Here is a 57,671-nt window from a genome sequence, read left to right as displayed (position 1 = left end):
AGCGGGGATCTGCAGGACGTCCACGGCTTGCGCCGCCTCGGCGCATTGGGCGGCATCGTGCACGTCGGTCAGTACCGGAACGCCAAGTGAGGAACGGATCTCGGCGAAGACCGGCAGCGACTGCGCAAGGCCAAGCCCGCGCGCGGCGGACGCGCTGGTGCGGTTCGCCTTGTCAAAGGAGGTCTTGTAGACGAGGCCGATCTTGAGCCGCGCCGCGATCTCCTTCAGCGCGGAGGCCACTTCCAGCGCATGCTGGCGGCTTTCGAGCTGGCATGGCCCGGCGATGATCGAGATCGGCAGATCATTGCCGAATTTCACCGACCCCACGGTCACGACCGGTGCTGCAGAATGGCTGACGCTCAAGGCTCAAATCCCTATTTGGGCGCGACCATAGCGGCCGAACGGGTGGGATCAACCCCATTCGGCCCGGCCTGTCAGAATATCAGGGTTGCGCCGAAGCGCGCTGCCCTGAAGGACCGCTACTTGACCGACGAGAATGCGGTCGGGGCCAGAATCTGGCTCACAATGTTGGCGACGATCTGGCCATCGGCCTCGGTCTTCGCACGCGCCTCCAGCCAGTCCGGATCGGTCGCGAAGGCGCCCCACTTCTTCTCGCGCTCGGCCAGCGACTCCCAAGCCAGGAAGTAGGTCAGCTCCTGGTTGGATTCACCGATCACCGTCGTGAAGAACCCGGCCTGCTTGATGCCGTGCTTTTCCCAGATCTTCAGCGTGATGGTCTCGAACCGTTTCAGCAGCGCCGGCAGGCGGCCGGGCACGCAGCGATAGACGCGCATTTCGTAGATCATTGTTGTTTTCCCTCTGAACAGATGCGGCGGGACGTTATAGCGAGCGTACGAAAGGCTGTCTTGAGGAGTGCCAACATGGCACCCTTGCCTGTCCGATTGAGAGTGTTTGCACGCGCTTCAAGTCGTCCGTCCCCCGCCACGCTCGACAATTGCCCGGCGCGACGCCATCGTCTATACAACCTGCGAGCGGCAGAGGTGGCGAATGTTTCTTTTGAGGTTAGTGCGCGCGGGCGTTTTGCTGGCGACCGTGCTTGGATCTCAGCAGGTTTTGACCGGACAGGTCCTGGCCCAGCAAGCAGCGGCCCCGCAAGGTCCGGACTCCAAGCTCAAGGAGGTCCAACTCGACAAGACTGCATTCACCCTTGCCGATCCCGTGCCGGCGTGGGTCGACCAGCTGCCGCTGCCGCAGACGACCTCCCCGCTGCCGGTCGTGGTTCGCCTTGCCGATACGCAATACCAGCTGGCCCGGATGCAGCAGATGTATGTGCGGCGCGCGACGCTGATCAATGATGCCGGCGCTCTCACCGCGGCGGGCCGGTTCTCGATCCCCTTCGCGCCCGAATACGAACGGGTCCAGCTTCATTCGATCCGCATTTATCGCGGAGCCGAGCAGTTCGATCGCACCTTGACATCCAATGTTCGCTTCCTTCAGCGCGAGCAGGATCTCGAGCGCGGCGTGTACAGTGGCCGCGTGACCGCCTCGATCCTGATCGATGACGTGCGCGTCGGCGATACGATCGACATCGCTTACACGATGTCAGGCCAGAATCCGGTGTTCGCCGGCAAGGCCTTCGGGCTGGCGCCGTGGGATCAAGGCCTACCGACCGCGCATCGGCGCGTCGTGCTGAACTATCCGATCAACCGGCCGATCGTCTGGCGCGCGGTCGGAGACCGTGCCCTGCCCCACATCACTCCCACGGAAGCGGTCCGCGACGGTATCAGACGCGTCACGTTCGACGAGCAGCCGCTTCCCGCAATGGCCATGGAAAACATGACCGCGCCGGAGTTCTTCGGAGTGCGCTTCGTGCAGTTCTCCGAATTTTCCCGCTGGAGCGACGTCGCGGACTGGGCCAGCAATCTGTTCGCCGCCACTCCCCCGCGCGACGGCGAGTTCCGTGACCTCGTGAAACGGATCAAGGCACTGCCGTCAGCGCAGGCCCGCGTCGTGGCGGCGCTAGAATTCACCCAGTCGCAGGTCCGCTACTTTTCGGTCTCGCTCGGCGAGAGCTCGCACCGTCCGGCATCGCCGGATGAGGTGCTCCGGCGCCGATATGGCGACTGTAAGGACAAGTCGCTGCTGCTGATCACCCTGCTCCGCGAGCTCGGCATCGAGAGCAGGCCGGTGCTGCTGCAATTGGGACGGCACGGCGGCCTCGAGAAGACACTACCCAGTCCACAGTTCTTCGACCATGCAATCGTGGAGGCCATGGTCGATGGCAAATTCTATTTCCTCGATCCGACACGGCTCGCACAACATGGCAAGCTCGATCGGATGGGTCAGGCGCACGAAGGCACCCAAGTGTTGGTCGTCGCGCCCGAAACCAGCGCCGTGTCGCAAGTTCCGGTCGCCGCCGAAGATGTCGTCGGCGACGAACTCATCGAGCGCGCCTCGCTTGCGCATTTTGGCGAGGAAGGGCAGTTGGAAGTGAAGCGCGTCTGGCACGGCGTCGCGGCCGAGGCCCTTCGGATCAGCTACGAACGGATGTCGCGCGAAGAGATCATCAAGGTCATCGCCGATGGCATGGAGCGTCGCTATCCCGGCGCCACAATAATCGGCACTCCGGAGCTTCATGACGACACTGTCAACAACGAGTTCTCGATCGCGGCCAGCTACAAGATACCGAAGCTCGCCAACGAGGTGGACGGCAATTGGGTGGTCGCCTTTGCTGCGGACAGTCTGCAGGGCGCCTTGACCAGCTCCGTGTCTGCGAACCGCGTGACGCCGCTGCGGATCCTGAAATTTCCCTTTCACGCGAAGTACAGTTTCGAGGTCACATTTCCGGAGCAGGTCAGCGGCAGCATCGACCCGCGCGCGCCGACCATCAGCAACAAATATTTCAGCGCTGGCATCACCGAATCCTTTCGCGGCAACGTCGCGCGGAAGGCCGCAGATCTGAAGACGCTGCAGACTGCGGTTGATCCTGAAGACTATCCTGGCTATGCTGAGGATCTCCGTGCACTGAACAAAGCGATCGGTGGCGCCTTTTTTGTCAGCAAGGCCTTGGTCAATGCCGCTGGCGCCGCAAAATCCGATCTGACGCATCGCCTACAGGACCAGCGGCTCGAACTCATCAAGAAAGTAACCGAGACAATTGGCGGCGGAAAGATCGCCGGCGCCGATCTCGCAACCGCCTATTGCTTCCGCGCCACCGCGCAGGCCGACCTCGGCCGGACCGAGGAAGCCACCCAGGATGCCAACAGCGCGGTGCGGCTCGCGCCGAATACGTCGCCCCCGTTGTCGTGCCGCGGCGACATCTACTTCCGAGGCGGACAGTTCGAGAAGAGCCAGACCGACTACTCCAACGCGATTGCGCTCGGCGGTGGCTCCGACGGCTTGGCGTATCGCGCGCGTGGAGTTGCCCGCTTGTTTGCCGGTCGAACCGAGGATGCCAATGCCGACTTCGCCAAGGCGAGCGAACTGGGCGACAAGGAGACCAGGCTGTTCAGCCAGCTATGGCTGGTAGCGACCAGCGGGCGTCTCGGCAAGCCGATTCCGGCCGAGATCATCAAGCGCGCGGCGTCGGAGGCTCGCGGCGACTGGCCGCGAGCCGCACTGGCGATGATGACCGGCGCCTTGTCTCCGGAAGAGATGTTCAAATCGCTGGATAGCAAGGAAGGCGACGAACGCGCGATGGCGCTCACCGAAGCCAACTTCTATCTCGGCCAGCATTATCTAGTCACCGGCGAGATCAGGAAAGCGCAGGCCGCCTTCGAGAAGGCCCGCGAGTTCGGCGTGATTGACTACGTCGAGTATATCGCCGCCAAACTCGAACTCGAGCGCCTGGCAGCGCAGGGCGAAGCCACGTCAGCCAAGCCGGCTCCTGCGGCCCACTAGACCGCCGCCGAAAGCCGATCGTCGAAGACCGAGCCTACACCAGCCGGCTCTGCACCATCGCCGCCTGGATGAACGAAGCAAACAGCGGGTGCGGCTCGAAGGGTCGCGATTTCAGCTCGGGGTGGAACTGGACGCCGATGAACCAGGGGTGATCCTCGTACTCGACGATCTCAGGCAGCACGCCGTCCGGCGACAGGCCGGAGAACTTCAGGCCGTGCTGCTCGAGGCGATCCTTGTAGGCGGTGTTGACCTCGTAGCGATGACGATGTCGCTCGGAAATCTCGGTCGCGCCGCCATAGACCTGCGAGACGCGGCTGCCGCGGTTGAGCGCGGCGGGGTATGCGCCGAGGCGCATCGTGCCGCCGAGATCGCCCGCCTGGTTGCGCTTCTCGAGCTCGTTGCCGCGCAGCCATTCCGTCATCAGGCCGACAAGCGGCTCCTTGGTGGGACCGAACTCGGTCGAGTTGGCCTCCTCGATGCCGACGAGGTTTCGCGCGGCCTCGATGACGGCCATCTGCATGCCGAAGCAGATGCCGAAATACGGCACGTCGCGCTCGCGCGCGAACTGCGCCGCCTTGATCTTGCCTTCCGCGCCGCGCTGGCCGAAGCCGCCGGGCACCAGGATGCCATTGACATGCTCGAGGAACGGCGCCGGATCTTCCTTCTCGAAGATCTCGCTCTCGATCCAGTCGAGATTGACCTTCACCTTGTTGGCGATGCCGCCATGCGACAGCGCCTCGATCAGCGACTTGTACGCATCCTTCATGCCGGTGTACTTGCCGACGATGGCGATGGTGACGTTGCCTTCGGGGTTGCGAACGCGCTCGTTGATCTTCTGCCAGCTATGCAGCGCCGGCGGAATCCGCGAGGCGATGCCGAACGCGGCGAGCACTTCGTCGTCGAGACCGGCGTCGTGGTAGGCCTCGGGGACGGCGTAGATGTTGTCGACGTCGCGCGCTTCGATCACGGCGCTTTCGCGCACGTTGCAGAACAGGCCGAGCTTGCGCCGCTCCTCCTTCGGGATCTCGCGATCGGTGCGGCAGAGCAGGATGTCCGGCTGGATGCCGATCGAGCGCAGCTCCTTCACCGAATGCTGCGTCGGTTTCGTCTTCAATTCGCCCGCGCTCGGAATGTAGGGCAGCAGCGTCAGATGGATGTAGACGGCGTGATCGCGCGGCAGCTCGTTCTTGAGCTGGCGGATCGCCTCGAAGAACGGCAGGCCCTCGATATCGCCGACGGTGCCGCCGATCTCGACCAGCACGAAGTCGTAATCGTCGTTGCCCGACAGCACGAACTCCTTGATGGCGTTCGTGACATGCGGCACCACCTGAATGGTCGCGCCGAGATAATCGCCGCGGCGTTCCTTCGAGATGATGTCCTGGTAGATGCGTCCCGTCGTGATGTTGTCCTGCTTGGTCGCAGGACGGCCGGTGAAGCGCTCGTAGTGACCGAGATCGAGATCGGTCTCCGCGCCGTCATCGGTCACGAACACTTCGCCGTGCTGGTACGGCGACATCGTTCCGGGATCGAGGTTGAGATATGGGTCGAGCTTGCGGAGGCGGACCTTGTAGCCCCGGGCCTGCAGCAGGGCACCGAGTGCCGCTGAAGCCAGACCCTTGCCGAGCGAGGAAACCACGCCGCCGGTGATGAATATGTACCGCGCCATGGGACTTAACCTCTAATCCCTCGAACTCGATTCGCCAAAGCGATTCGTATTCAGCCCCAAAGAATCTGTGGGCCTGTGGGTGAACCAGAACCAAGAGTGAAGACAAAGCCTTGATGGGGATTGTTGATGCAGGACGGTAGCCGTCGTCCTGCATGGCCCCCCCGCTTTATTGCGAGCGAGGCACCTGCGGGCCGGTCGGCGCTGCCGGAGCCTGCTGCTGCTCGTCCGCCTTCTTCAGCGTGTCCAGAATACCGCCCGATGTCGGCGCGGTGATCGGGTTTGCGCTGCCGGCGGGCTGGGTCTGCGACGCGGGCTGGCCGATGATCGACGTCGGCGCACGGTTGTAACCGGCGTACCAGGACAGGAACAGGCTGGTCAGGAAGAAGCCCGCCGCCAGGACCGCGGTGGTCCGCGACAAGAGATTCGCTGTGCCGCGGCTCGACATGAAGCCCGCGCCTCCGCCCATGCCGAGGCCGCCGCCTTCCGACTTCTGGAGCAGCACGGCGCCGATCATGACGGCGACGATCATGAGATGGATGACGATGACAACGGTCTGCATGCTATCCTTCCGTCACAAGCGGGCGGCGCCTGACGGCGGCCGCTTGCGCTTCGCGGGTTTTCCTGAAGTTGCGCGGTGTTACACGATCAGAAGGGGCATTGCCACCCCCGATCAGCCGCCTCCCGGGGTTTACCCCTAGCCAGGGGCAGCCCTTTAGTTAGGGCAACCCTGCGCGATCGCAAGGAAATCGGCCGCTTTCAGGCTGGCACCGCCCACCAGCGCGCCGTTGACGTTCTTCACCGCCATCAGCTCGGCGGCGTTCGACGGCTTGACCGAGCCGCCGTACAGGATCCGCATCTTGGCCCCATCCGCCTTGAACCGGGAGGTCAAAAGCTCCCGGATAAAGCCATGAATCTGCTCGACATCCTTGGCTGTGGGGGTCAGGCCGGTGCCGATCGCCCAGACCGGCTCATAAGCCACGACCAGATTGGCGGCCGTGGAGCCGTCCGGCAGCGAGCCGTCGAGCTGGCCGCGCACCACATCCAGGGTCTGGCCGGCGTCGCGCTGGGCTTGCGTCTCGCCAATGCAGACAATCGCGACCACCCCGGCTCGCCAGGCGGCTTCCGCCTTCTGTCGGATCAGCGCATCGCCCTCGCCGTGGTCGGCGCGGCGCTCGGAATGGCCGACGATGATCGCGCTCGCGCCCGCATCGGCCAGCATTTCGGCCGCGATATCGCCGGTATGGGCGCCCGAGGCCTTGGGGTGGCAATCCTGGGCTCCTACGGCCACCTTCTTGCCACGCGCCTTGTCGGCGAAAGCCGCGATCAGGGTCGCCGGCGGGCAGACCAGGAGGTCGGCCTTGCTGGCGACGTCTGCCGCGCCATTGAGCATGGCGTCGAATTCGGCGGCCCCAGCCTTCAGGCCGTTCATTTTCCAGTTGCCAGCGATCAGGTGGCGGATGGCATCGGTCATGTCAATGTCCAGCAAGATGAGGTTTATGCATGCGCTAGCAGAGGTCCTGCGGCAGTTCCAGAGACCGGGGGGGTTTTACGGCAGCTTCGAGCGCGCCCCGAGGCGAGGTTGCGGGGGGAAAGCCGCCACTTTATGATGGCATATCAATTTGGTGAGGCGCTTCTGCGGAATCTGCATTAAGACGCGCTCCCGTTCCCCTCCTTATCAAGACAAGTTGGACCAAATGCTTCGAGGAATGCGCAAGGCCTCATCAAACTGGGTCGGCAAGACCATCATGGCCGTCGTGATGGGCGTGTTGATCATCAGCTTCGGTATTTGGGGCATCGCCGACATTTTCCGCGGCTTCGGGCAGTCCACGGTGGCCAAGGTTGGCCACACCGAGATTTCGCTGAACGAGTTCCGCCAGATTTACACCGACCGTCTCCAGCAGATCGGCCGTCAGTTCGGCCGCCCGCTGACCCCCGACCAGGCACGCGCGTTCGGCCTTGACCGCCAGGTGCTGCAGCAGACCATTGCGGAAGCTGCCCTCGACGAGAACGCGCGCCAACTCGGGCTCGGCCAGTCTGACGAGCAGATCCGCCAGATCATCATGAACGATCCGAACTTCAAGAGCGTCGACGGCAAGTTCGATGCGAACCGCTTCCAGGGCCTGATCCGCAATTTCGGCTACACCGAGCAGCGCTACGTCGCCGAACAGCGCAAGGTGGCGCTGCGTCGCCAGATCACCGGCACGATCGGCGCCGGCCTCGAGCCTCCGAAAACCATGCTCGACGTCGCCACGCGCTTTCAGAACGAGCAGCGCGCGCTCGAGTTCGTCAGGCTCGACACGGCCCAGGCCGGCACCATCGAGGCTCCCTCGCCCGAGGCGCTCGCCGCTTATTTCGAGGATCACAAGGTCCAGTTCCGCGCGCCCGAATATCGCAAGATCGTCTTCGCCGTGATCTCGCCCGAGGAGATCGCCAAGTGGAGCGACGTTTCCGACACCGACGCCAAGAAGCTGTTCGATCAGCGCAAGGACCAGCTCTCGACACCGGAGCGGCGCCAGATCCATCAGATCGTGTTCCCGAACCTCGCCGAGGCGCAGGCCGCGCGCGAACGCCTGGTCGGCGGGCTCTCCTTCGAGGATCTCGGCAAGGAGCGCGGGCTAACCGCCGCCGACGTCGATCTCGGACTAAAAACCAAGTCCTCGCTCGAGCCTGCGCTCGGTGATGCCGCCTTCGCGCTGCCCGTTGGGGAAATCAGCCAGCCGATCCAGGGCGCCATCGGCGTTTCGATCGTCAAGGTCGACAAGATCGAGCCCGGCGTCGAGGCCGACTACGCAAAATTTGCAAGCGATGTGAAGCGCCAGATCGCGACCGAGCGCGCGCGCACCAAGGTCGGCGAGCTGCGCGACAAGATGGAGGACGAACGCGGTGCCGGCACCAGCGTCGCCGATGCCGCGCAGAAGCTCGGGCTCACCGCGGTGACCATCGATGCGGTCGATCGCTCCGGCCGCGCGCCGAACGGGCAGACTGTCGCCGACATCCCCCAGGGCCTCGACGTGGTCTCGCAGGCCTTCAACAGCGATGTCGGCGTCGACAACGACGCGATCTCGTTCAAGGGCGGCTACGTCTGGTACGATGTGCTCGCCATCACCCCGTCGCGCGATCGCAATCTCGACGAGGTCCGCGACCAGGTCGAGGCGCGCTGGCGCCAGGACCAGATCGCGTCCAGGCTGAAGGCCAAAGCGACCGAGATGGTGCAGAAGCTCGAACAGGGCGGCAAGCTCGCCGACGAAGCGGCTGCGATCAATGCCAAGGTCGAGACCGCCAGCGGTTTCAAGCGCGACGACTCCCCGGCCGGCGTGCCGGCGAACATCGTCGCGGCCGCCTTCCGTACCGCCAAGGACGGCGTCGGACAGGCGCCCGTGACCGGCGGTAGCGAAGTCATCGTCTACCGCGTCACCGACATCGTCGATCCCCCGGTCGATGCCGCCTCCGACGCCGCCAAGAAGCTGAAAGAGACCGCGAGCCGCTCGCTGACCGACGAGCAGGTCGCCTCCTACGTCACCAAGCTCGAAGCCGACATCGGAACCACCATTAATCAGGCCGCCTTCGCGCAAGTGACCGGCGCGAACCAGTGAGTCGAAAGCACGCGATGGACGACCTGAAATCGATCATTGGAAAAGTGGCGACCGGCGCCAGCCTGTCGCGTGACGAAGCCGCATCCGCGTTCGACGCGGTGATGTCCGGCGAGGCCACGCCTTCGCAGATGGGTGGCCTGTTGATGGCGCTCAGGGTCCGGGGCGAGACCGTGGACGAGATTACCGGCGCGGTCACGGCGATGCGCTCGAAGATGCTCACGGTCGAGGCGCCTGCGGACGCCGTCGACATCGTCGGCACCGGCGGCGACGGCTCCGGCTCGGTCAACGTCTCGACCTGCGCCTCGTTCATCGTCTCGGGCACCGGGCTGCCCGTCGCCAAGCACGGCAACCGCGCCCTGTCGTCGCGTTCGGGCGCCGCGGACGTGCTGGCCTCGCTCGGCGTCAAGATCGATCTCAAGCCCGAGCAGGTCGGACGCTGCGTGCGCGAATGCGGCATCGGCTTCATGTTCGCACCGGCCCATCATCCGGCCATGAAGAACGTCGGCCCGACCCGGGTCGAGCTCGCCACTCGCACGATCTTCAACCTGCTCGGCCCCTTGTCCAACCCGGCCGGTGTGAAGCGGCAGATGGTCGGCGTGTTCTCCCGGCAATGGGTGCAGCCGCTGGCGCAGGTGCTGAAGAACCTCGGCTCGGAATCTGCCTGGGTGGTGCACGGCTCCGATGGCCTCGACGAGATCACCCTCACCGGCCCGACCTTCGTGTCCGCGCTCCACAACGGCGAGATCAGGAATTTCGAGGTGACTCCCGAGGAGGCCGGCCTGTCGCGCTGTGAACCCGGCGCGCTCAAGGGCGGCGATGCCGATGCCAATGCGATCGCGCTGCAAGGCGTGCTCGACGGCAGGCCGAGCCCCTATCGCGACGTCGCGCTGATGAACGCCGCGGCGGCCCTGGTCGTCGCCGGGCGCGCCAAGGACCTGAAGGAAGGCGTCGCGATCGGCGCAAAGTCGCTCGACAGCGGCGCCGCGAGCGCGCGGCTGAAGCATCTGATCGCGGTCTCCAACAGCTGAGCCTGTCATGTCCGACATCCTGACCAAGATCGAGGCCTACAAGCGCGAGGAGATCGCGGCGGCCAAGCGCGCGCAGCCGCTCTCGGCGGTCGAGGCGAAGGCCAGGGCGCAAGCCGCGCCACGCGGCTTCGTCCGCGCAATCCGGGCCAAGCACGCCAATGGCGACTACGCGTTGATCGCCGAGGTGAAGAAGGCCTCGCCGTCGAAGGGTTTGATCCGCGCGGATTTCGATCCGCCTGATCTCGCCAGGGCCTATGAGGCGGGCGGTGCGGCCTGCCTGTCCGTGCTGACGGACACGCCTTCGTTCCAGGGCCATCTCGATTTCATGGTGGCAGCGCGCGCGGCGACCTCACTGCCCGTTCTGCGCAAGGATTTTCTGTTCGACACCTACCAGGTCGTCGAGGCCCGCGCGCACGGTGCCGATTGCATCCTCATCATCATGGCAGCGCTCGATGACGCGACGGCCAGGGACCTCGAAGACGCCGCGATCGCCTGCGGCATGGACGTCCTGATCGAGATCCACGATCGCGCCGAGCTCGATCGCGCGTTGAAGCTGCGATCGCCGATGATCGGCGTCAACAACCGGAACCTGCGCACCTTCGAGACCACGCTTGCGACCAGCGAGACGTTGGCGCCGCTGATCCCCGGCGACCGGCTGATGGTCGGCGAGAGCGGCATCTTCACGCCTGCCGATCTTGCCCGGCTCGAGCGCGTCGGCATGTCGACCTTCCTGGTCGGCGAAAGCCTGATGCGGCAGGCTGACGTCACGGCCGCTACGCGCACGCTGCTCGCACGCGAGAGCAAGGCCCGCGCAACGGGCACGCGCTGACATGGCGCGCAAGGAAACGGCGCGCAAGGATGTGGCGCCCAAGCCCGCGAACACCAGGCCGTCAAAGGCGGCGAGCCATGCCCTCACCCATATCGGCGCCTCCGGCGAGGCGCGGATGGTCGATGTCTCGGCCAAGCCCGCGACCGAGCGGCTTGCCGTTGCCGAGGGCCGCGTCGTCATGGCGAAGGCGACGCTCGACCTGATCGTCTCCGGCAACGCCAAGAAAGGCGATGTGCTCGGTACGGCACGCATCGCCGGAATCATGGCGGCGAAGCGCACCTCCGAACTGATCCCGCTCTGTCATCCGCTCGCGCTCTCGAAGGTCGTTGTCGAGATCGAGCCCGACGCGAAGCTGCCGGGCTGCGTGGTGCGCGCCAGCGTGAAGGTCACCGGCCCGACCGGCGTCGAGATGGAGGCGCTGACCGCGGTCTCGGTCGCCTGCCTCACCATCTACGACATGATCAAGGCGGTGGAGCGGGGCGTGCGCATCGAGGGCATCCACCTGATCGAAAAGCTGGGCGGCAAGTCGGGCCACTACCGCGTCTGATCCCGCAATTATTTCAGCGACGCGCTGATCGATCCGAACTTGGTGTTGAGCTTGCTGCCGAGGCCATTCACCACGGTGATGATGGCGAGCGCGATGCCCGCGGCGATCAGGCCGTATTCGATCGCGGTCGCGCCGGATTGATCGGCCCAGAATTTCTTCAAAGTCTTTTTCAAGATCGCGTCCTCTCTGCGTCGTTGCAAATCCGGTTGCAAGTCGCGGGCCGTTGCGGCGCCGAGGATGGTCAACACGTTAGATGGTTAAGCGTTGATTGATACCGCCACGACCGGCAAGAATTGACCGGCATCGGCGGCCGTCCCGGGCAAAACCTGCACGCCTATCGCGCTGCCTATCGATCGCATTCGTGCGTTGCGGTTTAGGTCGCGTTAACCGCGCTTCCTAACGCCGCCTCCACATCGACCCCGTAAACCGACGGATGTCATGGGGATCGAGAACTGACCCTGACGTGTGTGCGGCGACGAACGACAATGATGGCAAGATACGGCAGCCGGCTCCTTGAACAGGCCCTCGTGCGCAGCGGACCGATCCGCTGGCTTGTGGTGGGCGGCACGCTCCTGATCGCGGCGATCGCGGTCGGCGCGGTGCTGATGGCACAGAATTTTCGCGAGCGCGCATTGCGCAACGCAAGCCGCGAGCTGGAAAACACCGCACTGCTGCTCGCCCATCATTTCGATCAGCAATTGCAGGACTTCGCGGTCATTCAGAGGGATTTCGTCGACCACGTCCGCTTGAGCGGAATTACCACCGCGGCGGACTACCGCAAGCGCCTCGCCGGCCAGGACGTGCACCAAATGCTGCGCTCGAAGGTCGATGCGCTGCCCTACATGGGCGGCGTCAACGTCATCGACGCCGAAGGCAATCTGATCAACTCATCGATCGCCTGGCCGGTCCCGCAGGTCAACGTCGCCGACCGCGCCTATTATCGCACCTTTCGATACGATCCGCAGGCGCCCGATGTGCTGATCGAACCGGTGCACAGCCGCGTCTCGGGCGTCTGGACCATCCTGATCGTGCGCAAGATCATGGGACCGCACGGCGAGTTCATGGGCCTGATCGGACGCGGCATCGAGCCGGCCAATTTCGAGAAGTTCTTCGAGAGCGTCGTGCTCGGCGAAGGTGCCGCCATTTCGATGCTGCATCGGGACGGCACAATGCTGGCGCGTTTTCCGCATTCCAGCGAATCGATGGGCCGTAATTTCAGGAACGGCTCGTTCGAGCAGCAACGGGTTTTCACGCTCGATCACTTCGCCGGACGCTTCGTCAGTCCCGTCGACGGGGAGGACCGTCTGACTTCGGCGCACGCCCTGCCCCACTTCCCGATCATCATGATGGCGACGACCACGCGGGCGGCGGCTCTGGCCGACTGGCGCGAACAGATCGGCATCCTGATTTCGGTTGCCGGGGCGTCTGCCCTGGCAATCGCGGGCGTGCTGATCGCGATCGTGCGCAAGCTGCTGGAGCAACACCGCCTGTCCCGGGAGCGATTGACGCTGGAGAAACAGCGCCTCGACCGCGCCATCAACAACATGACCCAGGGCCTGCTGCTGTTCGACGCTTCGCAGCGGCTCGTGATCTGCAACCAGCGCTACGTCGACATGTACGGTTTGTCGCCCGAGATCGTGAAGCCCGGCTGCAGTTTTCACGACATCATTGCGCACCGCAAGGCTACGGGCTCGTACTCGGGTGACGTGGACCAACATGTCGCGCGCGTGCTGCGCGACGTCCACATGCGCAACTCCATGGTGATCGACACCAGCGATGGTCGCTCGATCCAGATCGTCAACGAGCCTCTCGACGATGGCGGCTGGGTCGCGACCCACGAGGACATCACCGAGCGCCGTCGCATCGAGGAGCGCATCACCCACCTCGCCCACTACGACGCGCTGACCGACCTGCCCAACCGCGCCATGTTCCACGAACATTTGCGCAAGGAGCTCCGCGCCATCGCCCATGGCGAAGAGCTCGCGGTGCACTACATCGACATCGACGAATTCAAGGGTGTCAACGACGCGCTCGGTCATCTCGTCGGCGACGAGCTCTTGAAGTCCGTGGCGCAGAGCCTGCGCCGCTGCGCCGGCCCGACCGATTTCGTCGCCCGGCTCGGTGGCGACGAATTCGCGATCGTGCAGAGCGCCGTGACCTCACGGGACCAGGTCAACGAGCTCGTCGCACAGGTCTTTGCGGCGATCCGGGCTCCCTTCGACTGTATGGGCCACCACCTCACGGCCGACGCCAGCATCGGCATCGCGCTGGCACCGGGACACGGGACCGCGTTGGACCAGATTCTGAAGAACGCCGACATGGCGATGTATGCGGCCAAATCCGCCGGGCGCCGCACCTATCGCTTCTTCGAGCCGGACATGGACGCCAAGGTGCGCGAGCGGCGCCAGCTCGAAATCGATCTCCGCCACGCCATCGCTCAAGGCGGGCTCGAGGTCTACTACCAGCCCTGCCTCAGCTTGAAGGACGACAGCATTACCGGCTGCGAGGCGCTGGTGCGATGGCGCCACCCCGAACGCGGCATGGTCTCGCCGGCCGAATTCATCCCGATCGCGGAAGATACCGGGCTGATCAACGAGATCGGCGAATGGGTGCTGGCCACCGCCTGCCGCGACGCGGCTACCTGGCCCGACGACATCCGCCTCGCCGTCAACGTCTCGCCGGTGCAGTTCAAGAGCGGCACGCTGGCGCTGAAGATCATGGCGGCGCTCGCCGCATCAAATCTGCCGGCAAGCCGGCTCGAGCTCGAGATCACCGAGGCCGTGCTGATCCGCGACGACGAGACCGCGCTCGCAATCCTGCATCAGCTCCGCGCCATCGGTGTTCGCATCGCGCTCGACGATTTCGGCACCGGCTACTCCTCGCTGAGCTACCTGCACCGCTTCCCGTTCGACAAGATCAAGATCGACCGTTGCTTCGTCAGCGACATCGCAGGTCCCGATGGTGCCGCCAGCATCGTTCAGGCCGTGGTCAACCTCGCCACCGCCCGCCGCATGGCGACGACGGCCGAGGGCGTCGAGACCGAGGAACAGCAGCGCCTGCTGCGCGCGCTCGGCTGCACGGAGATGCAGGGCTATCTGTTCAGCGCCGCAAAGCCGGCCAACAAGGTCGTGGAGCTGTTCGCGCTGCATCGCAGCCGCCTTGCCCAGCGCAGCGGCGACCAAAGCCGCCGCCGCGAGGCGAGCTAGAGACGCTGGCAACAGACGCCCCGTGCGCGCTGAGACTGCCGTCAAGACGAATTCGCCCGGGAGCGGCCATCCGCTCCCGGGCGATGCGTTCAGGATTTGAACGAATTTAGTTCGGCACCGTCGTCTTCGGCGCCGGCTTGGCCGCCGCCGCATTCACGGTGACGCCGTGGAGGAAGTCGTAAGCCGCGTGCAGGGCCTTGTCGTCCTTCTCTTCCGGCGGGACATAGGACTGCGATCCGGTCTGCTCGGTGCCGTCGGCGGCCTGCAAATGGCCGCGCATCTGCGACTCCGCCATGGTGTCCACGCGGCCCTTCAGCTCGGCCGGCACGTCCTGGAGGATCTCGATGTCGGGCGCGATGCCCTGGGCCTGGATCGAACGGCCCGACGGGGTGTAGTAGCGCGCCGTTGTCAGCGCCAGCGCGCCGTTGCCGGCGCCGAGCGGAATGATGGTCTGCACCGAGCCCTTGCCGAACGAACGCGTGCCGATGATCGTCGCCCGCTTGTGGTCATGCAGCGCGCCGGCCACGATCTCCGAAGCCGATGCCGAGCCGCCGTTGACGAGCACCACGAGAGGCTTGCCTTTGGTGAGGTCGCCGCCATGGGCGGTGAAGCGCTGGGTCTCTTCCGGATTGCGGCCACGGGTCGAGACGACCTCGCCGCGCTGCAGGAACGCGCTCGACACCGAGACCGCCTGGTCGAGCAGGCCGCCGGGGTTGTTGCGCAGGTCCATCACATAGCCGACGAGCTTCTCCTGCGGGACGTCCTTGGAGATCGAGGCGATCGCCTTCTTGAGGCCGTCGGTGGTCTGCTCGTTGAAGGACGTGACGCGGATGTAGCCGATGTCGCCGTTCTCGACGTGGAAGCGCACCGGGCGGACATGGATGATCTCGCGCGTGATCGCGACATCGAGCGGCGCGTCGGCGCCCTTGCGCACGATGGTGAGCTTGGTCTTGGTGTCGACCGGCCCCTTCATCTTGTTGACGGCCTGCTCGAGCGTCATGCCCTGCACGTTTTCGCCGTCGATCTTGCTGATGAGGTCGCCGGACATGATGCCGGCCTTCGATGCCGGCGTGTCATCGATCGGCGACACGACCTTGACCAGGCCCTCTTCCATCGTGACCTCGATGCCGAGGCCGCCGAACTCGCCGGAGGTGGTCTCCTGCATTTCGGTCCAGGCCTTGTCGTTCATGTAGCGCGAATGCGGATCGAGCGAGGTCACCATGCCCGTGATCGCGCCTTCGATCAGCTTGGCATTGTCGGGCTTCTCGACATAGCTGGCCTTCACCCGCTCGAATACTTCCCCGAACAGATTGAGCTGGGAATACGCATCATCCGCGCCTGCCGCCGCCCGTGCCGCCCATAGTCCGCCCTGTGGACCAGATATGATGAGGGTCAGGCAGGCTCCGGTAAGCGCGCCCAGGGGGAACAGCAGGGTTTTCCGCATGGAATGGTTGGCCTTTTCGCTTGGGTCGGGACGCCACGCAAATGGCGATCCTGCTCGGTTCTCACAATACCATTCAGGTTTCTTCAAGGCCGGGCTGCCACGCCCACTTGTATACCGCAAAAATCCCTTCGCCCCGGCCTAAACTTTTGGCAACGTTCCGAAACAATCGCCCGCCAGACGGGAATCGACCGGCCGAGCCACCCCTCGCAGCTATGCGATTTTAGGATGGTTTTGGAGGCCCGGACGGGATACGCGATGACATAAGGCTTCAAATTCTCGGGAGGACAACAATGAACGAAGCACTCCGGCCGGAACGGAACGTCGAGCTTGGTGCCAGCGACGAGCCATTCCAGAACCTGCACGAATTCCTCCGGAAGGCGCGTTCCAACCTCAACCAGAATGCCTGGGACTACATCGTCGGCGCCGCCGAGACCGAGACCACGATGCGCCGCAACCGGATGGCGCTGGACGAGATCGCTTTTCGCCCGCGTGTGCTGCGTGACGTGCGCAAGGTCACCGGCTCGGTCACCCAGTTCGGCCGCAAGATGCGCCTGCCTGTGGTGCTCGCTCCCGTCGGTGCGCTGGAGATCTTCGACGCGCATGGCGCAGCGAGCGTTGCCCGTGCCGCCGGCACGTTCGGGGCATCGCACATGTTGAGCTCCGTCTCCGAGCCGGGCCTGGAAAAGACCGCCGAAGCCGCCCCCGATGCGCTGCGCATGTACCAGCTCTATGTCCGCGGTGATGACGCGTTCGTTGCCGATGTCGTCAGTCGCGCCGAAAAGGCAAGCTATGCCGCCTTCTGCCTGACCGTCGACACCGCTCATTACAGCCGTCGTGAGCGCGACATCGCCAAGCGCTACGTTCGCGAGAGCCGCCTGCGGGCCACCGGCGGCGATTTCCAGAAGGGGCTGGAGTGGCGGACCGTGAAGATGATCAAGGACAAATTCAAGATCCCGCTCATCATCAAGGGCATCGCCACCGCCGAGGACGCGCAGATCGCGGTCGATCACGGCGTCGAGTGGATCTACGTCTCAAACCACGGCGGCCGCCAGCTCGATCACGGCCGCGGTGCCATGCATGTGCTTCCTGAAATCGTCGACGCGGTGAAGGGCCGTGCCAAGATCATGGTCGATGGCGGCATCTGCCGCGGCACCGACATCGTCAAGGCGATCGCGGCGGGCGCCGACCTTGTCGGCATCGGCCGGCTGCAATGCTGGGCCCTGGCGGCCAACGGCGAAGCCGGCGTGACGCGGATGCTGGAGCTGCTTGAGGACGAAGTGCTGCGCTGCCTCGGTCTGTTGGGTGCCACCTCGTTCGCCGAGGTCAACAAATCCTGCCTGCACCCGGCCACCGCAACCAATGCGCCGAGCGTGTTCAGCGCGTTCCCCCTGTTCGACCACGAGCCGTATCGGTATTGATTGAAAGGACGCAAGTGACCTCGCTCTCTCCCGGCAGCGCCGATGCGCTTCTGTTCGATCTCGGGCGCGTCGTGCTCGACATCGATTTTTCCAAGGCGATCGCCTGCTGGGCGGGACATGCAGGCCTCGAGCCCGAAGCCATCGTCTCGCGCTACGTACGCGACGAGGCCTATCGGCTGCACGAGATCGGCAAGATCAGCGACGCGGACTATTTCCAGTCGCTGCGTTCATCATTGGGCATCGGCATTTCGGACGCGCAATTCCTGGAAGGATGGAACGCGATTTTCGCGGGCAAGATGCCTGATATCGCGGAGCTGTTGCCGCGCGCGGCGCAGCAGCTGCCGGTCTATGCGTTCTCCAACACCAACCGCCCGCACGTGGACTATTTCTCGAAGGAGTATGCCGACCTGCTCGGCCATTTCCGCGAGCTTTATCTGTCGTCCAGCATCGGCCTGCGCAAGCCGGACGCCGAAGCCTTCGATCATGTCGTCGCCGCGATGGGCGTGCCCGCAAACCGCATTGTGTTCTTCGACGACCTCGCCGAGAACGTCGAAGGCGCGCGTGCTCGCGGCCTGACCGCGGTGCATGTCACCTCGCCGAACGACGTCGCCATCGCGCTGAAGGCGCTGGGGATCTGATCCGGCCGCAAACTCCGGAACAATTTCGCCCGAATGCGAGGAACCAAACCGCTCTGTGCATTTTTGTACGCAGTTCCGGGAACGGAATACCGCCTTCCGGACTCTTCTTTCCGTTGGGAAGTCTACGAACGGAACGTGCAATCGTGTTGGGCAAAACCTACCTCACCAAGCAGGCCTCTCTGCTGGTCAAATTCGCCAAGACCACCTCGGATTCCGAGCTTTCCGCCAAGCTGATGAGCAAGGCGGCCGATCTGAAATCTCAGGCAGATCCAATGCCTGACAGGGATCAGGGTCCCAAAGCACCTGACGTTGCTGAACAGGGAAGTTCGTCGCAGGGAAATCCCATAACGCGGTCGTGATGGCCGAGCCTGATCGCCGCAGGGCCACGGCGGAGCAGCTCGGCCTCACCGACCAACCGCGCACAGCCACCTGTCAAAGATGTCGACAAGACGGGCGTCAGCCGCCAGGCCGAGTTGGTGCGGCCGTTGCTGCGGACTGACATCCACACACGCTCCATTTTGCCTCAGCGCGCACACTCGGCTAGAACGCTTGCCGCAATCTGATCCTTGCGTTGCCCAAGCTGGAGTTCTGCCGTGGCCCTCATGCCGGTGTCCGATGCGCTAGCTGCCGTGCTCGCGGGTGCGGAGCCGCTGGCTGAGGAAACGATCGCGCTCGATCAAGCCTTCCACCGGGTGCTCGCGCGCGACGTCGCGGCGCGGCGGACCCAGCCGCCGCAGGCGATGTCGGCGATGGATGGCTATGCCGTCCGCGCGGCCGATGCGGCCAAGGTCGATGCCCAGCTCACCCTCATCGGCGAGGTTGCGGCCGGCCGGCCGTTCGCAGGCATTGTCGGTGCCGGCGAAGCCGTGCGGATCTTCACCGGCGGCGTTGTTCCCGCCGGCGCAGATGCGGTCGTGATCCAGGAGGACACTATCGCGGATGGCAAGCGCATCACGATCAAGGAAGCCGCCGTCACCGGGCGACACATCCGTCCCGCCGGGATCGACTTCTCGGAAGGAGACGTGCTGTTGCGCAAGGGCGCGCGGCTGACCGAGCGCGACCTCGCGCTCGCCGCCGGCATGAACCACCCGCAGCTTAGCGTCCACCGCCGCCCGAAGGTCGCAATTCTCGCAACCGGCGACGAGCTGGTGATGCCGGGCACCACGCCCGGCCACGGCCAGATCGTCTATTCCAACGGCTACGCGCTCCATGCGCTCGCCCGCAGCGAAGGCGCTGATACCGTCGACCTCGGTGTTGCCGCCGACACGCTTGCCGCCACCACATCCGGCATCCGCCGCGCGCGCGAGATCGGCGCCGATATCCTCATCACCACCGGCGGCGCCTCGGTCGGCGACCACGATCTGGTGCAGCAGGCGCTTCGGGACGAAGGTATCTCGATGGCGTTCTGGAAGATCGCGATGCGGCCGGGCAAGCCGATGATGAACGGGCAGCTCGGCCAGATGCGCGTGATCGGCCTGCCCGGCAATCCCGTGTCATCCTACGTTTGCGGGTTCCTGTTTCTGGTGCCGCTGATTCGCGCGCTCTCGGGCCGTTCGGTGATTCACCATCGCCGCGAACGCGCCATCCTTGGCCGCGACGTCGGCGCCAACGACCAGCGCGAGGATTATCTGCGCGCACGCCTCCAGATGCGCGACGACGGCGCGCTCGTCGCGCTTCCCGTCGATCACCAGGATTCCTCGCTGCTTGCGAATCTCGCTGCGGCACAGGCACTTCTCGTGCGCGCGCCGTTCGCGCCGAAGGCCGAAGCCGGCACGCCTTGCGAGGTGCTGCGACTGCCCGTTTGAGCGCTTCGTTCGCGTGCGTTCCGCCAATTTTGCCGCGTTCACGGTAAATTAAGCAGTTGCGGAACATGTATCGAACATATAGTGTCCGTTCATGATTTGTTTCGAGTGCGCAGCGACTTGTAGCTGAGTTCAGCGTCTCGGAATCGAACGCATCGTCAGGGGGATTTTGGTCGAGATGTTAACGCGCAAACAATACGAGCTCCTGCGGTTCATCAGCGAGCGCCTGAAGGAAAGCGGCGTGCCGCCCTCCTTCGACGAGATGAAGGACGCGCTCGATCTGCGCTCGAAGTCGGGCATCCACCGCCTGATCACCGCGCTCGAGGAGCGCGGGTTCATCCGCCGCCTGCCCAACCGCGCCCGCGCGATCGAAGTGATCAAGCTGCCCGAACTGCAGGCCGCCGCCGGCAGCCGCCGCGGCTTTACGCCGAGCGTCATCGAGGGCAATCTCGGCAAGGTGCGCACGACGTCGAGCCCGCCCGTTGAGGAGGGCGAGCGTCCCGTCGCGGTGCCTGTCATGGGCCGGATCGCGGCCGGTACGCCGATCGAGGCCTTGCAGACCCGCAGCCACACCATCAGCGTCCCGCCCGACATGCTTGGCGCCGGCGAGCACTACGCGCTCGAAGTGCGCGGCGATTCCATGGTGGAGGCCGGCATCCTCGACGGCGACATGGCGCTGATCCAGCGCAACGAGAGCGCCGATACCGGCGATATCGTGGTGGCCCTGATCGATGACGAGGAAGCGACGTTGAAGCGCTTCCGCCGCCGTGGCGCCTCGATCGCGCTCGAGCCCGCAAACGCCGCCTATGAGGTCCGGATCCTGCCGCCCAACCGGGTCAAGATCCAGGGCAAGCTGATAGGGCTTTACCGGAAGTACTGAACTTGTCGCGCTGCCGCTTGGCGAGCGCGCTTTTGCAATTGCGCAACGCCGTCGCAGCCGGCCTGGCAATATTCGGGCTGGTCCGCGCCCGCCGGCCGTTGACGCTCGCAGAATGCACGCGGGCAGGCTTTGTTCCTCGTGCAATCGAAAAAGATATTGTGATGGTGGCTTGCGGACGCAAGCCGCAGATTTGCCCTCAACATCGCATATAGTCGCAGGCTTCCACTCTGATAGAGGCCTGCGCCTCAGAAGAGGCGCGGGTGCTCTATCTCCGATGAGGAGCACCCGATGTGTGACTACAGCCTGCATGCCGTCGCGACACGTCCCGCAGAAGTCGGCGAGACGATCGTCACGACAACATTCCGCGGCACTTCGACGCGCGGCTTCGCCTCCGAAGCCGACATGTCGGTCGCGGTCTGCCTGCTGCCGGGAACGGAGCTCGCCTTCGCCGACAACGTTCGCTACGACAACAGGTGGATCTGGACGCGCACCATCAATTCGAGGGTCGGCAAGTTCGGCAAGGTCGATCCGCACATTCCCGATCGTCATCACGACGCGATCGAATTCCCTGACGGCAAATACGTGCTGGTGACCCAGCTCGTCGAAGGCCAGCGCGCAACAGTGCTGCAACTGCCGGTGGCCCGGCCGCTCGGCGAGCGCGAGCGCAAGCCGCAGATCATCGCCGACAGCCGCCCGACGCCCCCGCGCCTGCCGATCGGCTGAAGCGGGTATCAGTCCTCGGCCTGCAGGTCGGCTTCCGACGGTGTCGCGTCTTTGGCGCGCGGAGCCGCCGACCGAGGCACGAGGGTGGTCTCGAAATCTCCCTCGCCGGCCGCCGCCGGCGACCAGGGGCGGTTTGTGCCCCTCGCCTTCACCGACTGGATCGCAAAGCCGTCGCCGCGCCGGGTCAGCGCCAGGGCGCCCTGGCTCGTCAGGCGCGGTCGATCAACCACCATCGCAGCGCAATCCGCGGGCGCTGGCCTTGTCGTCACCACAAGCGCGGCGCGGCTGCAATCATCGGCCAGCGCGTCGATGCGCAGCGCCAGCGCGACCATGCGGCCATCGGCAAGCGGCGTCACGCAGCCGGCATCGTCGCATGACACGCCATCACCAAGCGAGGCGCTGGCCGCATCGCGCGGGTCGGCGTCCGCCGCAAGCCACTCCTTCAGCAGGAAATTGTCCTTCTTCATCCTGATCAGATGCAGTTGCCCGTCTTTGCCTCGCGCCGCGATGGTCTGACCGTCAGCGGCAATCAGGATATCGGGTTGCCGGACCGACAGCCCCCAGACGATCGCAGCCGCGAGCACGCACGCACCCGACCAGCGCAGCGGCGTGCGCAACAGGCCCATCAGGATGAGCCCCAGGCTGGCGGCGGTGAGCGGCGCGGTGCCGAAGGCGGCGACGTGACCGATCGCGCCCGGCAATGCCGTCACCCAGCGCGTGACCAGGATCATCCAGTCGATGCCGATCCCCATCAGCCACCAGAACACGCCGTCCAGCCCGAACGGCGCCGCCAGCAATCCCAACAATCCGGCCGGCATCACCAGCGCCGAGACCACCGGCATCGCGCCGAGATTGGCGAGCACACCGTAGGGCGTGATGCGGTGGAAATGGAAAGCGGCATAGGGCGTCGTCGCGAGCCCCGCGATCATCGAAGCCATGAACAACATCGCGATCTCGCGGCCGCCCCACATCGCGATACGCGCGGTCGTCGAATGATCCGGCGATGCGAACAGGTTCGGCATCCCGATCTGCACCAGCGCCACCAGCCCGAGCGTCGCCGCGAACGACATCTGGAAGCTCGGATGAACCAGCGCTTCCGGGGCGACCGCGAGCACGATCAGCGCCGCCACCGCCAGGGTGCGGAACGTGATCGCGCGACGATCGACGATGACGGCGATCAGCACCACGGCCGTCATGAAGAACGATCGTTGGGTTGCGACCTCGGCGCCCGACAGCAGCAGATAGAATGCAGACGCGAGCAGTGCCGCGGCGGCCGACCATTTCTTGATGGCAAAGCCCGCCGCCAGTCCCGGGATCAGCGCGAGCAGCGCGCGGACCGTGAAGAAGACGACGCCGGCGACGACAGCCATGTGGTAGCCGGAAATCGAGAGGACGTGACCAAGCCCTGAGATGAACATTGCATCATTGACGGGCGTGGTGATTGCGTCGCGCCGGCCCGTCAACAGCGCGGTCGCGATGGCGCGGTTGTCGCCGTCGAGAACTGCGCGGATGCGGGCATCGATCGCATCGCGCAGGCCCTGCATGATCGCTGCGTATCGTAACTGCAATCCGCCTGTGACGGGCGGGGCCACGGCGGTGATCGCCCCCATCGCAAAGCCCGAGGCACCTATGCCCTGAAAGAACATGTCGCGCGCGAAATCGTAGCTGCCCGGCCGTAACGGCGCGAGCGGCGGCATCAGCCGCGCCTTCAACTGCACGAAACTGCCAACATCGGGCGCCGTGCCCTTGCGCACGGAGAGGCGCACGCGCTCGAGCTTCACATCGCTGCGCTGCGCATCCATCGCGGTGACGCGCAGCACGAAACGGTCGGTGCGTTCGCGGATGTCGCGGGTTTCGACGAAGCCCGACAGCGACACCGAATAAAGCGGCTTTGCGAGCACCGTATGCGCGATGCGAGCCGTCTTCCACGTCGCCGCAGCAAATCCGGCCGCGACCGCCGCGAGCATGATCGCCGGCGCAAACCACCGGCTTCGCCGCAGCAGGATCGCGCCCAGTATCAGCGCGGCCGCCGTCGCGGCAGTGACCCACAGCACCGGCTCTTGATCGGCGGAGAAGTAGAGCGCGATGCCGCAGCCGAAGGCGATCGGCACCCAAGGGAACAGCCGCCCGGCGCCAGCTTCAGCCTTGGCCCATTCGCGCAGCCTGCCAACGATCGCGGGCCAGACGCCAAACCCCGCCGGCACAAACCCACCGGCCGACGCCGTCCGGCCGGCCGGCCAGGTTCCGGCGATGCCTTGTGAGACACGCTGTGGCCGGCCCGGCTCCGCCATTCCCTGGCAACCCTGCGATACGCGACAGGCGCAGAGACTACCGGAACGTGCAGACCGCAGAAAAGCGGTACGGATCAGGAACGCAGCGGCCCGAGCCCTACTTTTCCTCTTCCATCGTCACCGCGACGTCCGCCTTGGCCGACAGCCGGACCCTGTTGCCCTCGACGCCGGCAACAAGGCCCTTGTCGATATAGTGGTGGTGACCCTTGTGGCTGCCCTCGCCGCTGTCTTTCTTGGTCAGCTTGATGCGGTTGCCCTCGACCTTGTCGACGGTACCGATGTGGACGCCATCGGCGCCGATGACTTCCATATGCTCTGCGATGTTCTGCATGGTGGGATCCTCTTCTGGACCCACACAACGCACCGGGACGGCGTTCGTTGCTTCCGTTGGATTGACGATGCCGTGCGTTCAGATCAGCGGCGCCTTCGACGAGGCATGATGATTGACGATCTTCCAATCGCCATCCTCGCGGATGATGACCCAGCTCATCTTGACGACGAGATCCGGGCGCTCACCGGCAAGATCGAACGTGACGGTTGCGCCCATGTTGATGAGGTCCGGTCCCGCGTGCGCGGCCTGCACGCCCGAGAACGCCGCGCCGGGTTTGCGCCAGCGAGGCAGGCCGTTGGCGTAGTCGGCAACGCCATCCCTGCCCCGATAAAGCTTCGGGTTGGAGCCGAAGAAGAACGCATTCCTCGAATACAGCGACGATAGCGCAGCGGCATCGAGCGCCGCGAAGCCGGCGCACCATTTCGCGATGATGGCGGAAACGATGGCGTCGGCTTCGTTACTGACGTGGTCTCCGGCCATTCGCTTCAGCCTTTGGCGACTTCCTTCGCGAAGGTATCGCGCAGCCCGATGGTCCGCGAGAACACCGGCTTGCCCGGCGTCGAATCCTTGTCGCGCACGAAATAGCCCTGGCGCTCGAACTGCATCGGCTCGGCCGAATTGCTCTCCGCAACCGACGCTTCGACCCGTGCGTCGGACAGGATTTCCAGCGACTGCGGATTGAGATCAGCCGCAAAGTTCGAGGCATCCGGGCTCGGGTTGGCAAACAGCTGGTTGTAGATGCGGATCTCGGCAGGCACCGAATTTGCCGCGGGCAACCAGTGCATGGTCGCCTTGACCTTGCGGCCGTCGGGCGCGTTGCCGCCCCTGGTCGCGGGATCGTAGGTGCAGCGCAGCTCCACCACCTCGCCCTTGTCGTTCTTGATCACACCGGTGCACTTGACGAAATAGGCGTAGCGCAGCCGCACCTCGTTGCCGGGCGACAGGCGGAAGAACTTCTTGGGTGGGTTCTCCATGAAGTCGTCCTGCTCGATGTAGAGCTCACGGCCGAACGTGATCTTGCGCGTGCCGGCACCGGGATCGTCCGGGTGGTTGATCGCCTCGAGCTCCTCGCTCTGCCCTTCCGGATAGTTCTCGATCACGACCTTGAGGGGCCGCAGCACGCCCATGCGCCGCTGCGCGGTGCGGTTCAGCTCCTCGCGGATGCAGAACTCGAGCATGCCGACGTCGACCACGCTGTTGGCCTTGGCAACTCCGATGCGCTTGACGAATTCGCGCAAGGCCGCCGGCGGCACGCCGCGGCGGCGCATGCCCGCCATGGTCGGCATGCGCGGATCGTCCCAGCCTGCGACATGGCCGTCGCGGACGAGCTGGGTCAGCACGCGCTTGGACAGCAGCGTGTAGGTCAGATTCAGCCGGGCGAACTCGTACTGGTGCGGCTTGGACGGCACCGGCAGCTTCTCGATGAACCAGTCATAGAGCGGCCGGTGATCCTCGAACTCCAGCGTGCAGATCGAATGCGTGATGCCTTCGATGGCATCCGACTGGCCGTGCGCGTAGTCGTAGCTCGGGTAGATGCTCCACTTGGTCCCGGTGCGCGGATGATGCGCATGCAGGATCCGATACAGCACGGGGTCGCGCAGATTGATGTTGCCCGCGGACATGTCGATCTTGGCCCGCAGCACGCGCGCGCCATTGGGGAATTCGCCCGCTTTCATCCGGCGGAACAGGTCGAGATTCTCGTCCACGCTGCGATCGCGGAACGGCGAGTTCTTGCCGGGCTCGGTCAGCGTGCCGCGCGAGAGCCGGATTTCTTCCTGGGTCTGGTCGTCGACATAGGCAAGGCCGTCGCGGATCAGTTGCTCCGCCCATTCGTACAGGCGGTCGAAATAATCAGAGGCGAAGAACAGGTTCTTTCCCCAGTCATAGCCGAGCCAGCGTACGTCGGCCTGGATGGAATCGATGAATTCCTGCTCTTCCTTGACCGGATTGGTGTCGTCGAAGCGCAGATGGCAGCGGCCCTGAAACTCCTGGGCGATGCCGAAATTGAGCGCGATCGACTTGGCGTGACCAATATGCAGGTAGCCGTTCGGCTCCGGCGGGAACCGGGTCACGATCTCCTTGTACTTGGCCTGATCGAGGTCGGCCTGGATGATGTCACGAATGAAATCGCGCCCACCTTCGCTCGCCACCGGTTCTGTGCTCATCCTAAAATCCTGTAGGGAAATCAGCGGTCCTTCTGCCAAATTCGCGCCGCCAGGCCAAGCCCCATGCCGCCTGGCGGTCAAATTTGGGCAATCCGCGCGCGCACGCGCTCGATAAAGGCTGCCCTCGAAGCAGGCGTGGAGCGATCCATGTCGTAGTGCGCCAGATAGAACGAGCGGACGCCGGCTCCGCACATCGGCTTAAGGGCGCGCAGGAGCACTTTGCGGCCGGGGTCTTGCATGACGATCCGGGTCAGCCACCATGGGGAGCCATAGCTCGTCACCACGCCGAACAAGCGGATGTTGGTCAGCAGCGGCTTGATCCGTCCGCCCTTCAAATCGTGGGCAAAGGCCGTTCCCGGCGCCCAGACCCGGTCGAAATAGCCCTTGAGCATGGCAGGCATCGAGAACCACCAATGCGGAAAGCAAAAGATGATGCCGTCGGCGCGCCGCGCGTGACCTATGAGGTGCGCCACGGCTTGTTCCGCATAGGCGGCCTGATAGTAGCTGCGTCGCTCCGCCTCGGTCATGGCCGGGGAGAAATCCTCCCGGTAGAGATCGGTCGCGATGACCTCATGTCGTCGCTGCAACGTCTCGACGATGGTGCGGAACAGCGCATGGTTGTAGCTGTCCGCAACCGGGTGGCTATGAACGACCTGGATTAGCATTGGCAAAATCTCCCATCCCTATGATACACGGTCGCTCCACGCTCGCCCCCTCTCACTCGCTATCGAATGACCGCACCTCAGATCGTCACGCGCTTTGCGCCTTCTCCGACCGGCTTCCTCCACATCGGAGGCGCCCGAACGGCGCTGTTCAACTGGCTCTATGCAAAGAAGCACGGCGGCAAGATGCTGCTCCGGATCGAGGACACCGACCGGGAGCGCTCCACCGAGGCTGCGATCGGCGCGATTCTGGACGGCCTGAAATGGCTCGAGCTCGGCTGGGATGGCGACGTCATCTACCAATTCAGCCGCGCCGCCCGTCACCGCGAGGTCGCCGAGCAACTGCTCGCCGACGGCAAGGCTTACCGCTGCTACGCGACCGCCGAGGAGCTCGCCGCCATGCGCGAGAAGGCGCGCGCGGAGGGCCGAACCCGGCTCTATGACGGTATGTGGCGCGACCGCGATCCGGCAACCGCTCCTGCTGACGTCAAGCCGACTATCCGTCTGCGCGCGCCGCAGACAGGCGAGACCGTGATCGAGGACCAGGTCCAGGGCCGCGTGGTCTGGCAGAACGAGAACCTCGACGACCTCGTGCTTTTGCGCGGCGATGGCAATCCGACCTACATGCTCGCGGTGGTGGTGGACGACCACGACATGGGCGTCACCCACGTCATCCGCGGCGACGACCATCTGATCAACGCCGCACGCCAGAAGCAGATCTACGATGCGATGGGCTGGGCGCTGCCGAGCATGTCCCACATCCCCCTCATCCACGGTCCTGATGGCTCCAAGCTGTCCAAGCGCCATGGCGCTCTCGGCGTCGATGCTTACCGCGCGATGGGATACCTCCCGGCCGCGCTCCGCAACTATCTCGTCCGGCTGGGCTGGAGCCATGGCGACCAGGAGATCTTCTCGACCGAGGAGATGGTCGCAGCCTTCGACCTCGCCAATGTCGGTCGCGCCGCCGCCCGCTTCGACTTCGCCAAGCTGGAAAACCTCAACGGCCACTACATCCGCCACGCCGACGATCAATCGCTCGTGAAGATGCTCGAGGACGTGCTCGACCACGTCGTGCCTCCCCGCGACGAGATCAAGGCCAAGTTGAGCGACACCACGCGCGCCCAGCTGCTCAAGGCGATGCCGGCCCTGAAGGAGCGCGCCAAGACGCTGCTCGAGCTGATCGACGGCGCCTATTTCATATTCGCCGATCGCCCGCTGCAGCTCGACCCCAAGGCGGCCGCGCTGCTGACGCCGGAAAACCGCAAGCTGATCGGCCAGCTTCATTCCGCGTTGGAGAATGTCGAGAGCTGGAGCGGCGCCACGACGGAAGCTGCGCTACGCGCCTTTGCCGAGGAAAACAGTCTCAAGCTCGGCGCCGTTGCTCAGCCATTGCGGGCGGCGCTGACCGGCCGGACGACCTCGCCTGGCATATTTGAGGTTTTGGACGTGCTGGGACGCCAGGAGAGCCTTGCCCGGCTCGAGGACCAGGCCAAGGAATAGGCCAAGGAATAGTCTACGACGTAAGTCGACCATGCCTGCCATGATCTTGCAGCGCACACAGCAATAATATACCCATCTTGGCCGTACCTTCTGGAATATCCGGCCTGCCCTACCATGTCTTCGGGGCCGCCCGGTCCGGCCCGTTTCACCTTACATCGGGGACCTCTGATGGACGCAAAATCGAGCAGTAAGACCGCCACGCTGACGGTCGGAAACAAGAACTACGATCTCCCGATCCACAGCGGCAGCGTCGGGCCTGACGTCATCGATATCGGCAAGCTGTACGGCCAATCCGGCCTGTTCACCTACGATCCCGGCTTCACCTCGACCGCGAGCTGCCAGTCCAAGATCACCTATATCGACGGTGACGCGGGCGTGCTCGAATACCGCGGCTATCCGATCGAGCAGCTCGCCGAGAACGGCGACTTCCTCGAGACCTGCTATCTGCTGCTCTACGGGGAACTCCCAACCGCGGCCCAGAAGAAGGACTTCGATGACCGCGTGATCCATCACACGATGGTGCACGAGCAGATGGCCCGGTTCTTCCAGGGCTTCCGCCGCGACGCCCATCCGATGGCGGTGATGGTGGCCTCGGTCGGCGCGCTCGCCGCGTTCTATCACGACTCGACCGACATCAACGATCCCAAGCAGCGCATGATCGCCTCCATGCGCATGATCGCGAAGATCCCGACGCTGGCTGCGATGGCCTACAAATACACCATCGGCCAGCCCTTCGTTTATCCGAAGAACTCGCTCGGCTTCGCCGAGAACTTCCTCAACATGTGCTTCGCGGTCCCCTGCGAGGAGTACAAGATCAACCCGGTGCTCGCTGACGCGCTGGACAAGATCTTCATCCTGCATGCCGACCACGAGCAGAACGCCTCGACCTCGACGGTGCGTATCGCAGGCTCCTCCGGCGCCAACCCGTTCGCCTGCATTGCCGCCGGCATCGCCTGCCTGTGGGGCCCGGCGCATGGCGGCGCCAACGAAGCCGCGCTCGCGATGCTTGCCGAGATCGGCACCGTGGACAAGATCCCCGAGTTCATCGCCAAGGTGAAGGACAAGAACTCCGAAGTCCGCCTGATGGGCTTCGGCCACCGCGTCTACAAGAACTATGATCCGCGCGCCAAGATCATGCAGAAGATGTGTCACGCCGTGCTCAAGGAGACCGGCCATGGCGACGATCCGATGCTGAAGGTGGCGCTCGAGCTCGAGAAGATCGCGCTGAACGATCAGTACTTCATCGACCGCAAGCTTTACCCGAACGTCGATTTCTATTCGGGCATCACGCTGAAGGCGATGGGCTTCCCGGTCTCGATGTTCACCGTGCTGTTCGCGGTCGCCCGCACCGTCGGCTGGATCAGCCAGTGGAGCGAGATGATCGAGGACCCGCAGCAGAAGATCGGCCGTCCGCGCCAGCTCTACACCGGCGTCACCCGTCGCGACTACGTCGCGATCAAGGATCGGAAGTAAGTTCAGCCATCACGACTTTCGAAGCGGCGCCATCTCGCGATGGCGCCGTTTTTGTTTGCCGACGCGACGAAACTGATCGCATCGCTCAGCTCGTTTGCTGCCGCGCACAACAACAAGTCGATGCATTGCACCGGCGAATGCTTGACAGTCGGAAGTCTCCAGGCGCATTCTTACACTAAGTAAGAATGACGACCGGGGACGGAGATGCCGGAGCAGCCGAGAAGTCGGCGGCAGACACGCGCTGCCATTTTGACCCATTTGCTGCAGTCCGGCGGCTCGTTCCGGCCGCCGCTGGCGAAAGCCGTGCGCCTGTCCGAGGCGAGCCTGTCGCGCATTTTGTTTGACCTGAAGGCCGAAGGCCTGATCGAGGAAGTCAGGCGCCCTGCCCCTTATGTCGGCGGCCCGACGGGTCTGGTATCGCTCGATCCCGCGGTGACGCTTGGGGCCCTCGAACTGACCGGACAATGGCTCAGCGTCGGCGTTGGCAGTTTGTCGGGCGCGCTGCAATACACCGAGCGTGTGCCGCTGCCGAGAAAGCCGAGCGTCGAGACCGTCGGCCAGGTGTTCGGCGAAGCGTTGAATTTGCTGCGCGACTGGACGCGGCGCCAGCGCATCAGGCTCGCACAGGTTGGTGTCAGTATTCCGGGCCTTGGTCGCCTGAGTGAGTTCGGCAATCCCATCATCCCCTGCGACATCGGACAGATCGGCGGCATGTTCGGCGAGATGTTCGCGGGCGTTCCTGTGACCTTCACCAATTCGGTGGTTGCGCACGCCTCGTTTCAACGTTGCCGCACGGACAGCTATCCGTTCAGCGATCCACACCTGTTCGTGTTCGTCGGCCAGGGCGTTGCCGGTGCCTGGGTGGACGATCCGAGCGAGGACGACGCGCTCGAGCCGGTCGAACTCGGCCACATGGTGTTCGGAACCGATGGACCGCGTTGCCGCTGCGGACATCACGGCTGCGTCGAGGCCTACACGTCGCTGCCCGCGCTGGCCGAACTGCTGCGCATAACCGAAGCGGAATTGCTCCAGCTCGGCAGTGAATGGGTGACGACGATTCCCCTCACCGCGCGGGTGCGCCAGGAGTTGCACCATCGCCTGTTCCGGCTGGGCCTTGCGATCGGCAACACCTTGAACGTGAAGCCATGCCGCGGCGTTGTCGTCAGCGGCTGGCCATCGCTGCTCGCCGAAGAGGAACGAAGGGCTGTTATCGACGGGATCGACTCCTGCCTGCTCGGCGGCCGGAAACTGGCGCAGGTGTCGCTCGCCTTCGTGCCCCCATCGACCGGCAATGATCCCCAGGCGGCGTTGGCCTTTGCCGCCTTCTGCCTTGCGAGATCCGGCGGCATGCCCGCCGCCTCGACGGAGGCCGCCTGACCATGAGCTAGGCCGCGTGCGGCTCGCGCACGCCAACAACAGCGCCAAAACAGCGCAAAGAACCTCACAACCGGGAGAAACTTGCCATGCCGATCACAACAACAAGGCGTCGTCTGCTCGCTGGATCTGCTGCCGCGCTTGCGCTGCCGGCCTTTGCCCGCGCGCAAGGCGCGGTCAAGCCGCGCCTGACCGCAATCTCGCAATGGTCCGCAGGCAGCGATGGCGCCGCCATCACGGCGCTCGGCAAGAAGTTCGAAGAAAAGGGCGGCGTCTGGCAGCACTCGCCGGTCCCGGGCTTCACCACCGAGATGATGAACAAGCTGCGTGCGCAGATCATCGCCGGTGATCCGCCGGCCTGCTCTCAGCTCAAGGGCCCCGAGATTGCGGCCTGGTCCAAGATTGCTCCGACCGTCGATCTCGACGCCGTGGTCGCGGCGGCCGGCTACGAGAAGGTCGTCGCGCCCGACCTTGCCAAATTGCACAAGCCGGGGGGCAAGTGGATTGCGCTGCCGCTGCAGATCTACAGCACCAACATGCTGTTCCTCTCCAAGCGCGCGCTGGACAAGGCCAAGGCCGACAAGCCGCCGGTCACCTGGGCCGACTTCAACGCTCTTGCCGAGAAGATGAAGGCGAACGGGGTGACCTTTCCCGTCGCCAACGGCGGCACCCGCGCCGACGATGGGCAGAAATTCGAAGCCTCGCTCGCCGGCATCAGCCCCGCTGTGTACCGCTCGGCCATCATGAATCTCGACAAGAAGGCCCTGGAGGCTCCCGAGATCAAGGCTGCGTTCGCGCAGATGCGCAAGCTCACCGAGTGGATGGACCCCAATGTCGGAGCCCAACCCTATGCCACCAATCTGAAGCGCTTCATCGACGGCGACTCGGGCATGTTGATCATGGGCGGCTGGGCACAGGGCGTGCTGAAGAACGCCGGCTTCAAGCTCGACGACTTCATCATCGCGCCTGGTCCCAGTGATAACGGCAAGCCGGTGTTCCTGCTCAATGCCGACGCCTTCATCTTCTGGCAGCGCAAGGAGGCTGATCTGCAGGCCGGCCAGATGTTGATGGCCCAGCTCGTGATGGATCCGGCGATCCAGACCATGTATTCGCAAATCACGGGATCGATCCCGGTACGCACCGATGTCGACCTGTCCGGTGAGGGCTGGTCGGATGGTCAACGGACAACCGCGGCCGCGCTGAAGAATGCCATGGGCAACAATCAGGCTGTCCTGAGCCTCGCCCACAACATGGCGCAGGAGAACGGCCTGACCGCTGCGATGATCGACGTGTTCACCGAATATGCCAAGAACAAGACGATCAAGCCGGAGGAGGCCGTCACCCGCCTCACCGAGGCCGTCGAGGGCTCGCGTTGAGCAACGCCGCCGCGGTAGCAACGGGCCGGCCGGCGACCACCGAAATGGTGCGCCGGCTGCCCGAATATCTGATGATCTGGGTGCCGCTGCTGTTGTCCGCAGCGCACCTCATTTCGTTTTCGATCTGGACGATCTGGATTTCATTCACGCCGTCCACCCTTGTTCCCGTTACGGGCTGGGTGGGTTTGCGCAACTACAACGCCGTCCTGGCGTCGCGAAACTGGCAGATCGCCTTCGACAATCTGCTGCTGTTCGGCATCGCTTTCGTGCTGCTGAGCTTGGTCACCGGCCTCCTGCTCGCGATCCTGCTCGATCAGCGCATTCGCGGCGAGAACGTGCTGCGGACCATCTTCCTGTACCCGCTGGCGGTATCGTTCGTCGTCACCGGGACGGTCTGGAGCTGGCTGCTCAATCCCGGCATCGGGATCGAGAAGCTCGTCCATGATCTCGGCTGGACCAACTTCCACTTCGATTGGCTGGTCAACCGCGACATGGCGATCTGGACGATCGTGATCGCTGCGATCTGGCAATCCTCGGGCTTCGCAATGGCGCTGTTCCTGGCTGGCCTGCGCTCCGTCGACACCGACATCGTCAGGGCTGCGCAGATCGATGGTGCAGGACCGTTCCGAACCTATACGCGTGTCATTCTGCCGACGCTCTGGCCGATCACCATCACCGTCGTCGTTGTCCAGCTGCAGTTCGCGATCTCGGCGTTCGACCTCGTCCGCGCGCTCACCAATGGCGGGCCGGGAATCGCGACCCAGCTGCCGGCGCTTGTCGTTTACGATTTGATGTTCCAACGCAGCCAGCTGGGCCGGGGTGCCGCCGCGGCGGTCCTCATGTTGCTGATCCTTCTCGCGGTGCTGCTGCCCTACGCAGCTTGGCGTTATGTCCGGCGACGGCAGGCTGCCCATGCGTGAGCGAAGCTTTGTCCCAAGCCGCATTCTGATCTATCTCGCCGTGACATTGTTCGCGGCCGCCTACCTCGCGCCGCTGGTCGTCGTGGTGCTGAACTCGCTCCGGACCAATGAGGAAATCGCGCAGAGTTCGATGATCGGCTGGCCGCAACACTGGGCCTGGGCCAACTATGCCCTGGCCTGGAGCGGTTTCTGCGTCGCCGAGACCTGCACCGGCATCCGGCCTTACATGCTGAACTCCGCGCTCGTCACGATCCCGGCGACGATCTTCTCGACCCTGCTCGGTGCCGTCGCCGGTTATGCCGTGTCGCTCTGGCGTTTTCGCGGCGACAACTGGATCTACGGCATCGTCACCCTCGGCCTCTTCCTGCCCCAGCAGATGCGCCTGTTGCCCTGGACCATCGTGCTGCGCGACATCGGGCTCATCAACACGCTGTCGGGTCTGGTGCTGATTCACACGATCCAGGGCCTCTCCTTCACAGTGCTGTTCTGCCGCAACTATTATGTCGCCATTCCCTACGAGCTGATCCGGGCCGCGCGCATCGATGGCGCCGGCTTCTTCCGCATTTTCTGGCGTATCATCCTGCCGCTTTCGGCCCCCATCCTGATCGTCACCGTGATCTGGCAGTTCACCCATATCTGGAACGAGTTCCTCTATGGCGTGACCTTCACGACCGGCCAGCAGCAGCCCGTGACGGCCGCGCTCATCGCGCTGTCTGCAGCGGTCGCAGATATCCCGCAACATGGCGTGCAGAGCGCGGCGGTGATCATCGCAGCCCTGCCCACTTTGCTGATCTATCTGTTCGGCGGCAGGTATTTTGTGCGCGGCCTCACTGCCGGGGCCGTGAAATGATGGATGTGTCATGGCCGCACTGAGCATTCGCGCCCTGTCCAAGCGCTTCGCCAATCTGGAGGTGCTCAAGGGCATCGACCTCGACATCGAGAGCGGCGAATTCACGGTGCTGGTCGGTCCCTCCGGCTGCGGCAAGTCCACGCTGCTCAACATCATCGCCGGGCTCGATCGCGCCAGCGACGGATCGATCGAGATCGGCGGGCGCGTGGTCAACGACGTACCGCCCAAGGACCGCGACATCGCCATGGTGTTCCAGTCCTACGCGCTCTATCCGTCGATGACGGTGCGCCAGAACATCACTTTCGGCATGGAATGCCGGGGCGTCGCCAAGGCCGAGCAGGAGAAGGCGCTGGCGAACGTCGCCAGGCTGCTCCAGATCGAGCCGCTGCTCGCCCGCAAGCCGTCGCAGCTCTCTGGCGGCCAGCGCCAGCGCGTTGCGATGGGACGCGCCCTGGTGCGCGATCCCCTGCTCTTCCTTTTCGACGAGCCACTGTCCAATCTCGATGCCAAGCTGCGCGTCGAAATGCGGATGGAGATCAAGCGGCTGCACCAGCGGATTGGTGCCACCATCATCTACGTCACCCACGATCAGATCGAGGCGATGACGATGGCGACCCGCATCGCGGTGATGCATCGTGGCGTGGTGCAGCAATTCGCCGACCCCGATACGGTCTATCGCTATCCCGCCAACCTGTTCGTCGCCCGTTTCATGGGATCTCCGCCGATGAACACGATGACGGCCCGGCTCGAGGCCGATACCGGCGGTCCTGTGGTGGTGATCGGCGCAGGCCGGCCGGACGAAGTCCGCCTCCGCCTGCAAGGCTACGAGGCCGCGACGTCCTATGTCGGCCGCGAGGTCGTGCTCGGGATCAGGCCCGAATGCATCGCCGAGGGCGACCGCGTGTTCTCCGGTGCCGTGGGCCCTCCGGTGATCGTGACCGCACCCGTCGAGCTCGTCGAGCCCACGGGCGCGGAGACCATCGTCCTGCTGCGGCTTGGCGGCGAGCCGGCGCAGGCGCGCGTCTCGCCGGACATCCGCCCGGCGCCGGGCTCTACCGCCTCCTTTGCCCTCGATACCCGCCGCATTTGCCTGTTCGACCCCGAGACGGAGCGACTGATCGCATGACCCAGACGACCTATGCCGACCTCGCCAATCGCGTGGTGGTGATCACCGGAGGCGCCAGCGGCATCGGCGCCGCCTTTGTCCGCGCGTTTGCTGCTCAGCGCTCTCGCGTCGCCTTCCTCGACCTCGACACGCAGGCGGGCGAGGCGCTCGCCCAGGAGGTGGCGAAGAGCTCCGGCACGGCCCCGCTGTTCGTGCCCTGCGACCTCATGGATATCGACGCCCTGCGCGCCGCGCTGTCTAAGGTGCACGCATCGCTCGGCGATGCCGCGGTTCTCGTCAACAACGCCGCCAATGACCAGCGCCAGGTGCTGGCTGACGTCACTCCGGCCGAGTTCGACTGGATGATCGGCGTCAATTTCAAGCACGTCTTCTTTGCCGCACAGACCGTGGTGCCGCAGATGCAGGCGCGCGGCGGCGGCTCGATCATCAACATGTCCTCGATCGCCTGGATGCGCGGTGCGCCCGGGCTGCCGGTCTATGCCGGCGCCAAGGCAGCCATCGTCGGCTTCACCAATTCGCTCGGCCGCAAGTTCGGCCCGGACCGGATCCGCGTCAACGCGATTGCACCGGGGATGGTGATCACCGAACGGCAGCGCCGTCTGTGGTACCCAGACGAGCAGGTCATCAGCGAGATGCGCAGCCGCCAGGCCATTCCCGATGCGGTGACGCCCGAGGATATCGCCAACATGGCGGTTTACCTCGCCTCCGACGCGAGCCAGCGCATCACCTGCCAGTGTTTCCGGGTCGACGGCGGGCTGGCCTAAAAGCATGATCCGGAAAAATGCGAAGCGGTTTTCCGGAAAGATCATACGTAAACAACAATCTAAAGCGCGATGACGATTCATCCAAATCTCATCGCGCTTTAGCTCGCCCCTTCCGCATCGTCGCAAGCACGACGTCGGCGGCGAGCACGCTTGGCGATTTATTGCCGGTCGACATGATGGTGTCGAGCTGGGCAAAGGCTTCGACCTGTTGCGTGCGCATCGGTGAATCCCTCAGCACCTCGGACAGGGCGCTCGCGAGCTTCTCCGGCGTGCAGTCTTCCTGCAAGAATTCAGGAATCACCTCCTTGCCAATCACGAGATTGGCGAGGATGACCGAAGACACCTGGATCGCGCGGCGCAGGATGAAGGCCTCCATCGCGCCGACACGATAGGCCGTCACCATCGGAATGCCCGACAGTGCCAGCTCCAGCGTCACCGTGCCTGACTTTGCCAGCGCCGCGCGCGCGATCCTGAATGCGGCGCGCTTCTCGGTTTCGCCGACCATGATCTGCGGCTCGACCGGCCAGCTTGCGATGCCGGCGCGAACGGTGGCTTCGAGATGCGGCATGGTCGGCAGCATCAATTCGAATGCGACGCCCTGCCCCTGCAAACGGCCAAGCGCCGCACCGAACACGTCGAGATGATGCCGGATCTCGCTGCGGCGGCTGCCCGGCAGCACCAGCAGCACCGGCGGCTCGCCGGTACGGCGCTTCTGTTCCTCGGCGTTCGGCCGCAGCGAGGGCAATTGTTCGATCAGGGGATGACCGACATAGCTGCAAGGCGGCCCGCCAAGCTTGCGATATTCCTCCGGCTCGAAGGGCAGCAGGCCGAGCACGTGGTCGACATAGCCGAGCATCGCGCGCGCGCGGCCCGGCCGCCAGGCCCAGACCGAGGGCGAGACGTAGTCGACGACCGGGATCGCCGGATCCCTCGCGCGAACACGGCGCGCAACGCGATGGGTGAAATCGGGACTGTCGATGATGACGAGCACATCTGGCGCAGCCTCCGTCGCGGCATCCGCGGTCTCGCGGATCAGGCGCAGGATCTTCGGCAGCTGCTGCACCACCGCGGCAAGGCCGACGATCGACAGTTCCTCGATCGGAAACAACGTCTCGAGCCCCTCACGCGCCATGGTGCGTCCGCCGACGCCCTCGAACTGCACGCCGTCGCCGAGGCGCTGGCGCAACACTTTCATCAGCGCCGAGCCGAGCCGATCGCCGGATTCCTCCGTGGCGATCAGGAAAATCTTCCTGATGGGATCGCGCGACTGCATCATGCCGGCAAGCCGATGATGAAGAGATATTTTGCATCGGCGCGCGCGATCATCGCCTGCGGCTCGGCCGCGATGGTGTTGCCGGCGATGACGGCAACGCCGGCAAGACCCGCCTTGGCGACGCCCTCGATCGTGCGCGCGCCGATCGTCGGCAGATCGAAGCGCAGATCCTGGCCGCTTTTCGGTGCTTTCACCAGCACACCGCGCCCCGTGGCCGCGCGGATGCGGCCCTCCTCGCGCAAGCGCGCGACGCGCGCCAGCAGCGCATCGGTGCCCTCGATGTCCTCGACCGCCACCACATGGCCGTCGATCACCACGGCGGCCTGGCCGATGTCGAACGGCCCGAGCGCGGTCAGCACCGCGCGCCCGCGCTCGATGTCGCCCTTGGCATTGTCGGCCGGCCAGGCGCGGGTGATGCAGCCCTCGGGCATCAGGAGGTCGGGCGCGACATCCTTGATGCCGACCATGCGAAAGCCGCCTTCCTCGAGAATGCGCCCGACACCCGACAACAGATGATCGTCGCCGCCGCGGAAGGCGCGGATGACGTTGCCCAGCAGCCGCAGCGTTGTGAAATCGAACCGGATCTCCGTCAGCGACGGCCGCACCAGCGTGCCGATGAAGATCAAATCGCGGCAGCCTTCTTCGCGGAACAGCCGCATGGCCCGGCCGAGCTGACCGACCGAGATCCAGCGGTGACGGAATTGCTCGACCTGCACCGGATCGCACGCGCCGCGCAGTGGAAACAACACCGGTGTGATGCCGCGCGCGGCGAGCGAGTCGGCCACCGCAAACGGCATGGCGCCGCCGCCGGCAACAACGCCGACCGGTGATGAGATCGCAGGAGCCGCCGATGTCATGTCCGCGGCCATCGCAGCATCACTTCTCGATGGTCGGAAGACAGAGCGGGCGCTTGCCCTTGCCGATGAAGCCGAGGATTTCGGCGATCGCGGGATCTTCGCTTGCGAGCGGCCGTACCGATTCCAGCCGCTCGGCGAAGGTGCCGGAGCCATGGAAGAGCTTCTGGTAGAACGCACGCACGGTCGCAAGCCGCTGCTTGGTGAACTTGCGGCGCTTCATGCCGATCAGGTTGAGGCTCTCCAGCACCGCATATTGGCCGTTGGCGAGCCCATACGGAATGATGTCGTCGCGCACGCCCGAGAGGCCGCCGACCATCACATAGGAGCCGATGCGCGTGAACTGGTGCACCGCGGACAGGCCGCCGATATAGACGGCGTCACCGATCTCGCAATGGCCGCCCAGCGTCGCCGACGTCGCGAAGATCGCATTGTTGCCGACGATGCAATCGTGGCCGACATGGCTGTTGTTCATAAAGTAGCCGTCGTTGCCGACGCGCGTCCTGCCGCCGCCCTTGACGGTGCCGACATTCATCGTCGCACCCTCACGGATGATGTTTCCCGAACCGATCTCGAGCGTGGTCGGCTCGCCCTTGTAGCTGAGATCCTGCGGCGCGCCGCCGAGCACTGCGAACGGCGAGATCACACAGGCGTCCCCGACCGAGGTGTGGCCGATGACCGTGACCTGTCCGATCAGCTTGCAATGGGCCCCGATCCGCGCGTTGCGACCGATGATACAAAAAGGCCCGATCTCGGTGCCCTCGCCGATCACGGCGCCGTCTTCCACCCGGGCGGTGGGGTCGATCTTACTCATCAAGCGATCTTACTTATCAACAAGGTCTGACTATGTGTTGAACTTGCTCGGCTTTCCGGTGGTTAGCGCGTATGCGCCCGATCTGTCCAGTGACGTATGATCTCGGCGTGTTTCAAAAGCCGGCCGAACAAGCCGTGCAGATCCAGCATTTGAACAGCCGGGCGCGCGAACGACGCTTTAGTCCGTCACCATCGCCCCGATCTCGGCTTCGGCGACGATCTGGCCGCCAACCTTGGCTTGGCCTTGAAACCACCACATGGCGTTACGGCGGCGGAGCGAGCGCAGGTGATACTCGATGGTATCGCCGGGCAGCACGGGCTTGCGGAATTTGCACTTGTCGATGGTGAGGAAATAGACCGCCTTCGCCTTTTCCGTGCCCTCGACCGACTTGATGCCGATCACGCCGGCGGTCTGTGCCATTGCCTCGATCATCATGACGCCGGGATAGATCGGGCGGTCAGGGAAATGTCCCTGGAAGACCGTCTCGTTGAAGGTGACGTTCTTGATGCCAATGCCGCTGTAATCGGCGCGGATGTTGATCACCCGGTCGATCAGCAGCATGGGAAAGCGGTGCGGCAGGATCTGGAGGATCTGATTGATGTCCACCAGCGCAAACTTGATCGGCGATTCCTCCGTCATTCCCGTCCCTCATCCTTCGGATCGGTCTTGCTGTCGCGTACCAGACGCTCCACCGCGATGATCTCTTTGAACCATTGTTTGGTCGGCTTGGCGAAATGCCCGCCCCAACGTCCCCCCGGCGGGATGTCGTCCTTGACCGCGCTCATGGCGGTCACCTGGGCTCCGTCGCCGATCTTCAGGTGATTGTTGATGCCAACCTTCGCTCCCAGCGCCACGTTGTCGCCGATGGTCAGGCTGCCCGCGAGCCCGATCTGGGCCGCCAGCAGGCAGTGTCGTCCAATCGTCACATTGTGACCGATCTGGACCTGATTGTCGATTTTGGTGCCCTCCCCGATCACGGTGTCTCGCAGCGAGCCGCGGTCGATGGTGGTTCCGGCGCCGACCTCGACGTCGTTCTGGATCAGCACTCGCCCCGTCTGTGGCACCTTCAGATGCCCCTCGGGGCCGAAAAAGATGAAGCCGTAGCCGTCCTGGCCGATCGAGCAGCCGGGATGGATCAGCACGTTATTCCCGATCAGCGCGCACTGGATCACCGTACGCGCGCCGACATTGCAGTCCCGGCCGATCTTGACGTGCGGGCCTATCACCGCGCCGACGCCGACGACCGTGCCGCTGCCGATCTCGGCATTCGGCCCAATCACGGCGAGCGGATCGACGATGACGCCGTCCTCGAGCCGGGCCGAGGGGTCGATGATGGCCGACGGCGCGATGCCGTCATTGCCGACCGAGGATTGCGGCCGCAGCGCGTCGCCATGCCATTCCCGGGCAATCCTGACGAAGGCGCGGAACGGCTGGGTCGCCCGCAGCACCGCCACATGCGCGGGCACCTGGCCCTCGAAGCGCGGGCTCACCAGGCAGGCGCCCGCCTTGGTCGCCTTGAGCTCGCCGGCGTATTTGAGGTTGTCGAAGAATGTCAGATGCATCGGTCCGGCTTCGTCGAGCGAAGCAAGGCCCGTGATCACATGACCGCCCCTGTTGGGATCGACCAGTTGCGCCTTGGTGAGCGCGGCAATGTCGGCCAGCGTTGAGGCCGGCGGTTTCGTAAAGAAGGTCGGCTGCGCCATTCCACCCCGTCGCGGTCCGGCTTCGTCATGAAGCGGTCATACCGCATCATGCCCTATCTCATGGAGAGAAAACGATCTTTTTGGCGACCGGCCCCAGGGAATTCTGGATGGAACTTCCAGAATTTCCCTCATGGAGCCGGGTCATGCCCAGCTGATGGAATTAGAACGAGGTGCCGCCGCCGAACCGGAATTCCTGCACATGGTCATATTTGCCCTTGGTGAGCGGCACTGCGTAGTCGAAGCGGAGCGGCCCGAACGGCGAGGCCCAGATCAGGCCGACGCCGACCGACGACCGGATCACCTTGCTGTCGTCATAGACCAGACCGGTACAGGTTCCTGCGGTGTTCGGATTGATGGTCGACGGCGTACAGTTCGAGTTCTTGGTCGTCGTCGTTTCGCCGGTCAGCGCCCAGGTCGTCGGGCCCTGATAGTCGTACAGACCACCGGCGTCAGCATAGACCGCGCCCTTCAGGCCGACTTCCTTCGGCAGGAACCAGAAAGGCATCTGCAATTCCAGCGAAGCGCCCCAGTACTTGCTGCCACCAAGCGCGTCCTGCGTGTCGAACGGATTGATGTCGCGCGGGCCGATGCCATTCGGGGCGAAGCCACGGACGAGGTTCGGGCCCATCTGGAAGTGATCCAGCATGCGCAGATCGGTGCTGCCGACCTTGTTCAGGATGCCGCCCTGGAGGTGGACGAGGCCGACAAGGTCAGACACCAGCGACTGGTAGTACTTCGCGTCTGCGACGGTCTTCAGGTAGGAGACGTCGCCGCCGACGCCGGCGAAGTCCTGCCGGAAGTCGACGAGCAGGCCGTCGGTCGGGTTCTTGTTGTTGTCCAGCGTGTTGTAGCTCAGCGTGTAGCCGAGCGCCGAAGTCAGCGTCTTGCCATTCGCGAGTTCCTTGCGGACCGGCAAAGAGGCTTCGCCATCGGCGTAGCAACCGAGATTGCCGGTCAAGCTCGGGTCAATCCCTGTCGTTGCGTTGGTATAGGCCGGGCTCGGGTTGAACGCGCCGGAGGTCGGCACGTTGTTACAGTTCGCCAGGTAGAACGGCAGCGTGATCTCTTGTCGGTAGATCGAGTAGCGCAGCTGCAGCGACAGATCTTCACGCAAGGCGAAGCCGAGCCGCGGCGAGAAGCCCAACGTCTTGGTACCGTAGGAGATGTAGCTGTTGGACAGCTGCTGGCGCTGATACAGGTCGAGGCCCAGTGCGACGCGATAGTCGAGCAGATACGGCTCGACGAACGAGAGCGAATAGCCGCGCGCATACTGGCCGTAGGTGACCGACGCCTTGGCGAACAGGCCGCGGCCGAGCAGGTTACGCTCCGACACCGAGACTTCGGCCAGCGCACCGTCGGTCGTGGAATAACCGCCCGAGACCGAGAAGTCGCCGGTCGACTTTTCTTCGAGCTCGACGATCAGGACCACGCGGTCGCTGGACGAACCCGGCTCCGTCGTGATCTTCACGGACTTGAAGTAATCGAGGTTCTTCAGGCGGCGCTCGGCGCGATCGACGAGCGCGCGGTTGTAGGCATCGCCCTCGGAGATATCGAACTCGCGACGGATCACATAGTCACGGGTGCGGGTGTTGCCGCGGATATTGATGCGCTCGATATAGGTGCGCGGACCTTCGTCGACGTTGAACACGACGGAGACGGTGTGCGCATCGAAATTGCGATCGCCGCCCGGACGCACCACCGCGAACGCATAGCCGCGGCGCGAGGCCTCGATCTGCATGTCCTCGACCGACTTCTCGACCGATTCGACATTGTAGAGCGAACCGACATTGACGCGCGAATAGGAGCGCAAGGACGTCGGATCGAAGTTCGGGATGCTGGAGCGGAACTCGACGGTGCCGACGCGGTACTGCTGGCCTTCCTCGATCTTGAAGGTGACGTTGAAGCCCTTCTTCGCGGGATCGTATTCGGTGAGCGCAGCCACGACCTGGACGTCGGCGAAACCGTTCTTCAGGTAGAAGCGGCGAATCAGATCGCGGTCGGCCTCGACGCGGTCGGGGTCGTAAACGTTGGCGCTGCCGAGGAAGCTCAGCAGATTGGTTTCGCGCGTCTTGATGACGTCGCGCAGGCGATAGCCCGAGAACGCGTTGTTGCCGACGAACTCGATCGACTGAACGCCGGTCTTGGCGCCTTCGTTGACCGTGAAGATCAGATCGACGCGGTTGTTCGGCTGCTCGATGATCTCGGGCGTGACGGTCACGTCATAGCGCCCGGATCGGCGATAGATTTCGGCGATTCGCAGCGTGTCCGACTGCACCATGGCGCGGGAGAAGGTGCCGCGGGACTTGGACTGGACTTCAGCAGTGAGCTGCTCGTCCTTGACCTTCTTGTTGCCCTCGAAAGCGACGCGCCCGATCACCGGGTTTTCCACAACCGACACGATCAGCTGGCCGCCGGCGCCGCGGTTGATCTTCACGTCCTGGAACAGGCCGGTCTCGATCAGAGCCTTGAGGCCGTCATCGATGGCGCCCTGATCGAGGCGACCGCCGGGGCCAGGCTTGAAATAGGAGCGGATCGTCTCCACCTCGACGCGGCGATTTCCTTCAACGGAAATCGACTGCACGGTCTGGGCGAACGCAGACGAAGGCACGAAAACAGCCCCAACAACCGGGGCAACCACCGGCGCGCCGAACATGATCAGGGTTGCGAGCAAGCCCCCCCGGAGTCGCAGTCCAAACTTCATCGCGCAACGCGCCCTTATCAACTTACCAGACCCAACCCCAAAGCAGGTCCGGGAGATTCCCCAAGTTCTAGCCGCTTGTAGCCAATTTCCCCGACATCGCAAACGGCAGCGGACGCGGTGATTTCAATTTCATTCCAAGACGTTGCTGATCAGCAACGTCACAAAAAAGCCCCTATCAGGAAGCCGCCATCCGCAGGATGTCGTTATAGGTGGCAAACACCATCAGCATCAGCACCAGACCGAGGCCGATTCGGAATCCCATCTCCTGGGTCCGCTCCGAGAGCGGACGGCCCCGGACAACCTCCGCCGTGTAGAACAGAAGGTGACCACCATCAAGCAGCGGGATCGGGAACAGGTTCAGCAGCCCGATCGAGACCGACAGCACGGCGCACAGATTGATCACGAACTGGAACCCGGCGCTGGCGGCCTGCCCTGACATCTTCGCGATGCCGAGGACGCCGCTGACCTCGTTCGGATTGCCCTGTCCGATGAACAGCGAGCCCAGGAACTTGAAGGTGCTGGTGATGATGAACCAGACCTGCTCAACCCCGATCTTGAGCGCCTCGCCGACACCGACCGGCGAGGTCGAGGCCTCACCAGCCTGGGACTTATGCTCGACGCCGAGCACGCCGACCTTGTGGCTGTTGCCGAATGGATCCTTGCGCTCAAGCAGCGCAGGCGTCGCCGTCAGGGACACCAGACCCCCATCCCGCTTCACCTGGAAAACCAGCGCCGAACCTGCACTCGTCGCCACAATCCGCTGCATGTCGGCAAAGCTCTCGATCGGCTTGCCGTCGATCTGCACGACGACGTCGCCGATCTTGAAGCCGGCAGCAGCCGCGGCGCCGTCGGCGACGACGCCGTCCACGCGGGCGATCGTGCTCGGCTTGCCGTAGTAAAGGGCCATGCCAGCGAAAATCAGGGCGCCGAGGATGAAATTGGCGACCGGTCCGGCTGCGACGATGGCAGCGCGCGGACCGACCTTCTTGTGGTGGAAGCTGCCGGCGCGCTCCTCGTCCGTCATCGCCGCCAGCGTTGCGGCCGACGGCGTGGACGCCTCGCTCTCGTCGCCGAAGAACTTGACGTAGCCGCCTAGCGGGATCGCCGAGATCTTCCAGCGCGTGCCGTGGCGGTCGTTGAAGCCGATCAGCTCAGGTCCGAAACCGAGCGAGAACGTTAACACGCGAACGCCGGCCCAGCGCGCGACCAGGAAATGGCCGAGCTCGTGGAAGAACACGACGATCGTCAGGACGAACAGGAACGGAACCGCATAACCGAGGAGCCCATGGCTCAACGTGTTGAAACTATGGGTAAAAAAGTCGATCATCGAATTCCCTCATCCAGCGCCGCAAGGCCCTGGCCCCGAACTAGCTAGGATGCCTTTAAGGCAATTTGAGGCAATAGGGCGGCAGCCCTATTTCGCGCAACATGGTCAACATTTATTGCATCATCCGCTGATGTCATGGGCGCCTGGTTACCGGTCCGGATCCAGTCGTCCAGGGTCGCCTCGACCAGCCTAGCGATGGCGCCGAAGCGGATCTTGCCAGCGATGAACGCCGCGACCGCGACCTCGTTGGCGGCGTTGTAGACGGTGGTCGCCCCCTTCCCGGTCCGGAGCGAATCGAACGCCAGGCGGAGTCCCGGGAATCTCTCGAAATCCGGGGCCTCGAAGGTCAGCTGACCAATCTTGGCCAGATCGAGCTTGGCGGCCGGCCCCTTGATCCGGTCGGGCCAGCCGAGGCAATGGGCGATCGGCGTGCGCATGTCGGGGGAGCCGAGCTGGGCCATGACGGAGCGGTCGGAGAACTCGACCATGCCGTGGATGATCGACTGCGGATGCACCAGCACGTCGATCTCATCGGGCGTCAGCGCGAACAGATAGGACGCCTCGATCACCTCGAGCCCCTTGTTCATCATCGAGGCGGAATCGATCGTGATCTTCTGGCCCATGCTCCAGTTCGGATGTTTCAGGGCCTGCTCGAGCGTCGCCTGCTCGATGTCGGCGGGCTTCCAGGTGCGGAACGGGCCGCCCGACGCAGTGATGATGACGCGCACCAGCTCGTCGCGATTGCCCGATGCCAGCGCCTGAAACAGCGCGTTGTGCTCGGAATCGGCAGGCAGGATGCAGGCGCCCGCCTTCGCCGCGCGCTGCATGAAGAAATCACCGGCGCAGACGAGGCATTCCTTGTTGGCGAGCGCGACATGCGCGCCGCGATCGACCGCAGCCAGGGCGGGCTTCAATCCGGCCGCGCCGCTCACGGCCGCCATGACCCAATCGGCCGGACGCGCGCCCGCCTCGATCACTGCGCTCTCGCCGGCACCGCATTCCGTGCTCGTGCCCGCAAGTGCGGACTTCAGATCGGCAAGCCTGGAGGCGTCCGCGATCGCGACGAAGCGCGCGGAAAATTCCTTCGCGAGTTTCGCGAGCGCGTCGACATTGCTGTTCGCCGTCAGGGCCTCGACGCGATAGCGATCGGGCGAAGCCCGCAGCAGATCCATCGTGCTGTCGCCGATCGAGCCGGTGGCGCCGAGGACCGTGACGCTGCGGATGCTGGTCGCAGCAAGCTTGTTGTTACGCAAAGGGACTGCGCTCATGTCCTCACCAAACCATAAGACCGCTTCCGGCGCTATGCACACCGTGGCGGAGGAACCCGATAATCCAAGCCACCAGGATGGCGGCGACAAAGCCGTCCAGGCGGTCCAGTAGCCCGCCATGGCCGGGAATTAAGTGACTGGAATCCTTGACGCCAAAGCGTCTTTTCACCGCGGATTCGAACAGATCGCCCGCCTGCGACACCACCGACAGGACGGCGCTGACCGCGAGCAGCGGGACTGCTTTGCCGATACCGAAGGCCGCAAACCCGCTCGCGACCGCAAGGCTCGCGACAAACCCGCCCACCGCACCGGCCCAGGTCTTTTTCGGGCTGACGCGCGGCCATAGCTTGGGCCCGCCGATGCTGCGGCCGGCGAAATAGCCGCCGATATCGGTCGCCCACACCACGAGCAGCACGAACATCAGCGCGGCGAATCCGTGCGCAAGATCCTTCCGCACCAGGATCGAGGCGAGCAGCGCCGCGGAAGCGTAGGCGAATCCAGTCGCCGCCCAGATGAACTTGCCGCGCGCAATCAACGTCACGATCGCGCCGCCGACGCATCCGACGATGATTGCGGTCTTGAGCGCGCCGGCGGCCACGCACAGGCCCATCATGGCAATGACCAGCGTCCCTGCCCCGGTCAGAGCGGTCGTGCCTGCGGCCACCACCATGAGCCATTCCGCGAACAGACCGATCGACACCAGGGTGACGAGCAGCGCCCACAGCCAGCCGCCGGCATAGGCCACCGCGATCGCGAGCGGCGCCAGCACCAGCGCTGCGAGGACTCGCATCACGAAATTGCTCGGGGCAGGCTTTGCGGCCGCTGCTTCGGCGTCGGGTTCGCTCACGAGGCTGATTTCGCGACCAGGCCGCCGAAACGGCGCTCGCGCCTGGCGAATTCGGCGATCGCACTTTCCAGCGCCGCCTTGTCGAAATCGGGCCAGTGCACCGGCACGAACACCAGCTCGCTATAGGCAGCCTGCCACATCAGGAAATTGGACAGGCGCTGCTCGCCGCTGGTGCGGATGATGAGATCGGGATCGGGAATATCGGGCGTATCGAGATAGGCGCCGAGCGCATCGGCGTCGATCGTGGCGGGATCGCGCTTGCCGGCCGCGACTTCGCGCGCGAGCTCTTGCGCGGCCTTCGCAATTTCCTGCCGCGAGCCGTAGTTGAAGGCGACGACGAGCGTGAGGCGCGTGTTGTCGCGCGTCAGCTCCTCGGCCTCGTTCAGCAATGCACAGATATCGCTCTCGAGCCCGTCGCGCTCGCCGATGATGCGCACCTTGACGCCGTCGCGATGCAGGCTCGCGAGATCGTTGCGGATGAAGCGCCTGAGCAGACCGAAGAGATCGCCGATCTCGCTCGCCGGGCGCGACCAGTTTTCCGAGGAGAAGGAGAAGATGGTGAGGTAGCGGATGCCGAGTTCGTGCGAGGCCCGCACCACGCGCCGCAATGCCTCGACCCCGCGGCGATGCCCCTCCGCCCGCGGCAGGCCGCGCGCGGCCGCCCAGCGCCCGTTGCCATCCATGATGATGGCGACATGCGCAGGCGCGTCGGACCGGTCGGGTCCTTCCGTTGCGGGCGCGGCGGCGTTGGACATGGAAAAGCGGCCTTAGACGGTGAGGATTTCTTTTTCCTTGGCGGCCAGCAGCTGGTCGATCTCGGTGATGGTGCCGTCGGTCGCCTTCTGCACCTCGTCGGCGTGACGCTTCTGATCGTCCTCCGACATCTCGTGATTCTTCTCGAGCTTCTTCAGAACGTCCAGGCCATCGCGGCGCACGTGGCGCGCGGCGACCTTGGCGGCTTCGGCGTATTTGTGCGCGACCTTGACCAGCTCCTTGCGGCGCTCCTCATTGAGCTCGGGAATACGCAGGCGCAGCACCTGGCCTTCGGTCGCCGGCGACAGGCCGAGATTGGAATCGACGATCGCCTTCTCCACCGCCTTCACCATCGACTTGTCCCAGACCTGCACGGAGATCAGGCGCGGCTCGGGCACGCTGACGGTGGCGAGCTGATTGAGCGGCATGTGACCGCCATAAGCCTCGACCTGCACCGGATCGAGCATCGAGGCCGACGCGCGGCCGGTGCGCAGGCCGCCGAGCTCGTGCTTGAGCGATGCGACCGCGCCCTGCATGCGGCGCTTCACTTCGTTGAGGTCGAAAGTACCCGTGGCCATCACGTTTCTCCTTCAATAACCCGGCGACTTCGCCGCACCCCTCGCACCCCTCTCTTGGGGCGCGCCGGATGAGCCGTCAGCCGGCGACGACAGTCCCGTGGCCGACACCGCGCAGAATCGCGCCGATCGAACCGGGCTGCGCGATCGAAAATACGATGATAGGCAGCGACGTCTCGCGAGCAAGTGCGAAGGCGGTCGCATCCATCACCTTGTAGCCGCCCTCGATGGCCTGCGAATGCGTCAGCCGGTCGAACCGGGTCGCGGACGGGTCCTTCTTCGGATCTGCCGAGTAGACGCCGTCGACATTGGTCGCCTTCAGCACCGCCTCGGCGCCGATCTCGGCGGCGCGGAGCACCGCTGTCGTGTCCGTGGTGAAGTACGGATTGCCGGTTCCACCGCCGAGCACGATGATTCGCCCCTCCGCGAGGTATTTGTGCGCCGCAGTGCGCGTGAACAGCTCCGAAATCTCCGGCATGACGAACGCCGACAGCGTCCGCGCCGGCGTGCCCTTGCGCTCGATCGTGGCTTCGAGCGCGAGGCAGTTCATCATGGTGGCGAGCATGCCCATGGTGTCGCCGGTCGTGCGCGACACGCCGCGCGAGGACACTTCGACGCCGCGAAAGATATTGCCGCCGCCGATCACCACCGCCACCTCGGTGCCGAGCTGGCGGGCGGCGATCAGATCGTCCGCAACCCGGTCGATGGTCGGCTGATCGATGCCAAAGCCCTGCTGTCCCGCGAGATATTCGCCGGACAGCTTGATCACGACGCGACGATAGACCGGATCAGTCATGAGCACTTTCCTTGTCCGGGCGCCGCTTCCGGCGGCACGCCGGAAGGAGGTGTTCCGGCGCTTATTTCTTGCCGCTGGCCGCCGCGACCTCGGCCGCGAAGTCCGATTCCTGCTTCTCGATTCCCTCACCGAGAGCATAGCGCACGAAACCCGCTATCTTCACGGCTCCGCCGACCTTGCCTTCGGCTTCCTTCACCGCCTGCGCCACCGACTTGCCGGTGTCGTGGATGAAGGCCTGCTCGAGCAGGCAGACTTCCTTGTAATAGGTCTTCAGGCCGGACTCGACGATCTTCTCGATCACGTTCTCCGGCTTGCCCTGCTGGCGATATTTGTCGGCGAGCACGTCCTTCTCGCGCTTCACGACGGCCGGATCGAGGCCGGTCGGGTCGAGCGCGAGCGGGTTGGTGGCGGCGACATGCATCGCGATCTGGCGGCCGAGCGCCGCGAGCTCGTCGGCCTTGCCCGGCGATTCCAGCGCAACGAGCACGCCCATCTTGCCGGCACCGTCGACGACGGCACCGTGGACGTAGTGCGACACCACGCCCTGCGGCACTTCGAGGGAGGCTGCGCGGCGCAGCGTCATGTTCTCGCCGATGGTGGCGATCGCGTCGTTGATCGCGGTTTCCACCGTGACGTCGCCGACCTTGGCGGCCTTGATCTTCTCGACATCTGCGCCGGCGCTGAAAGCGACCTGCGCGACCATCTTGACCAGACCCTGGAACTGATCGTTGCGCGCAACGAAGTCGGTCTCGGAGTTCACCTCGACCACCACGCCCTTGTTGCCCTTGGTGAGCGCGCCGATCAGGCCCTCGGCAGCGACGCGGCCCGACTTCTTGGCGGCCTTCGACAGGCCCTTCTTGCGCAGCCAGTCCTGGGCCGCTTCCATGTTGCCGTCGTTTTCGGTCAGCGCGGCCTTGCAGTCCATCATGCCTGCGCCGGTGGACTCGCGCAGATCCTTGACCATCGCAGCAGTGATCGTTGCCATCGTTGAAAATCCTTCTTGCCTGCCGGTTTGCCGCGGCGTGGCGCCAATTGCCCCGCCGCGGTCCATCTCAGGAATTCGCGTCAACTGAATGAAATGGTGGCCGGATCCGATCCGGCCAACCGATCGCTCTGACTATTCCGCTTCCGCGGTCAGCGCCTTGGCCTTGGCCACCCAGGCATCCGCGCGGCTCGGCAGACCGACTTCTTCGCCGATCGTGTGGGCGGTGTCGTGGTCGAGCTCGGCGAGCTGCCAGAAGTGGAAGATGCCGAGGTCGTTGAACTTCTTCTCGATCGCGCCCGACACGCCCGGGAGCTTCTTGAGGTCGTCGGCGGTGCCGCGCGGACCGGCAAGGCCCTGGAAGCCGGCGGTCGCGGGCAGCTCTTCGGCGACCGGACGGGCCGATGCACCGATGTCGATGCCGGAATCGCCCTGGGCGCGTCCGATGCCGTCGATCGCAGCGCGCGCGACCAGGTCGCAGTACAGCGAGATCGCGCGACCGGCATCGTCATTGCCCGGCACCACATACGTGATGCCCTTCGGATCGGAATTGGTGTCGACGATCGCGGCGACCGGGATGTTGAGCCTTTGGGCTTCCTGGATCGCGATGTCTTCCTTGTTGGTGTCGATCACGAAGATCATGTCGGGAAGACCGCCCATGTCCTTGATGCCACCGAGCGAGCGGTCGAGCTTGTCGCGCTCGCGCTGGAGCGTCAGGCGCTCCTTCTTGGTGTAGGAATTGGCCTCGCCGCCGGCCAGCACTTCGTCGAGGTGACGCAGGCGCTTGATCGAGGCCGAGATCGTCTTCCAGTTGGTCAGCGTGCCGCCGAGCCAGCGCGAATTGACGAAATACTGCGCGCAGCGCTTGGCCGCATCGGCAACGCCGTCCTGCGCCTGGCGCTTGGTGCCGACGAACAGGATGCGGCCACCCTTGGCGACGGTGTCGCTGACGGCCTGAAGGGCCGTATGCAGCAACGGAACGGTCTGGGCGAGGTCGACGATGTGGATGTTGTTACGGGTACCGAAAATGAACGGAGCCATTTTCGGATTCCAGCGGTGAGACTGGTGACCAAAGTGCACGCCAGCTTCGAGCAGCTGACGCATAGTGAAATCGGGTAGTGCCATCGTTCTGGTTCTCCGGTTGGTTCCTCCGGAAGCGTGTGAGCAAAACGGAGCGACGTCGCCCCGGCTGCCACCGGACGGCCTTGTGAGCCATGCTTCCGTGTGAGATGGCGCGCTGTATAGCGCCATTTCGGCCAGAAGCAAGGAAATAAGGGCCTTTCCGGGCATTTGCTGCCCGCGAAAGACCCGTTCCGGCACCACCGACCTGCCCGATCAAGCGTTTTCTAGCGACGTGGAGCCGGTTCGCATCCAGAAAACGCGTGAAATCAACAATCTAGAGCCCCGTTCCGACCTCGCCGGAACGGGCACGGCCTAGCACTTTGGCTGGTTAGGCGGGCATTTCTTCGGGGCCGCAGGAGCTGCAGGACGTGGCGGCGGCGGGGGAGCCGGACGCGGTGGGGCTGCAGCCACCCGGGGCGGCGGCGGTGGCGGTGCCGGACGGGCCGCAGGAGGAGGCGGCGGCGCTGGCCGGGCGGCGGCGACCGGCGGCCGCGGCGGCGGTGCCGCCACCCGCGGCGGTGGCGCGGCCATCCGGGGCGGAGGCGAAGCCGATGGCCTTGCGACGGCCTGCTGGTGCGGCGCCGACGGCGCCGGCTTGGTAACCTGCGCGGGCGTCGGTGTTGGGGGTCGTTGCCCCTGCGGCTTGATCTGCTCCCGCGTGGCGATCGGCGGCGAAGGCTGCGTCGGCTTCCCGTTGGTCACGTTCGTGGTCACGGTCGGCTTGCCCGCAGGGGTCGTGGCGGGCGGCGTGACGACAGGCTCATGCGCCAACGATTTCGCATGCGGATCCGGCGCGCCGGTCGCCGGCGTTTGCGCCACGGGCGGCTTGGCGGCCGGAGTGGTCGCGGCGTTTGCCGGAGCGATCGTGTTTGCAGGTGCAGTCGCGGCATTCGGATGAACCTGCTGGCCGTTCACAGGCGCATTTGCCGTCGGCGCCAGCCGGTTCGGCGCGGTCTGCGACCCCGCCGCGCCAGCCGGTACGGGCGGCGTGTTCTGGGTGCCGGGAATCGGAAGCGCGTGGCCGGCCGGGGGCGCCGCGGTGGGAGCGATTGCGTTCGGCGTGGCGTTGACCGGCTTCACCATCATCGCGGCCGGCTTTGCCGTCGGGTTGCTGACGAACGCCGCCTGGCTCGGCTTGAGTTGCTGACCAGGGTTGCTCTGGATTGCCATCGCCGTCTGCCTGACGGCGCCGGGCACCGGCGTCAGCGCGCCGGCGCGGCCAGCTCCATTCGCTGCCACGAGCGCCGCGGCCGCGGTATTCCCGGCAGGCGGCGGAGCCGGCGCCTGGTTGATCACGGTGTTGATCACCGTGGTGTTGTGAATGTTCTGGTAGATGATGTTGTTCGGCGGCGGCGCGACATAGATCGGCGGCCGGACGAACACCGGAATCGGCACGAACATCGGCTGCGGCAGCACGAACAGACCGACGACGGGCAGCGGCGGCGCCAGCACGATGAAATCCGGCGGCGGCGGCGGGCAGAAATAGACCGGCGGCGGCGGTGGCGGCTCGAAGCCGAAATCCGGATCGCTGAAATACAGCACCGGACGATCGACATAGACCACCTCGGCCGGCGGCGGCGGCGGCACGTCATAGTCCATCATTGCGAAGGTCGGCGGCGGCTCGATCGGCGCGGTCAGGATCGCAAGCCTTCGCCGCGCATCGCCCGCATGCGGCCCGCGCGGATAGCGGCGCAGATAGGACCAATAAGCGTCCGGCGTATCGGCGCGATAGCTGCGCCGCCACGTGATCGCCTCGCGGCGCGCGGCCACGATCGCCATCACGCGCTTGGCCAGGGGATCGCCGGGATAGGCCGCGAGAAACTCCTCATAGGCCGGCAGCGTGTCCCGCTCGAGCGCGGCTGCATAGGCGTCCTGCACGCCGAGATCGCGAATCGGCTTGTTGCGGATCGCGGCGACCTGATCGGGTGCGGCCGCCGGCGGCGGTGCGTCGGGCGCGCGATCGAAGAAGGAGAAGGGAGCACTGACCTTCTGATCGTCCCAGGGCACCTGCGCGCCCTTGGAGTTCTCATTGACGCGCAAGCGGACGCGGTCGAACACCTCCGGCAGCGTCAGCCCGCCGGTGCGGATCATCTCGGCGAGCGATTGCGCGTAGATGCCGTAGGGCCCCGGCTCTTCGGGGGCCACCGTGCCGGGGGCTGCGTTGAAGGCGATCAGCATGTTCGGATCGGGCTCGACCAGCGCCAGCCCGCTCGCGATCGGCTGCTGGCCCCCCTCGACGAAGGGCTGCGCGCGCGCGGCGTCGAGCACGATGATGTTGGCCTTGAGCGGGATGGCGGCGAGCTGGCGGGCGTAGTCGCTGATGCGCAAGGCCTCGGTCGGAATGTCGGTGTCGCGCGAGATGTTGGAATCAACAGGGATGAAATAGTTCTCGCCGGCCAGCTGCACGCCATACCCGGCCAGATAGACCATCGCGACGGTGCCGGGTCCGGAGGCCTGCGCCTTCTGGATGAAGTCGCGAAGACTCTTGCGCAGCGTGTCGGCGTCGAGATCGCGGGCACCGACCACGTCGAAGCCGGCGGCCTGCAGCGTCTGCGCGATCAGGCCGGCATCGTTGGCGGTGGTCGCCAGCGGCGACTTGGCATAGGCGCCGTTGCCGACCACAAGCGCGATGCGCTTTTCCTGCTGCTGGGCACGGACCGGCTGCGCCGTGCCTGCGGCAACGATCAGGAGCGGTAGGAGGAAGCAGATGAAGACCTTGTATGTCCCGCGCATGGCTTGCTTGCCCATTATTGTTTTGAGGTTCGCCGCGCATGAGACGCGCAGCAGCCTGAATGACAGTTGAACGAAAGGCTCGGATTGAGGCGACGGAATGGCCGACCCTCACCTCCCGGTCAGCTCCACGTCAGCTTCGCGAGCGCCGCCGATGTCTCCGGACCCGGATGTCACGACCCAACGGATAACGCCGCGATGCGGGCCGAACGATTGCTATGGCGCCAACCGCAGTTCGGCGATCGTCGTTCGGGCGGCATCTTCCTCGAGTGGAAAGAAATCGAGCGGTCCGGGATTGCTGTCGTTGGACGTGATCGCAGCCCCCACGAGCAGGCCGGCGACACCGCCGGCAGACGCCATTCCGCCCAGGACCTTCGACCTGTCGCTCGGTCTGGCCAGGAAGAAATAGGTGCGTCCCGCCTGGGTGGAGAAATCTTTTTGGCTGACGCCCGGGAACATCGCGGCGGTGGCCGATATCTGGTGCTGGCCTGCCGGGCGATCCAGATAAACATAGGTACCGGTCTTGAGATCGGCCATCGGCCCGCCGTCGAGCTTCACGTCCCAACCCGGATCGGTGATGCCGCCAAATCCCTTCTCGCGAAGCACCACGATGCGCGACCGTCCCGCAGCCGGCGGTCCGATCTTTTGCGTCATTGCCGAATAGTCCAGCCCGTTTCGTTCAGTCTCGCAGCCGACCAGCACGACCGCAAACAACAGCGCAGACACGCTCCGCCAGAACATCGCTTCCCACCGCCCCGATACGCCCGTCTTGAGCATATTAAAGGACACGGTGTGGTTGCAAGGGAGATTGCGTTCTGGTCTCGGATCGCGTCTCAGATCTGCTGCACGTCCACCACACCGGCCACGGCCTTGATCGCCCCGGCGATCTGCGGCGAGACCTTGAAGCGGCCGGGCAGCTTCATCTCGACCTCGGTCTCGAGGTCGAGCATCATCACCAGCGAGACCTCGCCGTCGCCGTTGGAGCGCGGCGCAATGCCGGGGCTGCCGATCTTCGGCGCAGGAGCGCCGGCGGCTTCGGGACCTGCCAGACGTTTGGCAATCGAATCCAGCGGCTTGGTATCGCGCACGAAGATGCGCAGGCCCTTCTGCGTCTTGGCGGCGGCATCATCGAGCGGCTCGGCATGCAGCACGCGCGCGCGAACGTCCTCGCCCTGGAGTTCCGCACCGAGTTGAAGCAGCACCGCCGCGCCCGGCTCCAGCACGTCGCGATATTGCGCAAGGCCTTCGGAGAACAGCACGGCTTCGAAATGGCCGGTGGGATCGGACAGGCCCATGATGCCCATCTTGTTGCCGGTCTTGGTGCGCCGCTCCATGCGCGACACCACTGTCGCCGCGACCTTGCCGGCGGTCGCACCCGTCTTCACCGCGCGCGAGAATTCCGCCCAGCTCTGCACTCGCAGCCGCTTCAAGACGGTCGCGTAATCGTCGAGCGGATGACCCGACAGGAAGAAGCCGACAGCGTCGTATTCGCGGCGAAGCTTTTCAGCCGGCAGCCACGGCTCGATCTGCGGCAGCATGATCGTCGGCGCATCCGCCGACATGCCGAACATGTCGTTCTGGCCGATGGTCTCGGCCTGATGCGCACGCTGGCAGGCGGCCAGAATCGAATCTGCGCCCGCGAAGACGCGCGCGCGGTTGGGCTCCAGCGTGTCGAAGGCGCCGGCAGCGGCGAGACTTTCGATGATGCGCTTGTTGATCGCTCGCGGATTGACGCGCGCGGCGAAGTCGGCGAGCGAGGTGAACAGGCCCCGCCTGGTCCGCTCCTCGATGATCTGGTCGATCGCCTGGATGCCGACGCCTTTCAGCGCGGCGAGCGCATAGTAGATGACCTTGTCGCCGACCTCGAAGGTCGCCCCGGAGCGATTGATGTTCGGCGGCTCGACCTTGATGCCGAGGCGCTGCGCCTCGGCGCGGAATTCGGAGAGCTTGTCCGTGTTGTTGAGATCGAGCGTCATCGACGCCGCGATGAACTCCACCGGATAATGCGCCTTCATATAGGCGGTATGGTAGGACACCAGCGCGTAGGCTGCCGCGTGGCTCTTGTTGAAGCCGTAGTCGGCGAATTTCGCCAGCAGCTCGAAGATGGTCTCGGCCTGCCCCTTCGGCACGCCGTTCTTCACCGCGCCCGCGACGAAGATGTCGCGCTGCTTGTCCATCTCGGCGCGGATCTTCTTGCCCATGGCGCGGCGGAGCAGGTCGGCGTCGCCGAGCGAATAGCCCGACATCACCTGCGCGATCTGCATCACCTGTTCCTGGTAGATGATGACGCCGAAGGTCTCCTTCAGGATCGGCTCGAGCACCGGATGCAGATATTCCGGCTCCTCGTCGCCGTGCTTGCGGGCGCAATAGGTCGGGATGTTCGCCATCGGACCCGGGCGATACAGCGCCACCAGCGCGATGATGTCCTCGAAACGGTCGGGCCGCATGTCGACCAGCGCGCGCCGCATGCCCTGGCTTTCAACCTGGAACACGCCGACCACCTCGCCGCGCGCCAGCATCTGGTAGCTCTCGGCATCGTCGATCGGCAGCGTGGCGAGATCGACATGAATGCCGCGCGGCTTGAGCAGCTTGCAGGCGACGTCTAGCACAGTCAGCGTCTTCAGGCCGAGGAAGTCGAACTTGACGAGGCCGGCCGGCTCGACCCATTTCATGTTGAACTGGGTCACCGGCATGTCGGATTTGGGATCGCGGTAGAGCGGCACGAGCTCGCTCAGGGGACGATCGCCGATCACGATGCCGGCCGCGTGGGTCGAGGCGTGCCGCGTCAGGCCTTCGAGGCGCTGCGCGATGTCGAACGCGCGCGCCACGACGGGATCTTCATCGCGGAACGCCTGCAGCTTCGGCTCGCTCTCGATCGCGGCAGCCAGCGTCACGGGCGCGGCCGGATTCTGCGGCACGAGTTTCGTCAGCTTGTCGACCTGGCCGTAGGGCATCTGCAGCACACGCCCGACGTCGCGCAGCACGCCGCGCGCCTGCAGCGTGCCGAAGGTGATGATCTGCGCGACCTGATCGCGGCCATAGCGCTGCTGCACGTAACTGATCACCTCGCCGCGGCGGTCCTGGCAGAAGTCGATGTCGAAGTCCGGCATCGAGACGCGCTCGGGATTGAGGAAGCGCTCGAACAGCAGGCCGAACTTGATCGGGTCGAGGTCGGTGATGGTCAGAGCCCAGGCGACCAGCGAGCCCGCACCCGAGCCGCGGCCCGGTCCGACCGGAATGCCCTGGCCCTTCGCCCATTTGATGAAGTCGGACACGATCAGGAAGTAGCCCGCGTATTTCATGCGCATGATGACGTCGAGCTCGAACGCCAGGCGCTTGTTGTAGTCTTCCTCCGTCGTGCCCTGCGACAGGCCGTGGACGCGCAGGCGATTGGCGAGCCCCTCCTCCGCCTGTCGCTTCAATTCGGCCGCCTCGACGGCGGCCGCATCGGAGCTGTTC

General features: G+C 64.8%; 49 protein-coding genes (2 of these 49 running past the window's edge). 20 read left to right on the top strand and 29 right to left on the bottom strand.

Annotation, left to right across the window (positions count from 1 at the left end):
• Together kdsA and JQ621_RS01100 are read right to left on the bottom strand one after the other, a co-directional pair.
• Positions 1-363 carry the start of a 3-deoxy-8-phosphooctulonate synthase gene (gene kdsA, locus JQ621_RS01105; RefSeq protein ID WP_212232585.1) on the bottom strand. The gene continues 489 nt to the left of window position 1, outside the view, so only the first 363 of its 852 coding nucleotides appear in the window; it begins with the start codon at positions 361-363; the stop codon falls past the left edge of the window.
• 116 nt (positions 364-479) lie between these two features.
• Positions 480-806 carry an NIPSNAP family protein gene (locus JQ621_RS01100; protein WP_212232584.1) on the bottom strand — a complete coding sequence of 109 codons (327 nt, stop codon included), beginning with the start codon at positions 804-806 and terminating at the stop codon, positions 480-482.
• A gap of 268 nt (positions 807-1,074) precedes the next feature.
• Between JQ621_RS01100 and JQ621_RS01095 the strand changes: the two genes are divergently transcribed.
• Positions 1,075-3,861 carry a DUF3857 domain-containing protein gene (locus tag JQ621_RS01095; RefSeq protein WP_249124576.1) on the top strand — a complete coding sequence of 929 codons (2,787 nt, stop codon included), beginning with the start codon at positions 1,075-1,077 and terminating at the stop codon, positions 3,859-3,861.
• Between the two features lie 34 nt (positions 3,862-3,895).
• Here the strand turns inward: JQ621_RS01095 and JQ621_RS01090 are convergent, their stop codons facing one another.
• The 3 genes from JQ621_RS01090 to tpiA all read right to left on the bottom strand — a co-directional run bounded on the left by JQ621_RS01090 (position 3,896) and on the right by tpiA (position 6,998).
• Positions 3,896-5,527: a CTP synthase gene (locus tag JQ621_RS01090; protein ID WP_212232582.1), complete on the bottom strand. Its 1,632-nt coding sequence runs from the start codon at positions 5,525-5,527 to the stop codon at positions 3,896-3,898.
• 166 nt (positions 5,528-5,693) lie between these two features.
• A complete protein-coding gene (secG, locus tag JQ621_RS01085; RefSeq protein WP_212232581.1) occupies positions 5,694-6,086 on the bottom strand; it encodes a preprotein translocase subunit SecG in 393 nt (130 codons plus the stop codon).
• 153 nt (positions 6,087-6,239) lie between these two features.
• Positions 6,240-6,998, bottom strand: a complete 759-nt coding sequence (tpiA, locus tag JQ621_RS01080; protein ID WP_212232580.1) for a triose-phosphate isomerase — start codon at positions 6,996-6,998, stop codon at positions 6,240-6,242.
• 223 nt (positions 6,999-7,221) lie between these two features.
• On the opposite strand from tpiA, the gene JQ621_RS01075 reads away from it, so the two are divergent.
• The 4 genes from JQ621_RS01075 to moaC are packed head-to-tail and all read left to right on the top strand — an operon-like array spanning position 7,222 to position 11,524.
• The gene (locus JQ621_RS01075) at positions 7,222-9,120 is read left to right on the top strand and encodes a SurA N-terminal domain-containing protein (RefSeq protein WP_212232579.1); all 1,899 of its coding nucleotides are present in this window, start codon (positions 7,222-7,224) and stop codon (positions 9,118-9,120) included.
• 14 nt (positions 9,121-9,134) lie between these two features.
• A complete protein-coding gene (gene trpD, locus JQ621_RS01070) occupies positions 9,135-10,148 on the top strand; it encodes an anthranilate phosphoribosyltransferase (protein WP_212232578.1) in 1,014 nt (337 codons plus the stop codon).
• Positions 10,149-10,155: 7 nt separating this feature from the next.
• Positions 10,156-10,977, top strand: a complete 822-nt coding sequence (gene trpC / locus JQ621_RS01065) for an indole-3-glycerol phosphate synthase TrpC (RefSeq protein ID WP_212232577.1) — start codon at positions 10,156-10,158, stop codon at positions 10,975-10,977.
• A gap of 31 nt (positions 10,978-11,008) precedes the next feature.
• Positions 11,009-11,524 (top strand): cyclic pyranopterin monophosphate synthase MoaC, encoded by a 516-nt coding sequence (moaC, locus tag JQ621_RS01060; protein ID WP_212233760.1) that lies wholly within the window; start codon positions 11,009-11,011, stop codon positions 11,522-11,524.
• A gap of 8 nt (positions 11,525-11,532) precedes the next feature.
• On the opposite strand, the gene JQ621_RS01055 is transcribed toward moaC, so the two are convergent.
• Positions 11,533-11,697 (bottom strand): Flp family type IVb pilin, encoded by a 165-nt coding sequence (locus JQ621_RS01055; RefSeq protein WP_212232576.1) that lies wholly within the window; start codon positions 11,695-11,697, stop codon positions 11,533-11,535.
• Positions 11,698-12,009: 312 nt separating this feature from the next.
• Here JQ621_RS01055 and JQ621_RS01050 point away from each other — a divergent pair, with 312 nt between their 5' ends.
• Complete coding sequence (locus JQ621_RS01050) at positions 12,010-14,730, top strand: bifunctional diguanylate cyclase/phosphodiesterase (RefSeq protein WP_212232575.1); 2,721 nt, start codon at positions 12,010-12,012, stop codon at positions 14,728-14,730.
• 106 nt (positions 14,731-14,836) lie between these two features.
• On the opposite strand, the gene JQ621_RS01045 is transcribed toward JQ621_RS01050, so the two are convergent.
• Positions 14,837-16,174: a S41 family peptidase gene (locus tag JQ621_RS01045; RefSeq protein ID WP_212232574.1), complete on the bottom strand. Its 1,338-nt coding sequence runs from the start codon at positions 16,172-16,174 to the stop codon at positions 14,837-14,839.
• Between the two features lie 290 nt (positions 16,175-16,464).
• Here JQ621_RS01045 and JQ621_RS01040 point away from each other — a divergent pair, with 290 nt between their 5' ends.
• The 6 genes from JQ621_RS01040 to JQ621_RS01015 all read left to right on the top strand — a co-directional run bounded on the left by JQ621_RS01040 (position 16,465) and on the right by JQ621_RS01015 (position 21,635).
• A complete protein-coding gene (locus tag JQ621_RS01040; protein ID WP_212232573.1) occupies positions 16,465-17,592 on the top strand; it encodes an alpha-hydroxy acid oxidase in 1,128 nt (375 codons plus the stop codon).
• A 14-nt stretch (positions 17,593-17,606) separates the two neighbouring features.
• A complete protein-coding gene (locus JQ621_RS01035) occupies positions 17,607-18,230 on the top strand; it encodes an HAD-IA family hydrolase (protein ID WP_212232572.1) in 624 nt (207 codons plus the stop codon).
• Between the two features lie 143 nt (positions 18,231-18,373).
• Positions 18,374-18,589, top strand: coding sequence for a hypothetical protein (locus JQ621_RS01030; protein ID WP_212232571.1), 216 nt, complete (start codon positions 18,374-18,376; stop codon positions 18,587-18,589).
• A gap of 234 nt (positions 18,590-18,823) precedes the next feature.
• Positions 18,824-20,035 (top strand): molybdopterin molybdotransferase MoeA, encoded by a 1,212-nt coding sequence (locus tag JQ621_RS01025; protein ID WP_212232570.1) that lies wholly within the window; start codon positions 18,824-18,826, stop codon positions 20,033-20,035.
• A 175-nt stretch (positions 20,036-20,210) separates the two neighbouring features.
• Entirely contained in the window at positions 20,211-20,912 is a 702-nt protein-coding gene (lexA, locus tag JQ621_RS01020) for a transcriptional repressor LexA (RefSeq protein ID WP_212232569.1), read from the top strand.
• 288 nt (positions 20,913-21,200) lie between these two features.
• Positions 21,201-21,635, top strand: coding sequence for a hypothetical protein (locus JQ621_RS01015; RefSeq protein WP_212232568.1), 435 nt, complete (start codon positions 21,201-21,203; stop codon positions 21,633-21,635).
• A gap of 8 nt (positions 21,636-21,643) precedes the next feature.
• Here JQ621_RS01015 and JQ621_RS01010 read toward each other — a convergent pair whose 3' ends face one another.
• The 5 genes from JQ621_RS01010 to JQ621_RS00990 form a co-directional block, all read right to left on the bottom strand.
• Positions 21,644-23,926 carry a ComEC/Rec2 family competence protein gene (locus JQ621_RS01010; RefSeq protein ID WP_212232567.1) on the bottom strand — a complete coding sequence of 761 codons (2,283 nt, stop codon included), beginning with the start codon at positions 23,924-23,926 and terminating at the stop codon, positions 21,644-21,646.
• Between the two features lie 97 nt (positions 23,927-24,023).
• Positions 24,024-24,257 (bottom strand): DUF2171 domain-containing protein, encoded by a 234-nt coding sequence (locus tag JQ621_RS01005; RefSeq protein ID WP_212232566.1) that lies wholly within the window; start codon positions 24,255-24,257, stop codon positions 24,024-24,026.
• 78 nt (positions 24,258-24,335) lie between these two features.
• Positions 24,336-24,737 (bottom strand): nuclear transport factor 2 family protein, encoded by a 402-nt coding sequence (locus JQ621_RS01000; protein ID WP_212232565.1) that lies wholly within the window; start codon positions 24,735-24,737, stop codon positions 24,336-24,338.
• Positions 24,738-24,742: 5 nt separating this feature from the next.
• Entirely contained in the window at positions 24,743-26,422 is a 1,680-nt protein-coding gene (locus tag JQ621_RS00995) for a glutamine--tRNA ligase/YqeY domain fusion protein (protein WP_212232564.1), read from the bottom strand.
• A gap of 77 nt (positions 26,423-26,499) precedes the next feature.
• A complete protein-coding gene (locus JQ621_RS00990; protein WP_212232563.1) occupies positions 26,500-27,087 on the bottom strand; it encodes an NAD(P)H-dependent oxidoreductase in 588 nt (195 codons plus the stop codon).
• 66 nt (positions 27,088-27,153) lie between these two features.
• Here JQ621_RS00990 and gltX point away from each other — a divergent pair, with 66 nt between their 5' ends.
• From gltX to JQ621_RS00950, 8 genes are all read left to right on the top strand, one after another.
• Positions 27,154-28,584: a glutamate--tRNA ligase gene (gene gltX / locus JQ621_RS00985; RefSeq protein ID WP_212232562.1), complete on the top strand. Its 1,431-nt coding sequence runs from the start codon at positions 27,154-27,156 to the stop codon at positions 28,582-28,584.
• A 168-nt stretch (positions 28,585-28,752) separates the two neighbouring features.
• On the top strand, positions 28,753-30,057 hold the full coding sequence (gene gltA / locus JQ621_RS00980) for a citrate synthase (protein WP_212232561.1): 1,305 nt from the start codon (positions 28,753-28,755) through the stop codon (positions 30,055-30,057).
• 204 nt (positions 30,058-30,261) lie between these two features.
• Positions 30,262-31,434, top strand: a complete 1,173-nt coding sequence (locus JQ621_RS00975; protein WP_212232560.1) for an ROK family transcriptional regulator — start codon at positions 30,262-30,264, stop codon at positions 31,432-31,434.
• 86 nt (positions 31,435-31,520) lie between these two features.
• The gene (locus JQ621_RS00970; RefSeq protein ID WP_212232559.1) at positions 31,521-32,807 is read left to right on the top strand and encodes an ABC transporter substrate-binding protein; all 1,287 of its coding nucleotides are present in this window, start codon (positions 31,521-31,523) and stop codon (positions 32,805-32,807) included.
• A 44-nt stretch (positions 32,808-32,851) separates the two neighbouring features.
• A complete protein-coding gene (locus JQ621_RS00965; RefSeq protein WP_212233759.1) occupies positions 32,852-33,727 on the top strand; it encodes a carbohydrate ABC transporter permease in 876 nt (291 codons plus the stop codon).
• Complete coding sequence (locus tag JQ621_RS00960) at positions 33,720-34,577, top strand: carbohydrate ABC transporter permease (RefSeq protein WP_212232558.1); 858 nt, start codon at positions 33,720-33,722, stop codon at positions 34,575-34,577. The genes JQ621_RS00965 and JQ621_RS00960 overlap by 8 nt, the downstream gene beginning before the upstream one ends.
• 10 nt (positions 34,578-34,587) lie before the next feature.
• Positions 34,588-35,703: an ABC transporter ATP-binding protein gene (locus tag JQ621_RS00955; protein WP_212232557.1), complete on the top strand. Its 1,116-nt coding sequence runs from the start codon at positions 34,588-34,590 to the stop codon at positions 35,701-35,703.
• On the top strand, positions 35,700-36,467 hold the full coding sequence (locus JQ621_RS00950; RefSeq protein WP_212232556.1) for an SDR family NAD(P)-dependent oxidoreductase: 768 nt from the start codon (positions 35,700-35,702) through the stop codon (positions 36,465-36,467). The genes JQ621_RS00955 and JQ621_RS00950 overlap by 4 nt, the downstream gene beginning before the upstream one ends.
• An 88-nt stretch (positions 36,468-36,555) precedes the next feature.
• Here JQ621_RS00950 and lpxB read toward each other — a convergent pair whose 3' ends face one another.
• From lpxB to dnaE, 17 genes are all read right to left on the bottom strand, one after another.
• On the bottom strand, positions 36,556-37,743 hold the full coding sequence (gene lpxB / locus JQ621_RS00945; RefSeq protein WP_212232555.1) for a lipid-A-disaccharide synthase: 1,188 nt from the start codon (positions 37,741-37,743) through the stop codon (positions 36,556-36,558).
• Positions 37,740-38,597 (bottom strand): LpxI family protein, encoded by an 858-nt coding sequence (locus JQ621_RS00940; RefSeq protein WP_212233758.1) that lies wholly within the window; start codon positions 38,595-38,597, stop codon positions 37,740-37,742. Before JQ621_RS00940 ends, lpxB begins: the two co-directional genes overlap by 4 nt.
• Before the next feature lie 19 nt (positions 38,598-38,616).
• Complete coding sequence (gene lpxA, locus JQ621_RS00935) at positions 38,617-39,408, bottom strand: acyl-ACP--UDP-N-acetylglucosamine O-acyltransferase (protein ID WP_212232554.1); 792 nt, start codon at positions 39,406-39,408, stop codon at positions 38,617-38,619.
• 177 nt (positions 39,409-39,585) lie between these two features.
• A complete protein-coding gene (fabZ, locus tag JQ621_RS00930; protein ID WP_212232553.1) occupies positions 39,586-40,047 on the bottom strand; it encodes a 3-hydroxyacyl-ACP dehydratase FabZ in 462 nt (153 codons plus the stop codon).
• On the bottom strand, positions 40,044-41,111 hold the full coding sequence (gene lpxD, locus JQ621_RS00925; RefSeq protein WP_212232552.1) for a UDP-3-O-(3-hydroxymyristoyl)glucosamine N-acyltransferase: 1,068 nt from the start codon (positions 41,109-41,111) through the stop codon (positions 40,044-40,046). The genes fabZ and lpxD overlap by 4 nt, the downstream gene beginning before the upstream one ends.
• 160 nt (positions 41,112-41,271) lie before the next feature.
• Complete coding sequence (gene bamA / locus JQ621_RS00920; RefSeq protein ID WP_212232551.1) at positions 41,272-43,812, bottom strand: outer membrane protein assembly factor BamA; 2,541 nt, start codon at positions 43,810-43,812, stop codon at positions 41,272-41,274.
• Positions 43,813-43,987: 175 nt separating this feature from the next.
• Complete coding sequence (gene rseP / locus JQ621_RS00915) at positions 43,988-45,139, bottom strand: RIP metalloprotease RseP (RefSeq protein WP_212232550.1); 1,152 nt, start codon at positions 45,137-45,139, stop codon at positions 43,988-43,990.
• 44 nt (positions 45,140-45,183) lie between these two features.
• Positions 45,184-46,407, bottom strand: a complete 1,224-nt coding sequence (dxr, locus tag JQ621_RS00910) for a 1-deoxy-D-xylulose-5-phosphate reductoisomerase (RefSeq protein ID WP_212232549.1) — start codon at positions 46,405-46,407, stop codon at positions 45,184-45,186.
• Positions 46,408-46,411: 4 nt separating this feature from the next.
• The gene (locus JQ621_RS00905; RefSeq protein ID WP_212233757.1) at positions 46,412-47,197 is read right to left on the bottom strand and encodes a phosphatidate cytidylyltransferase; all 786 of its coding nucleotides are present in this window, start codon (positions 47,195-47,197) and stop codon (positions 46,412-46,414) included.
• 53 nt (positions 47,198-47,250) lie between these two features.
• Positions 47,251-48,009: an isoprenyl transferase gene (locus JQ621_RS00900; protein WP_212232548.1), complete on the bottom strand. Its 759-nt coding sequence runs from the start codon at positions 48,007-48,009 to the stop codon at positions 47,251-47,253.
• Positions 48,010-48,021: 12 nt separating this feature from the next.
• The gene (frr, locus tag JQ621_RS00895; protein ID WP_212232547.1) at positions 48,022-48,585 is read right to left on the bottom strand and encodes a ribosome recycling factor; all 564 of its coding nucleotides are present in this window, start codon (positions 48,583-48,585) and stop codon (positions 48,022-48,024) included.
• A gap of 76 nt (positions 48,586-48,661) precedes the next feature.
• Positions 48,662-49,378 carry a UMP kinase gene (gene pyrH / locus JQ621_RS00890; protein WP_212232546.1) on the bottom strand — a complete coding sequence of 239 codons (717 nt, stop codon included), beginning with the start codon at positions 49,376-49,378 and terminating at the stop codon, positions 48,662-48,664.
• Positions 49,379-49,439: 61 nt separating this feature from the next.
• Positions 49,440-50,363: a translation elongation factor Ts gene (gene tsf / locus JQ621_RS00885; protein ID WP_212232545.1), complete on the bottom strand. Its 924-nt coding sequence runs from the start codon at positions 50,361-50,363 to the stop codon at positions 49,440-49,442.
• 132 nt (positions 50,364-50,495) lie between these two features.
• Entirely contained in the window at positions 50,496-51,485 is a 990-nt protein-coding gene (locus tag JQ621_RS00880) for a 30S ribosomal protein S2 (protein WP_212232544.1), read from the bottom strand.
• A 309-nt stretch (positions 51,486-51,794) separates the two neighbouring features.
• Complete coding sequence (locus JQ621_RS00875) at positions 51,795-54,215, bottom strand: caspase family protein (protein ID WP_212232543.1); 2,421 nt, start codon at positions 54,213-54,215, stop codon at positions 51,795-51,797.
• Positions 54,216-54,428: 213 nt separating this feature from the next.
• Complete coding sequence (locus JQ621_RS00870; protein ID WP_212232542.1) at positions 54,429-54,953, bottom strand: DUF2846 domain-containing protein; 525 nt, start codon at positions 54,951-54,953, stop codon at positions 54,429-54,431.
• Positions 54,954-55,045: 92 nt separating this feature from the next.
• Positions 55,046-57,671, bottom strand: partial view of a DNA polymerase III subunit alpha gene (gene dnaE, locus JQ621_RS00865; protein ID WP_212233756.1) — the 3' portion only. The gene runs 872 nt beyond the window's last position; the window shows 2,626 of its 3,498 coding nt (coding positions 873-3,498); its start codon lies off the right edge, out of view — the gene reads right to left on this strand; the stop codon is at positions 55,046-55,048.

It is taken from the genome of Bradyrhizobium manausense, assembly GCF_018129685.1.
In the GTDB taxonomy this organism is placed as follows: Bacteria; Pseudomonadota; Alphaproteobacteria; order Rhizobiales; family Xanthobacteraceae; genus Bradyrhizobium; species Bradyrhizobium manausense_D.
The sequence above is the reverse complement of the archived record's forward strand: the minus strand, read 5'-3'. Positions and strand labels throughout refer to the sequence as shown.

Bases quoted from the DNA above. Each gene is read 5' to 3' on its own strand.
- JQ621_RS01100 (WP_212232584.1), bottom strand. From the start codon at position 806: ATGATCTACGAAATGCGCGTCTATCGCTGCGTGCCCGGCCGCCTGCCG.
- JQ621_RS01090 (WP_212232582.1), bottom strand. From the start codon at position 5,527: ATGGCGCGGTACATATTCATCACCGGCGGCGTGGTTTCCTCGCTCGGC.
- secG (WP_212232581.1), bottom strand. From the start codon at position 6,086: ATGCAGACCGTTGTCATCGTCATCCATCTCATGATCGTCGCCGTCATG.
- tpiA (WP_212232580.1), bottom strand. From the start codon at position 6,998: ATGACCGATGCCATCCGCCACCTGATCGCTGGCAACTGGAAAATGAAC.
- JQ621_RS01075 (WP_212232579.1), top strand. From the start codon at position 7,222: ATGCTTCGAGGAATGCGCAAGGCCTCATCAAACTGGGTCGGCAAGACC.
- trpD (WP_212232578.1), top strand. From the start codon at position 9,135: ATGGACGACCTGAAATCGATCATTGGAAAAGTGGCGACCGGCGCCAGC.
- trpC (WP_212232577.1), top strand. From the start codon at position 10,156: ATGTCCGACATCCTGACCAAGATCGAGGCCTACAAGCGCGAGGAGATC.
- JQ621_RS01050 (WP_212232575.1), top strand. From the start codon at position 12,010: ATGATGGCAAGATACGGCAGCCGGCTCCTTGAACAGGCCCTCGTGCGC.
- JQ621_RS01045 (WP_212232574.1), bottom strand. From the start codon at position 16,174: ATGCGGAAAACCCTGCTGTTCCCCCTGGGCGCGCTTACCGGAGCCTGC.
- JQ621_RS01040 (WP_212232573.1), top strand. From the start codon at position 16,465: ATGAACGAAGCACTCCGGCCGGAACGGAACGTCGAGCTTGGTGCCAGC.
- lexA (WP_212232569.1), top strand. From the start codon at position 20,211: ATGTTAACGCGCAAACAATACGAGCTCCTGCGGTTCATCAGCGAGCGC.
- JQ621_RS01015 (WP_212232568.1), top strand. From the start codon at position 21,201: ATGTGTGACTACAGCCTGCATGCCGTCGCGACACGTCCCGCAGAAGTC.
- JQ621_RS01010 (WP_212232567.1), bottom strand. From the start codon at position 23,926: ATGGCGGAGCCGGGCCGGCCACAGCGTGTCTCACAAGGCATCGCCGGA.
- JQ621_RS01005 (WP_212232566.1), bottom strand. From the start codon at position 24,257: ATGCAGAACATCGCAGAGCATATGGAAGTCATCGGCGCCGATGGCGTC.
- JQ621_RS01000 (WP_212232565.1), bottom strand. From the start codon at position 24,737: ATGGCCGGAGACCACGTCAGTAACGAAGCCGACGCCATCGTTTCCGCC.
- JQ621_RS00995 (WP_212232564.1), bottom strand. From the start codon at position 26,422: ATGAGCACAGAACCGGTGGCGAGCGAAGGTGGGCGCGATTTCATTCGT.
- JQ621_RS00990 (WP_212232563.1), bottom strand. From the start codon at position 27,087: ATGCTAATCCAGGTCGTTCATAGCCACCCGGTTGCGGACAGCTACAAC.
- gltX (WP_212232562.1), top strand. From the start codon at position 27,154: ATGACCGCACCTCAGATCGTCACGCGCTTTGCGCCTTCTCCGACCGGC.
- gltA (WP_212232561.1), top strand. From the start codon at position 28,753: ATGGACGCAAAATCGAGCAGTAAGACCGCCACGCTGACGGTCGGAAAC.
- JQ621_RS00975 (WP_212232560.1), top strand. From the start codon at position 30,262: ATGCCGGAGCAGCCGAGAAGTCGGCGGCAGACACGCGCTGCCATTTTG.
- JQ621_RS00970 (WP_212232559.1), top strand. From the start codon at position 31,521: ATGCCGATCACAACAACAAGGCGTCGTCTGCTCGCTGGATCTGCTGCC.
- JQ621_RS00965 (WP_212233759.1), top strand. From the start codon at position 32,852: ATGGTGCGCCGGCTGCCCGAATATCTGATGATCTGGGTGCCGCTGCTG.
- JQ621_RS00960 (WP_212232558.1), top strand. From the start codon at position 33,720: ATGCGTGAGCGAAGCTTTGTCCCAAGCCGCATTCTGATCTATCTCGCC.
- JQ621_RS00955 (WP_212232557.1), top strand. From the start codon at position 34,588: ATGGCCGCACTGAGCATTCGCGCCCTGTCCAAGCGCTTCGCCAATCTG.
- JQ621_RS00950 (WP_212232556.1), top strand. From the start codon at position 35,700: ATGACCCAGACGACCTATGCCGACCTCGCCAATCGCGTGGTGGTGATC.
- lpxB (WP_212232555.1), bottom strand. From the start codon at position 37,743: ATGATGCAGTCGCGCGATCCCATCAGGAAGATTTTCCTGATCGCCACG.
- JQ621_RS00940 (WP_212233758.1), bottom strand. From the start codon at position 38,597: ATGACATCGGCGGCTCCTGCGATCTCATCACCGGTCGGCGTTGTTGCC.
- lpxA (WP_212232554.1), bottom strand. From the start codon at position 39,408: ATGAGTAAGATCGACCCCACCGCCCGGGTGGAAGACGGCGCCGTGATC.
- fabZ (WP_212232553.1), bottom strand. From the start codon at position 40,047: ATGACGGAGGAATCGCCGATCAAGTTTGCGCTGGTGGACATCAATCAG.
- lpxD (WP_212232552.1), bottom strand. From the start codon at position 41,111: ATGGCGCAGCCGACCTTCTTTACGAAACCGCCGGCCTCAACGCTGGCC.
- bamA (WP_212232551.1), bottom strand. From the start codon at position 43,812: ATGAAGTTTGGACTGCGACTCCGGGGGGGCTTGCTCGCAACCCTGATC.
- rseP (WP_212232550.1), bottom strand. From the start codon at position 45,139: ATGATCGACTTTTTTACCCATAGTTTCAACACGTTGAGCCATGGGCTC.
- dxr (WP_212232549.1), bottom strand. From the start codon at position 46,407: ATGAGCGCAGTCCCTTTGCGTAACAACAAGCTTGCTGCGACCAGCATC.
- JQ621_RS00905 (WP_212233757.1), bottom strand. From the start codon at position 47,197: ATGCGAGTCCTCGCAGCGCTGGTGCTGGCGCCGCTCGCGATCGCGGTG.
- JQ621_RS00900 (WP_212232548.1), bottom strand. From the start codon at position 48,009: ATGTCCAACGCCGCCGCGCCCGCAACGGAAGGACCCGACCGGTCCGAC.
- frr (WP_212232547.1), bottom strand. From the start codon at position 48,585: ATGGCCACGGGTACTTTCGACCTCAACGAAGTGAAGCGCCGCATGCAG.
- pyrH (WP_212232546.1), bottom strand. From the start codon at position 49,378: ATGACTGATCCGGTCTATCGTCGCGTCGTGATCAAGCTGTCCGGCGAA.
- tsf (WP_212232545.1), bottom strand. From the start codon at position 50,363: ATGGCAACGATCACTGCTGCGATGGTCAAGGATCTGCGCGAGTCCACC.
- JQ621_RS00880 (WP_212232544.1), bottom strand. From the start codon at position 51,485: ATGGCACTACCCGATTTCACTATGCGTCAGCTGCTCGAAGCTGGCGTG.
- JQ621_RS00875 (WP_212232543.1), bottom strand. From the start codon at position 54,215: ATGCGCGGGACATACAAGGTCTTCATCTGCTTCCTCCTACCGCTCCTG.
- JQ621_RS00870 (WP_212232542.1), bottom strand. From the start codon at position 54,953: ATGTTCTGGCGGAGCGTGTCTGCGCTGTTGTTTGCGGTCGTGCTGGTC.